56 protein-coding genes and 3 tRNA genes (2 of these 59 only partly in view) are annotated in these 56,582 nt (G+C 58.7%); 43 read left to right on the top strand and 16 right to left on the bottom strand.

Annotated elements, in window-relative coordinates; translation table 11 throughout:
* Positions 1 to 977: the 3' portion of a phosphoglucomutase (alpha-D-glucose-1,6-bisphosphate-dependent) gene (pgm, locus tag OXR61_RS05225; RefSeq protein ID WP_021508555.1), read on the top strand. The gene continues 664 nt to the left of window position 1, outside the view; only the last 977 of its 1,641 coding nucleotides appear in the window; its start codon lies beyond the left edge, outside the window; its stop codon occupies positions 975 to 977.
* Between the two features lie 42 nt (positions 978 to 1,019).
* On the opposite strand, the gene kdpE is transcribed toward pgm, so the two are convergent.
* Complete coding sequence (gene kdpE, locus OXR61_RS05220) at positions 1,020 to 1,694, bottom strand: two-component system response regulator KdpE (protein ID WP_021508554.1); 675 nt, start codon at positions 1,692 to 1,694, stop codon at positions 1,020 to 1,022.
* Between the two features lie 246 nt (positions 1,695 to 1,940).
* Here kdpE and OXR61_RS05215 point away from each other — a divergent pair, with 246 nt between their 5' ends.
* From OXR61_RS05215 to nei, 11 genes are all read left to right on the top strand, one after another.
* Positions 1,941 to 2,141 (top strand): YbfA family protein, encoded by a 201-nt coding sequence (locus OXR61_RS05215; RefSeq protein WP_031279882.1) that lies wholly within the window; start codon positions 1,941 to 1,943, stop codon positions 2,139 to 2,141.
* 151 nt (positions 2,142 to 2,292) lie between these two features.
* The gene (locus tag OXR61_RS05210; RefSeq protein ID WP_021508552.1) at positions 2,293 to 3,249 is read left to right on the top strand and encodes a 2-thiouracil desulfurase family protein; all 957 of its coding nucleotides are present in this window, start codon (positions 2,293 to 2,295) and stop codon (positions 3,247 to 3,249) included.
* A gap of 12 nt (positions 3,250 to 3,261) precedes the next feature.
* Entirely contained in the window at positions 3,262 to 4,689 is a 1,428-nt protein-coding gene (gene phrB / locus OXR61_RS05205; RefSeq protein ID WP_021508551.1) for a deoxyribodipyrimidine photo-lyase, read from the top strand.
* Between the two features lie 18 nt (positions 4,690 to 4,707).
* A complete protein-coding gene (locus tag OXR61_RS05200) occupies positions 4,708 to 5,451 on the top strand; it encodes a type 2 GTP cyclohydrolase I (protein ID WP_021508550.1) in 744 nt (247 codons plus the stop codon).
* Between the two features lie 161 nt (positions 5,452 to 5,612).
* Positions 5,613 to 6,269: a 5-oxoprolinase subunit PxpB gene (pxpB, locus tag OXR61_RS05195; protein WP_021508549.1), complete on the top strand. Its 657-nt coding sequence runs from the start codon at positions 5,613 to 5,615 to the stop codon at positions 6,267 to 6,269.
* A complete protein-coding gene (pxpC, locus tag OXR61_RS05190) occupies positions 6,263 to 7,201 on the top strand; it encodes a 5-oxoprolinase subunit PxpC (RefSeq protein WP_021508548.1) in 939 nt (312 codons plus the stop codon). The genes pxpB and pxpC overlap by 7 nt, the downstream gene beginning before the upstream one ends.
* Entirely contained in the window at positions 7,185 to 7,922 is a 738-nt protein-coding gene (pxpA, locus tag OXR61_RS05185) for a 5-oxoprolinase subunit PxpA (protein WP_021508547.1), read from the top strand. Before pxpC ends, pxpA begins: the two co-directional genes overlap by 17 nt.
* A gap of 57 nt (positions 7,923 to 7,979) precedes the next feature.
* Positions 7,980 to 8,708 (top strand): DUF969 domain-containing protein, encoded by a 729-nt coding sequence (locus OXR61_RS05180; protein WP_021508546.1) that lies wholly within the window; start codon positions 7,980 to 7,982, stop codon positions 8,706 to 8,708.
* Positions 8,708 to 9,724, top strand: a complete 1,017-nt coding sequence (locus OXR61_RS05175; RefSeq protein ID WP_021508545.1) for a DUF979 domain-containing protein — start codon at positions 8,708 to 8,710, stop codon at positions 9,722 to 9,724. Before OXR61_RS05180 ends, OXR61_RS05175 begins: the two co-directional genes overlap by 1 nt.
* A gap of 7 nt (positions 9,725 to 9,731) precedes the next feature.
* Entirely contained in the window at positions 9,732 to 10,379 is a 648-nt protein-coding gene (gene pcp, locus OXR61_RS05170) for a pyroglutamyl-peptidase I (RefSeq protein ID WP_021508544.1), read from the top strand.
* 12 nt (positions 10,380 to 10,391) lie between these two features.
* Positions 10,392 to 11,180, top strand: a complete 789-nt coding sequence (gene nei / locus OXR61_RS05165; protein ID WP_021508543.1) for an endonuclease VIII — start codon at positions 10,392 to 10,394, stop codon at positions 11,178 to 11,180.
* 350 nt (positions 11,181 to 11,530) lie between these two features.
* Here nei and OXR61_RS05160 read toward each other — a convergent pair whose 3' ends face one another.
* Positions 11,531 to 12,814: a citrate synthase gene (locus OXR61_RS05160; protein ID WP_021508542.1), complete on the bottom strand. Its 1,284-nt coding sequence runs from the start codon at positions 12,812 to 12,814 to the stop codon at positions 11,531 to 11,533.
* 755 nt (positions 12,815 to 13,569) lie between these two features.
* On the opposite strand from OXR61_RS05160, the gene sdhC reads away from it, so the two are divergent.
* The 22 genes from sdhC to OXR61_RS05050 all read left to right on the top strand — a co-directional run bounded on the left by sdhC (position 13,570) and on the right by OXR61_RS05050 (position 33,257).
* Positions 13,570 to 13,959 carry a succinate dehydrogenase cytochrome b556 subunit gene (gene sdhC, locus OXR61_RS05155; RefSeq protein ID WP_021508541.1) on the top strand — a complete coding sequence of 130 codons (390 nt, stop codon included), beginning with the start codon at positions 13,570 to 13,572 and terminating at the stop codon, positions 13,957 to 13,959.
* A complete protein-coding gene (gene sdhD, locus OXR61_RS05150; protein WP_021508540.1) occupies positions 13,953 to 14,300 on the top strand; it encodes a succinate dehydrogenase membrane anchor subunit in 348 nt (115 codons plus the stop codon). The genes sdhC and sdhD overlap by 7 nt, the downstream gene beginning before the upstream one ends.
* Positions 14,301 to 16,067 (top strand): succinate dehydrogenase flavoprotein subunit, encoded by a 1,767-nt coding sequence (gene sdhA, locus OXR61_RS05145; protein WP_021508539.1) that lies wholly within the window; start codon positions 14,301 to 14,303, stop codon positions 16,065 to 16,067.
* Between the two features lie 14 nt (positions 16,068 to 16,081).
* On the top strand, positions 16,082 to 16,798 hold the full coding sequence (locus OXR61_RS05140) for a succinate dehydrogenase iron-sulfur subunit (protein ID WP_021508538.1): 717 nt from the start codon (positions 16,082 to 16,084) through the stop codon (positions 16,796 to 16,798).
* 206 nt (positions 16,799 to 17,004) lie between these two features.
* Positions 17,005 to 19,812, top strand: a complete 2,808-nt coding sequence (gene sucA / locus OXR61_RS05135) for a 2-oxoglutarate dehydrogenase E1 component (protein ID WP_021508537.1) — start codon at positions 17,005 to 17,007, stop codon at positions 19,810 to 19,812.
* A 15-nt stretch (positions 19,813 to 19,827) separates the two neighbouring features.
* On the top strand, positions 19,828 to 21,042 hold the full coding sequence (gene odhB / locus OXR61_RS05130) for a 2-oxoglutarate dehydrogenase complex dihydrolipoyllysine-residue succinyltransferase (protein WP_021508536.1): 1,215 nt from the start codon (positions 19,828 to 19,830) through the stop codon (positions 21,040 to 21,042).
* A 70-nt stretch (positions 21,043 to 21,112) separates the two neighbouring features.
* Positions 21,113 to 22,279 (top strand): ADP-forming succinate--CoA ligase subunit beta, encoded by a 1,167-nt coding sequence (sucC, locus tag OXR61_RS05125; RefSeq protein WP_006118458.1) that lies wholly within the window; start codon positions 21,113 to 21,115, stop codon positions 22,277 to 22,279.
* A complete protein-coding gene (gene sucD, locus OXR61_RS05120; RefSeq protein WP_021508535.1) occupies positions 22,279 to 23,154 on the top strand; it encodes a succinate--CoA ligase subunit alpha in 876 nt (291 codons plus the stop codon). Before sucC ends, sucD begins: the two co-directional genes overlap by 1 nt.
* Before the next feature lie 676 nt (positions 23,155 to 23,830).
* Positions 23,831 to 25,402: a cytochrome ubiquinol oxidase subunit I gene (gene cydA, locus OXR61_RS05115; protein WP_021508534.1), complete on the top strand. Its 1,572-nt coding sequence runs from the start codon at positions 23,831 to 23,833 to the stop codon at positions 25,400 to 25,402.
* An 11-nt stretch (positions 25,403 to 25,413) separates the two neighbouring features.
* Positions 25,414 to 26,553, top strand: a complete 1,140-nt coding sequence (cydB, locus tag OXR61_RS05110) for a cytochrome d ubiquinol oxidase subunit II (protein ID WP_021508533.1) — start codon at positions 25,414 to 25,416, stop codon at positions 26,551 to 26,553.
* Between the two features lie 15 nt (positions 26,554 to 26,568).
* Positions 26,569 to 26,682, top strand: a complete 114-nt coding sequence (gene cydX, locus OXR61_RS05105; RefSeq protein WP_010615998.1) for a cytochrome bd-I oxidase subunit CydX — start codon at positions 26,569 to 26,571, stop codon at positions 26,680 to 26,682.
* Complete coding sequence (gene ybgE / locus OXR61_RS05100; RefSeq protein ID WP_021508532.1) at positions 26,682 to 26,975, top strand: cyd operon protein YbgE; 294 nt, start codon at positions 26,682 to 26,684, stop codon at positions 26,973 to 26,975. Before cydX ends, ybgE begins: the two co-directional genes overlap by 1 nt.
* A 195-nt stretch (positions 26,976 to 27,170) precedes the next feature.
* The gene (gene ybgC / locus OXR61_RS05095) at positions 27,171 to 27,575 is read left to right on the top strand and encodes a tol-pal system-associated acyl-CoA thioesterase (protein ID WP_010616000.1); all 405 of its coding nucleotides are present in this window, start codon (positions 27,171 to 27,173) and stop codon (positions 27,573 to 27,575) included.
* Positions 27,572 to 28,258: a Tol-Pal system protein TolQ gene (gene tolQ / locus OXR61_RS05090; RefSeq protein ID WP_010616001.1), complete on the top strand. Its 687-nt coding sequence runs from the start codon at positions 27,572 to 27,574 to the stop codon at positions 28,256 to 28,258. The genes ybgC and tolQ overlap by 4 nt, the downstream gene beginning before the upstream one ends.
* 13 nt (positions 28,259 to 28,271) lie before the next feature.
* Positions 28,272 to 28,700 carry a colicin uptake protein TolR gene (gene tolR, locus OXR61_RS05085; protein WP_021508530.1) on the top strand — a complete coding sequence of 143 codons (429 nt, stop codon included), beginning with the start codon at positions 28,272 to 28,274 and terminating at the stop codon, positions 28,698 to 28,700.
* A gap of 25 nt (positions 28,701 to 28,725) precedes the next feature.
* On the top strand, positions 28,726 to 29,985 hold the full coding sequence (gene tolA / locus OXR61_RS05080) for a cell envelope integrity protein TolA (RefSeq protein ID WP_021508529.1): 1,260 nt from the start codon (positions 28,726 to 28,728) through the stop codon (positions 29,983 to 29,985).
* A gap of 116 nt (positions 29,986 to 30,101) precedes the next feature.
* A complete protein-coding gene (gene tolB, locus OXR61_RS05075; RefSeq protein ID WP_021508528.1) occupies positions 30,102 to 31,397 on the top strand; it encodes a Tol-Pal system beta propeller repeat protein TolB in 1,296 nt (431 codons plus the stop codon).
* A 64-nt stretch (positions 31,398 to 31,461) separates the two neighbouring features.
* A complete protein-coding gene (gene pal, locus OXR61_RS05070; RefSeq protein WP_021508527.1) occupies positions 31,462 to 31,980 on the top strand; it encodes a peptidoglycan-associated lipoprotein Pal in 519 nt (172 codons plus the stop codon).
* Between the two features lie 9 nt (positions 31,981 to 31,989).
* Complete coding sequence (gene cpoB, locus OXR61_RS05065; RefSeq protein ID WP_031279880.1) at positions 31,990 to 32,781, top strand: cell division protein CpoB; 792 nt, start codon at positions 31,990 to 31,992, stop codon at positions 32,779 to 32,781.
* Positions 32,782 to 32,947: 166 nt separating this feature from the next.
* Positions 32,948 to 33,023 (top strand) — tRNA-Lys (locus OXR61_RS05060).
* Between the two features lie 50 nt (positions 33,024 to 33,073).
* Positions 33,074 to 33,149, top strand: a tRNA-Lys gene (locus OXR61_RS05055).
* Positions 33,150 to 33,181: 32 nt separating this feature from the next.
* A tRNA-Lys gene (locus OXR61_RS05050) sits at positions 33,182 to 33,257 on the top strand.
* Positions 33,258 to 33,707: 450 nt separating this feature from the next.
* Here OXR61_RS05050 and OXR61_RS05045 read toward each other — a convergent pair.
* Positions 33,708 to 35,174 carry an AlkA N-terminal domain-containing protein gene (locus OXR61_RS05045; RefSeq protein WP_267411026.1) on the bottom strand — a complete coding sequence of 489 codons (1,467 nt, stop codon included), beginning with the start codon at positions 35,172 to 35,174 and terminating at the stop codon, positions 33,708 to 33,710.
* A 158-nt stretch (positions 35,175 to 35,332) separates the two neighbouring features.
* On the opposite strand from OXR61_RS05045, the gene OXR61_RS05040 reads away from it, so the two are divergent.
* From OXR61_RS05040 to pnuC, 3 genes are all read left to right on the top strand, one after another.
* Positions 35,333 to 35,848, top strand: coding sequence for a methylated-DNA--[protein]-cysteine S-methyltransferase (locus OXR61_RS05040; RefSeq protein WP_021508524.1), 516 nt, complete (start codon positions 35,333 to 35,335; stop codon positions 35,846 to 35,848).
* A gap of 126 nt (positions 35,849 to 35,974) precedes the next feature.
* The gene (gene nadA, locus OXR61_RS05035) at positions 35,975 to 37,036 is read left to right on the top strand and encodes a quinolinate synthase NadA (RefSeq protein ID WP_031279878.1); all 1,062 of its coding nucleotides are present in this window, start codon (positions 35,975 to 35,977) and stop codon (positions 37,034 to 37,036) included.
* A gap of 25 nt (positions 37,037 to 37,061) precedes the next feature.
* Complete coding sequence (gene pnuC / locus OXR61_RS05030; protein WP_021508522.1) at positions 37,062 to 37,781, top strand: nicotinamide riboside transporter PnuC; 720 nt, start codon at positions 37,062 to 37,064, stop codon at positions 37,779 to 37,781.
* Here pnuC and zitB read toward each other — a convergent pair.
* The 4 genes from zitB to OXR61_RS05010 form a co-directional block, all read right to left on the bottom strand.
* A complete protein-coding gene (gene zitB / locus OXR61_RS05025; RefSeq protein ID WP_021508521.1) occupies positions 37,778 to 38,734 on the bottom strand; it encodes a CDF family zinc transporter ZitB in 957 nt (318 codons plus the stop codon). The two genes, pnuC and zitB, sit on opposite strands and share 4 nt — an antisense overlap.
* The gene (locus tag OXR61_RS05020; protein WP_021508520.1) at positions 38,709 to 41,789 is read right to left on the bottom strand and encodes an ATP-binding protein; all 3,081 of its coding nucleotides are present in this window, start codon (positions 41,787 to 41,789) and stop codon (positions 38,709 to 38,711) included. Before OXR61_RS05020 ends, zitB begins: the two co-directional genes overlap by 26 nt.
* The gene (locus OXR61_RS05015) at positions 41,771 to 42,355 is read right to left on the bottom strand and encodes a response regulator transcription factor (RefSeq protein WP_021508519.1); all 585 of its coding nucleotides are present in this window, start codon (positions 42,353 to 42,355) and stop codon (positions 41,771 to 41,773) included. Before OXR61_RS05015 ends, OXR61_RS05020 begins: the two co-directional genes overlap by 19 nt.
* Positions 42,356 to 42,458: 103 nt before the next feature.
* Positions 42,459 to 42,815 (bottom strand): YbgS-like family protein, encoded by a 357-nt coding sequence (locus tag OXR61_RS05010; RefSeq protein WP_081049427.1) that lies wholly within the window; start codon positions 42,813 to 42,815, stop codon positions 42,459 to 42,461.
* 297 nt (positions 42,816 to 43,112) lie between these two features.
* Here OXR61_RS05010 and aroG point away from each other — a divergent pair, with 297 nt between their 5' ends.
* A complete protein-coding gene (gene aroG, locus OXR61_RS05005; RefSeq protein WP_021508517.1) occupies positions 43,113 to 44,165 on the top strand; it encodes a 3-deoxy-7-phosphoheptulonate synthase AroG in 1,053 nt (350 codons plus the stop codon).
* A gap of 63 nt (positions 44,166 to 44,228) precedes the next feature.
* Here the strand turns inward: aroG and gpmA are convergent, their stop codons facing one another.
* The 6 genes from gpmA to modE all read right to left on the bottom strand — a co-directional run bounded on the left by gpmA (position 44,229) and on the right by modE (position 50,948).
* Complete coding sequence (gene gpmA, locus OXR61_RS05000; protein ID WP_010616013.1) at positions 44,229 to 44,981, bottom strand: 2,3-diphosphoglycerate-dependent phosphoglycerate mutase; 753 nt, start codon at positions 44,979 to 44,981, stop codon at positions 44,229 to 44,231.
* Positions 44,982 to 45,133: 152 nt separating this feature from the next.
* Positions 45,134 to 46,168, bottom strand: a complete 1,035-nt coding sequence (galM, locus tag OXR61_RS04995; RefSeq protein WP_021508516.1) for a galactose-1-epimerase — start codon at positions 46,166 to 46,168, stop codon at positions 45,134 to 45,136.
* Complete coding sequence (gene galK / locus OXR61_RS04990; protein WP_021508515.1) at positions 46,162 to 47,310, bottom strand: galactokinase; 1,149 nt, start codon at positions 47,308 to 47,310, stop codon at positions 46,162 to 46,164. The genes galM and galK overlap by 7 nt, the downstream gene beginning before the upstream one ends.
* Positions 47,311 to 48,354: a galactose-1-phosphate uridylyltransferase gene (gene galT / locus OXR61_RS04985; RefSeq protein ID WP_021508514.1), complete on the bottom strand. Its 1,044-nt coding sequence runs from the start codon at positions 48,352 to 48,354 to the stop codon at positions 47,311 to 47,313. It abuts the gene before it with no gap.
* A 262-nt stretch (positions 48,355 to 48,616) separates the two neighbouring features.
* On the bottom strand, positions 48,617 to 50,089 hold the full coding sequence (gene modF / locus OXR61_RS04980) for a molybdate ABC transporter ATP-binding protein ModF (RefSeq protein ID WP_031279876.1): 1,473 nt from the start codon (positions 50,087 to 50,089) through the stop codon (positions 48,617 to 48,619).
* Between the two features lie 76 nt (positions 50,090 to 50,165).
* Positions 50,166 to 50,948: a molybdenum-dependent transcriptional regulator gene (modE, locus tag OXR61_RS04975; RefSeq protein WP_021508512.1), complete on the bottom strand. Its 783-nt coding sequence runs from the start codon at positions 50,946 to 50,948 to the stop codon at positions 50,166 to 50,168.
* Between the two features lie 117 nt (positions 50,949 to 51,065).
* Between modE and OXR61_RS04970 the strand changes: the two genes are divergently transcribed.
* The 4 genes from OXR61_RS04970 to modC all read left to right on the top strand — a co-directional run bounded on the left by OXR61_RS04970 (position 51,066) and on the right by modC (position 53,872).
* Positions 51,066 to 51,224: an AcrZ family multidrug efflux pump-associated protein gene (locus OXR61_RS04970; RefSeq protein WP_021508511.1), complete on the top strand. Its 159-nt coding sequence runs from the start codon at positions 51,066 to 51,068 to the stop codon at positions 51,222 to 51,224.
* A 127-nt stretch (positions 51,225 to 51,351) separates the two neighbouring features.
* Positions 51,352 to 52,125: a molybdate ABC transporter substrate-binding protein gene (gene modA, locus OXR61_RS04965; protein ID WP_021508510.1), complete on the top strand. Its 774-nt coding sequence runs from the start codon at positions 51,352 to 51,354 to the stop codon at positions 52,123 to 52,125.
* Complete coding sequence (gene modB, locus OXR61_RS04960; RefSeq protein ID WP_021508509.1) at positions 52,122 to 52,814, top strand: molybdate ABC transporter permease subunit; 693 nt, start codon at positions 52,122 to 52,124, stop codon at positions 52,812 to 52,814. Before modA ends, modB begins: the two co-directional genes overlap by 4 nt.
* Positions 52,814 to 53,872 carry a molybdenum ABC transporter ATP-binding protein ModC gene (modC, locus tag OXR61_RS04955; RefSeq protein ID WP_021508508.1) on the top strand — a complete coding sequence of 353 codons (1,059 nt, stop codon included), beginning with the start codon at positions 52,814 to 52,816 and terminating at the stop codon, positions 53,870 to 53,872. The genes modB and modC overlap by 1 nt, the downstream gene beginning before the upstream one ends.
* Positions 53,873 to 53,979: 107 nt before the next feature.
* On the opposite strand, the gene OXR61_RS04950 is transcribed toward modC, so the two are convergent.
* Positions 53,980 to 54,798 (bottom strand): pyridoxal phosphatase, encoded by an 819-nt coding sequence (locus tag OXR61_RS04950; RefSeq protein ID WP_021508507.1) that lies wholly within the window; start codon positions 54,796 to 54,798, stop codon positions 53,980 to 53,982.
* Between the two features lie 148 nt (positions 54,799 to 54,946).
* On the opposite strand from OXR61_RS04950, the gene pgl reads away from it, so the two are divergent.
* Positions 54,947 to 55,942, top strand: a complete 996-nt coding sequence (gene pgl / locus OXR61_RS04945) for a 6-phosphogluconolactonase (RefSeq protein ID WP_021508506.1) — start codon at positions 54,947 to 54,949, stop codon at positions 55,940 to 55,942.
* 78 nt (positions 55,943 to 56,020) lie between these two features.
* Here the strand turns inward: pgl and OXR61_RS04940 are convergent, their stop codons facing one another.
* Both OXR61_RS04940 and bioA read right to left on the bottom strand, forming a co-directional pair.
* Positions 56,021 to 56,497 carry a kinase inhibitor gene (locus OXR61_RS04940; RefSeq protein ID WP_021508505.1) on the bottom strand — a complete coding sequence of 159 codons (477 nt, stop codon included), beginning with the start codon at positions 56,495 to 56,497 and terminating at the stop codon, positions 56,021 to 56,023.
* A 67-nt stretch (positions 56,498 to 56,564) separates the two neighbouring features.
* Positions 56,565 to 56,582, bottom strand: the 3' end of a protein-coding gene (gene bioA / locus OXR61_RS04935) for an adenosylmethionine--8-amino-7-oxononanoate transaminase (protein ID WP_021508504.1). The gene runs 1,275 nt beyond the window's last position; 18 of the gene's 1,293 nt are visible here — the last part of the coding sequence; the start codon falls outside the window, past its right edge; its stop codon occupies positions 56,565 to 56,567.

The raw sequence follows: 56,582 nt of genomic DNA, 5'->3' as shown, positions 1-56,582 counted from the left end.
CGGCGATCCAGAAAGCCGGCCTGAAAATCGGTGTCGATCCGCTCGGCGGTTCCGGCATGGCCTACTGGCAGCGCATTGCTGAGCACTACCAGCTGGATCTGACCATCGTCAATGATGCCATCGACCAGACGTTCCGCTTCATGCATCTGGATAAAGATGGCGTGGTGCGCATGGACTGTTCGTCCGAGTGCGCGATGGCCGGTCTGCTGGCGTATAAAGATAAATTTGATCTGGCCTTCGGTAACGATCCGGATTACGACCGTCACGGCATCGTCACGCCCGCCGGTCTGATGAACCCGAACCACTATCTGGCGGTAGCGATCAACTACCTGTTCCAGCACCGTCCGCAGTGGGGCAAAGAGGTGGCCGTCGGTAAAACGCTGGTTTCCAGCGCGATGATTGACCGCGTGGTGAACGATATTGGTCGCAAGCTGGTGGAAGTACCGGTCGGCTTCAAATGGTTCGTGGATGGTCTGTTCGACGGCAGCTTTGGCTTTGGCGGCGAAGAGAGCGCCGGCGCCTCGTTCCTGCGTTTCGACGGCTCCGCCTGGTCAACAGACAAAGACGGCATTATCCTGTGTCTGCTGGCGGCGGAAATCACTGCGGTTACCGGTAAGAACCCGCAGCAGCACTATGATGAGCTGGCCGCGCGTTTTGGTGCGCCAAGCTACAACCGTCTGCAGGCACCTGCCACTTCCGCGCAGAAAGCGGCACTGTCGAAGCTGTCACCTGAAATGGTCAGCGCCGATACGCTGGCAGGCGACCCGATCACCGCACGTCTGACCGCGGCACCGGGCAACGGTGCCTCGATTGGTGGTCTGAAAGTGATGACTGAAAACGGCTGGTTCGCGGCACGTCCGTCCGGCACGGAAGACGCCTACAAAATCTATTGTGAAAGCTTCCTCGGCGCTGAGCATCGCCAGCAGATCGAGAAAGAAGCGGTAGAAATTGTCAGCGAAGTGCTGAAAAACGCCTGACAGGGCATCCTGCATGAAGAAGGCCGCGTTTGCGGCCTTTTTTTATGGCATGAAGCGATAGCCGATGCCGGTTTCTGTCAGCAGGTGCGTCGGCTGGGTGGGGTTGGCTTCCAGCTTTTGCCGCAGGTGTCCCATATAGATGCGCAGATAATGGCTGTGTTCCACGGCGTTGGGTCCCCACACCTGGTTAAGCAACTGGCGCTGGGTCAGTACTTTGCCAGCGTTATTCAGCAGCAGGCTGAGCAGGCGAAATTCGGTCGGCGTCAGATGCACCTCTTCGCCGCTGCGCAGCACGCGCCGCGCGGCGAGATCAACGCTCACTTCGCCAAACTGCACCAGCGGCTCCGGCTGGCTGCGCTGATGACGACGCAGCGCCACGCGCACGCGCGCCAGCAGTTCGCCGATGCCAAACGGCTTGGTGAGATAGTCGTCAGCGCCGGCATCCAGCGCCTCTATTTTATCCTGCTCATCGCTGCGCGCCGACAGCACAATCACCGGCATGCTGCTCCACTGCCGCACTTCGCGGATGAAGGCATTGCCATCGCCGTCCGGTAAACCGAGATCGAGAATCACCAAATCCGGTTTGCGCGTAGCCGCTTCAATCAGGCCGCGCTGCAGCTGCTCCGCTTCCACAATCTTCAGGCCTTCGCTCTCCAGCGCCAGGCGCACGAAACGGCGAATCTCCTTTTCATCTTCGACAATCAAGATGGTCGTCACGCTGACTCCTGCGGCAAATAAGGTTAACGCATTACTTTAACAATAAACCGCGACGGCGTCCGTCACGATCTCAGTAACTCGCCGTGATCCGAAATTTTACAAAAATGTAACTTCCTTTCATTCCGGCCAGGAAATGACTGAAAAAAGATCAAAATAGTGGTCGGATGAGTAGTAAAATTACACAACCAGGCGTAATATCTGATGCAGATCACATTTCAAAGCAAAATTTACCACGAGGAGGCATTGATGTATCAGGCATATCCACTCGCCAAAATTGTGCTGCGCCGTGTGCTGGTGGTATTGATTGGCGTACTGGCGCTGCCAGTGATGCTGTTCCGCCAAGATCGCGCGCGCTTCTACAGTTATCTGCACCGCATGTGGTGCAAAACCAGCACCAAACCGGTCTGGCTGGCGCAATCGGAAGCGGCAGGCGGTATCTACTGGTAACCCCCGGCTTCGCGGTGATAACCCGGTGACCTCGCTCGAGGCACCGGGTTTTTTTATCTTAAAGTGGTGCGACAAACGCATTGTCCCGCTGTTATCTCGCGGCATTTCAGCTACACTTAAACCTCTACAAGATTTTGGGGGTTGTACAAGTATGAGCGAGAAAATTCCTGTAGGTATCAGTGCCTGCCTGCTCGGGGATAGCGTCCGATTCGATGGCGGCCACAAGCGTTTTGCCTTTGCAACTGACGAGCTCGCGCCATTTGTGCGCTTCGAACCTGTCTGCCCGGAAATGGCCATCGGTCTGCCGACGCCGCGCCCGGCGCTGCGGCTGGTCAAACAGAGCGACGATCAGATCCACCTGTGTTTCAGTAAAGACGGCGGGGAAGAGCTGACCGACGACATGGCCCGCTGGTCTGCGGAGCGCGTTAAATCGCTGCACCATCTGTGCGGCTACATCCTGTGTGCCAAATCGCCGAGCTGCGGACTGGAGCGCGTGCGCGTCTACGAGCCTGACACTAACAACAATCGCAAAGCCGGCACCGGCATGTTCACCTCGTTCCTGCAGAAAGAGCTACCGTGGCTGCCGCTGGAAGAGGATGGACGCCTGCACGATGATGCGATCCGCGAAAACTTTATGGGGCGCGTCTATGCGCTGCATGAGTTCAACGAAATGTGGCGCAGCGGGCTGACGCGCCACAAGCTGATTGCCTTCCACAGTCGCTACAAACTGCTGCTGCTGTCGCATGCGCAGGATGAGTACCGCGAGATGGGGCGGTTTGTCGCGGCAATGGAACAGTGGGAGTCACTGGATGCGTACGCCTTTGAATACCGTAACCGTCTGATGCACCTGATGTCGCACCAGGCGTCGCGTCGTAATCACACCAATGTCCTGATGCATGTACAGGGCTATTTCCGGCCGAAGCTGAGTTCACCGCAGCGTCAGGAGCTGGCGCAGCTGATTGATCGTTACCGTCGCGGTGTGCAGCCGTTGCTGGCCCCCATCACCATGCTGAAACATTACATGGCAGAGTTCCCGCACCCGTGGCTGGCGCAGCAGCGTTATTTCGATCCCTACCCGGAAGCGCTGCGTCTGCGCTACGGCCAGTAAACACGGAGCGTTATGAGCACTCATTTAGTCTGGCTGCGTAACGATTTGCGCATGAATGATAACAGCGCACTGGCCGCGGCCTGCCGCGACAGTCAGGCCGAGGTGCTGGCGCTGTTCATCGCCACGCCCGGCCAGTGGCAGCAACACAGCGTGGCCCCCAAACAGGCGGCTTTTATCCATCAAAACCTGTGCCTGCTGCAGCAGTCGCTGGCAGAACGCGGTATTAAGCTGCACTTTCATCAGTGCGATGACTTCGCCGCGTCGGTCGACTATCTGGCGACCTTCTGCCAGCAGCACAAGGTGGATGCGCTGTTTTACAACTATCAGTATGAATTCAATGAGCGCCAGCGCGATGCTGCGGTTGAAAAGCAGCTCGATCAGCAGGGCGTGGTGTGCCAGGGATTCGATGACAGCCTGCTGTTACCGCCGGGCAGCGTTCAGACCGGCAGCAACAGCATGTTCAAAGTGTTCACGCCGTTCAGCAAAGCGTTTATCCGGCGTCTGCAACAGGGGCTGCCAGAGTGCCACCACGCACCGAAAGCGCGCGCCGGGGCACCCGTGGCCGCCGGCAAAAAAATAGCGGCATTCGATTATCCTGTGGAAAAATTCGACGAAACCTGGTTTCCCGCCGGAGAAGAGGCGGCGCTGAAGCAGCTGCGCCAGTTTGCCCAGCAGCGGGTGGAAAAATATGACCAGCAGCGCGACATACCGGCGATTGACGGCACCAGCCGCCTGTCGCCGTATCTGGCGATTGGTGTGCTGTCGCCGCGTCAGTGCCTGCATCGCATTCTGAAGGAGCATCCGCAGGCGCTGAACAACGGCAGCGCGCTGGTGTGGCTGAATGAACTGGTCTGGCGCGAATTTTATCGCCACCTGATGGTGGCCTTTCCGGCGCTGTGTAAGCATCAGCCGTTTGTCGACTGGACGCGCAACGTCAGCTGGCAACAGAATGAGCAACACCTTACCGCCTGGCAGCAGGGCAAAACCGGTTATCCGATTGTCGACGCAGCGATGCGCCAGCTCAATACGCTGGGCTGGATGCACAACCGGTTACGCATGATCACCGCCAGCTTTCTGGTGAAAGATCTGCTGATTGACTGGCGCGAGGGTGAACGCTATTTCATGCAGCAGCTGATTGACGGCGATCTGGCGGCCAATAACGGTGGCTGGCAGTGGGCCGCGTCGACCGGCACCGACGCCGCGCCTTACTTCCGCATCTTCAACCCGACGACCCAGGGCGAGCGCTTTGATAAGCAGGGCGAGTTTATCCGCCGGTGGTTGCCGGAGCTGCAAGACGTGCCGGACAGCGCCATCCATCAACCGCACGCCTGGGCAGAGAAAAATAACAAGAAACTCGATTATCCGGCGCCAATCGTGGAACATAAGGCGGCACGTAAAAAGACATTAGACGCCTTCGAGCGCGCGCGCAGCGCAGCCTGAGGCGGTCACGGAGCCGTTATGAACAATTTCGAGTTAGAACAGATCGTCAATCAGCAACTCAACACCAGTGCCTTCAGCGACTATGCGCCCAACGGTTTGCAGGTTGAGGGGCGTGAGCAGGTGCGCCGCGTAATAACCGGCGTGACGGCCTGTCAGGCGCTGCTGGATGAGGCGGTAAAACGCCAGGCCGATGCGATACTGGTGCATCATGGCTACTTCTGGAAGAGCGAAGCGCCGGTGATTAAAGGAATGAAACGCCAGCGTCTGCGCACGCTGCTGGCCAATGACATCAACCTGTACGGCTGGCACCTGCCGCTCGATGCTCACCCACAGCTCGGCAACAACGCCCAGCTGGCCACGCTGTTTGATATCGACGTCAAAGGTGAAATTCAGCCGCTGGTGCCCTGGGGCGAGCTGGCTGAGCCGCTAAGCGGTCCGGCGCTGGCGGAAAAGATCGCGGCGCGCCTCGGCCGCCAGCCGCTGCACTGCGGTGATAACGCCCCGGCGCTGATTCGCCGGGTGGCATGGTGCAGCGGTGGCGGCCAGGGCTTTATCGATGCGGCCGCCGCCTTTGGCGTTGACGCCTTTATCAGCGGTGAAGTTTCTGAGCAGACCATCCACAGCGCCCGGGAACAGGGGCTGCATTTCTTTGCTGCCGGGCATCACGCCACCGAACGCGGCGGCATCAAAGCGCTCGGTGAGTGGCTCGCCAGCCAGCATGGTCTGGATGTGACTTTTATCGATATCGACAACCCCGCCTGACCGCCTCGCTTATGCGCCCGGAAAACACGTGCCGGGCGCAAATCAGTTGACACATCTCCTTCACTTTCGCATAACTTATTGACTTTTCGCATAAGCGAATGCCCTCAGGCGCGCCGTCACTGCGGTCACGGCGCGTTTTATTAATGACCGGGAGGTGGGTTTTGCAACGAGCACGTTGTTATCTGCTGGGTGAGCGGGCGGTGGTACTGGAGCTGGAACCGCCGGTTTCGCTCGTCAGCCAGCAGCGCATCTGGGGATTGTGCCAGCGGCTGCAGCAGAATGAGCAGATCGCGGAAGTGATTCCGGGCATGAATAACCTGACGCTGCTGCTGCGCGATCCGCAGCTGAAAGCGCTGGATGCCATCGAGCGTTTGCAGCGCTGGTGGGAAGAGAGCGAGGTGCTGCTGGCCGAGCCGCGTCAGGTTGAGATTCCGGTGGTGTATGGCGGCGCGGGCGGTCCGGATCTGGCGGAGGTCGCCCGTGCGGCGGATCTGACCTCGCAACAGGTGGTGGAGCTGCACAGCAGCGCGGATTACGTGGTCTATTTCATTGGCTTTCAGCCGGGTTTCCCTTATCTCGGCGGGCTGGATGAGCGGCTGCACACGCCGCGTCGCGCCGAGCCCCGGCTGGTGGTGCCTGGCGGTTCGGTGGGCATTGGCGGCAGCCAGACCGGTATCTATCCGCTGGCCGCGCCCGGTGGCTGGCAGCTGATTGGCCACACGCCGCTTAGCCTGTTCGATCCACAACAGCAGCCGCCGACGCTGTTGCGTCCCGGCGACAGCGTCCGCTTCGTGCCACAACGGGAGGGCGTATGTTAAAAATTTTGCGTGCCGGATTAATGACCTCGGTGCAGGATCGCGGCCGCCACGGCTGGCGGCAATACGGCATCAGCCTGAGCGGCGCACTGGATGAGCCTTCAATGCGCACGGCCAATATGCTGGTCGGCAACGCCGAAAACAGCGCGGTGCTGGAGATTGTGCTCGGCCAGTTCAAAGCGGAGTTTCGTCGCGACGGCTGGTTTGCGCTGACCGGTGCCAGCTGCGGCGCCGAACTGGATGGCCAGCCAGTGTGGACCGGCTGGCGTCTGCCGGTGAAAAAAGGCCAGGTGCTGAGTCTGTCCATGCCTACGCGCGGTATGCGCAGCTATCTGGCGGTGAACGGCGGTTTTGCCATCGACGCCATGCTGGGCTCACACAGCACCGATCTCAAAGCGGCCTTTGGCGGCTGGCAGGGGCGTAAACTGCAGGATGGCGATCAGCTGCCGCTGGGCAAGCCGACGCGCCGCTTCAGCCATCAGGCTGGCGTACGGCAGCTGCTGTGGGGCAACCGCATCCGCGCACTGCCGGGGCCGGAGTACAATGAATTTACCCACGACGCGCAGGACGCATTCTGGCGTAACCCGTGGCAGCTCAGCCCGCAAAGTAACCGCATGGGCTACCGGCTGCAGGGCAGTCCACTGCAGCGCAGTGTCGCACGTGAACTGCTGTCGCACGGCCTGGTGCCGGGTGTGGTGCAGGTGCCGCCGAACGGTCAGCCGATTGTGCTGATGGCCGATGCGCAAACCACCGGCGGCTATCCGCGTATTGCCTGCGTCATCGAAGCCGATCTCTATCAGCTGGCGCAGATTCGTCTGGGAGAACCGATTCACTTCATCCGCTGCACGCTGGAGGAGGCGCTGCTGGCCAAACAGCAGCAGCAACGTTCGCTTGATCAGATAGCCTGGGGGCTTGCTCATGAAGATCGATCTTAACGCCGACCTCGGTGAAGGCAGTGCCAGCGATCGGGCCCTGCTGGAGCTGGTGAGCTCGGCCAACATCGCCTGCGGTTTCCATGCCGGCGATGCCGAAACCATGCTGCAGTCGGTGCGCTGGGCCAGCGCCAATGGCGTGGCGATTGGTGCGCATCCGAGCTTTCCCGACCGGGAAAATTTTGGCCGGACCGCCATGCAGCTGCCGCCGGAAACCGTTTACGCGCAGGTAATTTACCAGATTGGTGCCCTGAAAAGCCTTGCCGAAAGTGAAGGGGCGAAGCTGGTGCACGTGAAGCCGCACGGCATGCTGTATAACCAGGCGGCGTCAGATGCAGTGCTGGCAGATGCGATTGCGCGCGCGGTGAAAGCCGTCGATCCGGCGCTGATTCTGGTTGGCCTGGCGGGCAGCGCCTCAATTGCCGCCGCCGCGCATTATGGTCTGCGTACGCGCGAAGAAGTGTTTGCTGACCGCGGCTATCTGGCCAGTGGCGCGCTGGTGCCGCGCAGCCAGCCGGGGGCGTTAATCGAAGAGGCTGAGCAGGCGCTGGCGCAGACGCTCACCATGGTGCAGCAGCGTCAGGTGCGCAGCGTCAGCGGCGAATGGGTGGCGGTGAATGCGCAGACGGTCTGTCTGCACGGCGATGGCGCCCATGCGCTGGAATTCGCCCGCACGCTGCGCGCCGCTTTTGCGACAAATCAGATTGCTGTCACCAGCGCCTGATCATTGACTGTTAGCCCGGCCTGTTGCCGGGCTTTTTATTTCTGACGAGGGGAAAACATGGATAACGTGGTCAATCTCTGGCCGTTACTTGGCATTGCCGCGATTGTGCTCGGCTTTGTGCTGCGCTTCAACCCGGTGCTGGTGGTGATTGTTGCCGGTTTTGTCACCGGGCTGGCGGCGCATATGCCGCTCGGCGATATTCTGGAGAAGCTCGGTTCCGGCTTTCTCAATACCCGTAATCTGCCGCTGATCCTGCTGTTACCGCTGGCGGTCATCGGATTGCTGGAGCGCCACGGTTTAAAAGAGCGTGCGCAGACGTGGATCGCCCGGATCAAAACCGCCACCGCCGGCCGTTTACTGATCGTCTATCTGTTCGTGCGTGAACTGACTGCGGCGCTGGGGCTGACCAGCCTGGGCGGGCATCCGCAGATGGTGCGTCCGCTGCTGGCGCCGATGGCCGAAGGTGCCACTGAAAACCGTTACGGCAGCGTATCACCGGAGATTCGTCAGCGGCTGCGCGCGATGTCGGCGGCTACCGATAACGTCGGGCTGTTCTTCGGTGAAGACATTTTCGTGGCCTTCGGCGCGATCATATTTATGCACAACTTTATGCAGGAGTCGGCGGGCATCAGCACCGAGCCGTTGCACATCGCGCTGTGGGGCATTCCGACGGCGCTGTGTGCGTTCCTGATTCATGCTGCGCGACTGGTGCGGCTCGACCGGCAGCTGTCGCGTGAGCTGGGCGCCCTCAACCAGCAGGCGCTGCGCGCAAAAGGAGGTGAGTGATGTTTCAGCAACAGTATCTGATGTGGTTGGCCGGGGCGATCCTGCTGATTGTCGCGCTGCTGTCATGGCGCGATAGCGCCAACCCGCGCCGTTTTACCACCGGTTTATTCTGGGCGCTGTACGGTGTGATTTTCCTGATTGGCGACGGTGCTTATCAACTGATGGGGCAGTGGGCCGGTGATGCGGAGCTGGGACGTCGCTGGTTGCATATTGCGGTGGGCGCGGCGGTGGTGGTCATGGCGCTGATTGCCGGGTTCGGCGGCGTGCGCCTCGGTCGCTATCATCAGCGCAGCGATGAACAGAAGCAGCAGAGCGCGCAGCGTCTCGGCAATAAGCTGTTCCTGCCGGCGCTGGCAATTCCGCTGGTGACGGTTATTGGCGTGCTGGCGTTCAATCATATTCCCGGTCTGCAGGAAAGAGTGTTTGGCCCGGGCAATCATTCGACGCTGGTCACGCTGTTTTCGATGATGATTGGCTGCGTGCTGGGCTGGCTAATTGCGCTGAAGTTTACCCACGAGAAGCCGCTGCAGTCGATGCAGGAGACGCGGCGCTTACTGGATGCGGTTGGCTGGGCATTTATCCTGCCACAGATCCTCGCCACGCTCGGCCTGCTGTTTACCAGCGCTGGCGTCGGCACGGCGATTTCACATCTGACCGAACACTATCTGGCGGTGGATAACCGGCTGATTGCGGTGGCGGTGTATGCGCTGGGCATGGCGCTGCTGACCATGGTGATGGGCAATGCGTTTGCGGCGTTCCCGATTGTCACCGCCGGCATCGGTATTCCGATTCTGGTGCTGCAGCACGGTGGCAATCCGGCGGTGATGGCGGCGATCGGCATGTTCTGCGGGTACTGCGGCACGCTGATGACGCCGATGGCTGCCAACTTCAATATTGTTCCGGCACGTTTACTGGAGCTGCCGGACCGTAACGCGGTGATCAAGGCTCAGGTGCCCACCGGTGTGCTACTGTTACTGGTAAATATTTTCCTGCTTTATTTCCTGATGTTCCTGTGAGGTTGCGATGAAAACGGTGTTAATGACGGCGTTCGAGCCGTTTGGCGGCGAGCGCATTAATCCGTCGTGGGAAGCGGTACGCAGCTTTGATGGTCGGGAGTTCGGCGGCGCGCGGATTGTGGTGCGCCAGCTGCCGGTGGTATTCGCCCGCTGCGGCCAGGTGCTGACCGCTGCGCTGGAAGAGCTGCAGCCGCACCGCGTGCTGTGCGTCGGCCAGGCTGGCGGGCGCAGCGATATCAGCGTAGAGCGCGTGGCGATTAATGTGAACGATGCGCGCATTCCGGATAACGACCAGCAGCAGCCGATCGATCAGCCGATTGTCGCCGGGGGACCGGCGGCCTATTTCTCTACGCTGCCGATCAAAGCGATGGTCGCGGCACTGCGCGAAGTGGGGATTCCGGCTTCGGTGTCGCAAACCGCCGGGACGTTTACCTGCAATAACGTCATGTATCACCTGCTGCACTGGCTGCAGACCACAGGCAGCGCAGCACGCGGCGGTTTCGTGCATATTCCTTATATGCCGCAGCAGGCGGCGCAGCATCCTGGTGCACCGAGTATGTCGACCGCCAGTGTGATTCAGGCGCTGGAAACGTCGCTGCAGGTGATTCTCAGCACTGAGAAAGACATACGCGAAGTGGGCGGCGCAACCCATTAATCAGGAGCGGTTATGCCAGAGGGACCGGAGATCCGCCGCGCGGCGGATCAACTTGCAGCGGCAATGGTGGGCAAACCTCTGACCGAGGTGTGGTTTGCTTTTCCGGCGCTGAAGACCTACGAACCGGCGCTGATGGGGGAAACCATCGATGCCTTTGAAACGCGCGGCAAGGCACTGCTGACGCATTTCTCTAACGGACTGACGCTGTACAGCCATAATCAGCTGTACGGCGTGTGGCGTGTGGTGCCGAGCGGGACTGAACCCAATACTTCGCGCCAGCTGCGCGTGCGGCTGGGTAATGCCGACCGGGCAATTTTGCTGTATAGCGCTTCGGATATTGAGCTGCTGAACGCAGATACGCTCGGCGCGCATCCGTTTTTGCAACGCGTCGGACCGGACGTACTGGACGCTACGCTGACGGTGGAAGAGGTGCGCGAGCGACTGCTGTCGCCGCGTTTTCGTCGCCGCCAGTTCAGCGGTTTGCTGCTGGATCAGGCATTTCTCGCCGGGCTCGGCAACTATCTGCGCGTCGAGATTTTGTGGCACGCCGGTTTGCTGGCGCAGCATCGTGCACAGGATTTGAACGACCAGCAGCTGGATGCCCTGAGCTACGCCATGCTGGCGGTGCCACGTTTGTCCTATCAGATGCGTGGCAGCATGAAGAAGTATCACGAAGAGGCCGCGTTTCGTTTCGAGGTGTTTCACCGTCAGGGCAAAAAGTGCCGGCGCTGCGGCACCGTTATTGAGAAGGGCGTACTGTCATCACGACCGTTTTACTGGTGTCCGGGCTGTCAGCATTGAGTTTTGGTCATCATTAGAAAAGGCGCGGGACAGACCATCCCCGCATCGTCTCCCGGCAAACTGCACCAGAGCTAATGCACTGACTGGCTGAGCCCCGGGACAGGCAATTCGCAGCGCTGAACAGCATGAGGAAGTCAGGATGAGACCGCATGGATGCGGGCGAAAGCCGGAGCCGGGACAGGATGTCCCGTCGACGGCGGTCCGTCAGACTGACGAGGGATGTGAAGGTACCGCGTCAGCGGCGCGAGGACGCCTGAAACGGGGCTCAGCCAGGCAGGGCTCGGCACGATGCGCCCCAAACTTTCGCCGTGTACTAAAAAAGAAAAGGGCGGGATAACCCGCCCTGATTGTTATTTTTTCAGCGCCGAGCTGAATTCGCGCTCGGTGTAACCGGTGTAGAGCTGACGTGGGCGGGCAATCTTCATGCCTTCGTCGTGCATCTCTTTCCAGTGCGCAATCCAGCCAACGGTACGCGCCATCGCAAAGATCACGGTAAACATTGATGACGGAATGCCCATCGCTTTCAGAATGATGCCGGAATAGAAATCGACGTTCGGATAGAGTTTGCGCTCGATGAAGTACGGGTCGTTCAGCGCGATGTGCTCCAGCTCCATCGCCACTTCCAGCAGGTCGTCCTTCATGCCCAGTTCGTTCAGCACTTCATGACAGGTTTCACGCATCACGGTCGCGCGCGGGTCATAGTTCTTATACACACGGTGACCGAAGCCCATCAGACGGAACGAATCGTTCTTATCTTTGGCGCGACGCACGAATTCCGGGATGTGATCCACGGTGCTGATCTCTTCCAGCATACGCAGCGTGGCTTCGTTGGCACCACCGTGCGCAGGTCCCCACAGCGAGGCGATACCGGCGGCGATACAGGCAAACGGGTTGGCACCGGAAGAACCGGCGGTACGCACGGTAGAGGTTGATGCGTTCTGTTCGTGGTCAGCGTGCAGGATCAGGATACGGTCCATGGCGCGTTCCAGCACCGGGTTCACTTTGTACTCTTCACACGGCGTAGCAAACATCATATGCAGGAAGTTACCGGCATAGGAGAGGTCGTTACGCGGATACACAAACGGCTGGCCGATGGAGTATTTGTAACACATCGCGGCCATGGTCGGCATTTTTGACAGCAGGCGGAAGGCGGCGATTTCACGGTGACGTTCAATATTCACGTCTAATGAATCGTGATAGAAGGCGGCCAGCGCGCCGGTCACGCCGCACATCACCGCCATCGGGTGTGAATCACGACGGAAGCCGTGGAACAGGCGGGTGATCTGCTCGTGAATCATGGTGTGACGGGTTACGGTAGTGCGGAACTCGTCGTACTGCGCCTGAGTAGGGGCTTCGCCGTTCAGCAGGATGTAGCACACTTCCAGATAGTTGGAGTGGGTAGCCAGCTGATCGATAGGGAAACCGCGATGTAACAAAATCCCTTCATCACCATCAATAAAGGTAATTTTTGATTCGCAGGACGCCGTAGAGGTAAAACCGGGGTCGAAGGTGAACAGGCCTTTTGAGCCAAGGGCGCGGACATCAACAACATCCTGTCCCAGCGTGCCTTGCATCACATCCAGTTCCACGGAGTTGTTATCTTGTAGGGTTAGCGTCACTTTTTTATCTGTCATTTTTCGTCTCCATAGCGCCTTAGTAGGTAAGGATCTTAGACACCAGAACAGTCATCATGTTGCGTTTACCCGCTGTATTTTCGGGCCGCCGCTACACTGGCTGCGCGCGCGCAGTGCGGTCATTTACTTGCGTAAACGCCCATCATTTGCACGCTTACTGCCTTGTTGCAACCCGCACCACTTAGGCTAAAACAGAATCTTCACAGCATCACTCAGCGGTAACGTTCATGCTGCAAGGTTACGGAGCGAAATGTGTAAAGCCAATCGGTGGTGTCCGGGCATGACGCGCTGCACATCGTGGATGTTAAAGATCCTGTCACGACATAACTTCTTGGTAACCAATAACCTGACGGTTTGTGTTGCTCGTAAAGGCAATGTTACATAACTTGAGCTTAGGGGAAAGTGTATCCCCATAACTTTTATGCATCATAGGGTTTTAGTGCGTTCGTTTGTAACTGAAATGTTGATCTATTGTCAAATCAGATAATTAAAAATGTATAAATTGTGAAATACGTGAGGCGGATCACTGTTCAGCTTAAATGTGACCAAAGAGATTGTAGGGGAATTGTAATCAGAATGTGATCCTCCTATACTGCCGCCAGGTCTCCGGAATACCCTGACACCAGGAGCCACCCAGCGTTTTACCCGCTTCACTTAACACTGGATGTTGCTATTTTGGTGGCGGTTGCAGTCCGAACACGCACTGTGCTCTTCTGTAACTCAGGACCGGAGGAAGCAAAATAAAAAAGAGCTGTGTGGGCAAAACCGTGAAAAAACAAAGACCTGTTAACTTGGATCTCTCGACGATCCGGTTTCCCGTTACTGCAATATCGTCCATTCTCCACCGCGTCTCCGGCGTGATTACCTTTGTCGCTCTCGGAATTCTGCTCTGGTTACTGGGTCTCTCCCTCTCTTCTCCGGAAGGTTTCCAGCAAGCGGCATCCATCATGGATAGCTTCTTCGCCAAATTCATCATGTGGGGCATTCTGACCGCGCTGGCATATCACGCAGCAAGCGGCATTCGTCACATGCTGGCCGACTTCGGTTTTACGGCAGAAACCCTGCAGGTGGGAACCCGTACCGCGCAAGCGGTTTTTGTTATCACTGTCGTGCTCTCAATTCTGGCTGGAGTCCTCGTATGGTAAGCAATGCTTCTGCATTAGGACGCAACGGTATCCATGACTGGCTGTTACTGCGTGCTGCTGCAATCTTAATTACGCTCTACATTCTCTACATCCTCGGTTTTGTCGTGATGACCGGCACGCTGACGTATGACGTCTGGCGCGGCTTTTTCGCTTCCTCCTTTACCAAAGTGTTCACGTTGCTGACGCTGTTCTCGATTCTGGTCCACGGCTGGATTGGCATGTGGCAGGTCCTGACCGACTACGTGAAACCGCTGGCAACGCGTCTGGTGTTGCAACTGGTGATTGTGGTCGCGCTGTTGTCGTATGCAATTTATGGAACTGTTGTGGTGTGGGGTGTGTAAATGAGTTTGCCAGTCAGAGAATTTGATGCCGTGGTGATCGGCGCAGGTGGTGCGGGTATGCGCGCCGCGCTGCAAATCTCCCAATCGGGCCAGAGCTGTGCTCTGTTATCCAAAGTGTTCCCAACCCGTTCCCACACCGTATCGGCGCAGGGCGGGATTACCGTGGCGCTGGGTAACTCCCACGAAGATAACTGGGAATGGCACATGTACGATACCGTCAAAGGCTCCGATTACATCGGTGACCAGGACGCGATCGAATATATGTGTAAAACCGGTCCGGAAGCGATTCTGGAGCTGGAGCACATGGGCCTGCCATTCTCCCGTCTTGATGACGGCCGCGTTTATCAGCGTCCGTTTGGTGGTCAGTCGAAAAACTTCGGTGGTGAGCAGGCGGCGCGTACCGCTGCTGCTGCCGACCGTACCGGCCACGCCCTTCTGCATACGCTGTATCAGCAGAACCTGAAAAACAAAACCACCATCTTCTCCGAGTGGTATGCACTGGATCTGGTGAAAAACGCTGACGGTGCGATCGTCGGCTGTACCGCCATCTGCATCGAAACCGGTGAAACAGTCTACTTCAAAGCCAAAGCCACTATCCTCGCGACCGGCGGTGCTGGCCGTATCTATCAGTCCACCACCAACGCCCACATCAACACCGGCGACGGCGTCGGCATGGCGCTGCGTGCCGGCGTGCCAATGCAGGATATGGAGATGTGGCAGTTCCACCCAACCGGCATCGCGGGTGCGGGTGTGCTGGTGACCGAAGGCTGCCGTGGTGAAGGTGGCTATCTGCTGAACAAGCATGGCGAGCGTTTCATGGAGCGCTACGCGCCGAACGCTAAAGATCTGGCGGGCCGTGATGTGGTGGCGCGTTCAATGATGGTGGAAATTCGTGAAGGTCGCGGCTGCGACGGCCCGTGGGGTCCGCACATCAAACTGAAACTCGACCATCTGGGCGCTGAAGTGCTGGAATCCCGTCTGCCGGGCATCCTCGAACTGTCGCGCACCTTTGCTCACGTCGACCCGATTAAAGAACCGATTCCGGTTATCCCGACCTGCCACTACATGATGGGCGGCGTGCCGACCCGCGTGACCGGTCAGGCGCTGCGCGTTAACGAGCAGGGTGAAGATGAAGTGATTCCGGGCCTGTTCGCGGTAGGCGAAATTGCCTGCGTATCGGTACATGGCGCAAACCGTCTTGGCGGCAACTCGCTGCTCGACCTGGTGGTATTCGGCCGCGCGGCCGGTGTTCATCTGATGGAGTGCATCGCTGAGCAGGGCGAACTGCGCGACGCCACCGAAGATGAAATCGACGCGGCGATGGCCCGCTTCAACCGCTGGGAAAACAACACCACCGGTGAAGACCCGGTTGAAATCCGCAAGGCGCTGCAGCGCTGCATGCAGAACAACTTCTCGGTATTCCGCGAAGGGGATGCGATGCGTGAAGGCCTGGCCGAACTGAAAGAGATTCGTGAGCGCCTGAAAAACGCGCGTCTCGATGACCGTTCACCGGACTTCAACACCCAGCGTATCGAATGCCTTGAGCTGGATAACCTGATGGAAACCGCTTACGCAACCGCGGTAGCGGCCAACTTCCGCACCGAAAGCCGTGGCGCTCACAGCCGCTTCGACTACCCGGAGCGTGATGATGCCAACTGGCTGTGCCACAGCCTCTATGTTCCGCAAACGGAAAGCATGACGCGCCGTGAGGTGAACATGCAACCGAAACTGCGTGCGGCCTTCCCGCCGAAAGCGCGTACTTACTAATTGCGGAGATCATCATGAGACTCGAATTTTCTATCTATCGTTACAACCCGGAAGTCGATGACAAACCGCGCATGCAGGATTACACCCTCGAAGCGGAAGATGGTCGCGACATGATGCTGCTGGACGCGCTGATCCGTCTGAAAGAAAAGGATCCTACGCTGGCCTTCCGTCGCTCCTGCCGTGAAGGCGTGTGCGGCTCCGATGGCCTCAACATGAACGGTAAAAATGGCCTGGCGTGTATCACGCCGGTCTCCGCACTGGGCAATGGCAGCAAGAAGATTGTTATCCGTCCGCTGCCCGGTCTGCCGGTAATCCGCGACCTCGTGGTGGACATGGGACAATTCTATGCTCAGTATGAGAAGATTAAGCCTTTCCTGTTGAATAATGGGGAAAATCCGCCAGCGCGCGAGCATCTGCAAACGCCTGCGCAGCGTGAGCACCTGGACGGCCTGTACGAGTGTATTCTCTGTGCCTGCTGCTCCACGTCGTGCCCGTCGTTCTGGTGGAATCCGGACAAGTTCATCGGTCCGGCCGGCCTGCTGGCGGCGTACCGCTTCCTGATTGACAGCCGCGACACCGAAACCGATGCGCGCCTCGACAATCTGAATGATGCTTTCAGTGTTTTCCGCTGTCACAGCATCATGAACTGTGTGAGCGTGTGCCCGAAAGGCTTAAACCCAACGCGCGCCATCGGCCACATTAAGTCGATGCTGCTGCAGCGCGGGGCGTAATAAACGGAAGTCACGGTCGGGAACTCAGGTTCCCGATCGTTTACGGAAGCCTCTATAAGCGCGGTACTGACCACGCTTATAAAGGTTCCCTTACGGGCCAGGCGCCGGTTGCGCACAGGTTCGTATCGCTGAACTCACTACGGCAAGCCGCGTAAGCGGCAACAAATGAAACCTCAAAAAAGCAGATTAATGCTTAAGGGATCACAATGCAGAACAGCGCGATGAAACCCTGGCTGGACTCCTCCTGGCTGGCCGGCGCGAACCAGTCCTACATAGAGCAACTCTATGAGGATTTCCTGACCGATCCTGACTCTGTTGATGAAGTGTGGCGCTCGATGTTCCAGCAGCTGCCGGGCACCGGCGTGAAACCTGAGCAGTTTCACTCCACGACGCGTGAATATTTCCGCCGCCTGGCGAAAGACGCCACCCGCTACACCTCCACAGTCACCGATCCGGCCGCTAATTCCAAACAGGTTAAAGTGCTGCAGCTGATTAATGCGTTCCGCTTCCGCGGCCATCAGCACGCTAACCTCGATCCGCTCGGTCTGTGGAAGCAGGAGCGCGTGGCGGATCTCGATCCGGCCTTCCACGATCTGACCGACGCCGATTTTCAGGAAAGCTTTAACGTAGGCTCTTTCGCCATTGGCAAAGAGACCATGAAGCTGGCCGATCTTTATGCCGCACTGCAGCAGACCTACTGTGGTTCGATTGGTGCAGAGTACATGCACATCAACAACACCGAAGAGAAGCGCTGGATTCAGCAGCGTCTGGAATCGGTAGTAGGCCATGCGTCATTCAGCGCGGACGAGAAAAAAGGTTTCCTGAAAGAGCTGACGGCGGCAGAGGGCCTGGAAAAATACCTCGGCGCAAAATTCCCGGGTGCCAAACGCTTCTCGCTGGAAGGCGGTGATGCGCTGGTGCCCATGCTGCGCGAAATGATTCGCCACGCCGGCAAGAGCGGCACGCGTGAAGTGGTGCTGGGTATGGCACACCGCGGTCGTCTCAACGTACTGATCAACGTGCTGGGTAAAAAACCGCAGGATCTGTTCGACGAATTCTCCGGCAAGCACAAAGAGCACCTCGGTACCGGTGACGTGAAGTACCACATGGGCTTCTCGTCAGACGTGGAAACCGAAGGCGGCCTGGTGCACCTGGCGCTGGCGTTCAACCCGTCACATCTGGAAATTGTAAGCCCGGTAGTCATGGGCTCGGTGCGTGCGCGTCTGGATCGTCTGGCGGAGCCGGGCAGCAACAAAGTCCTGCCGATCACCATTCACGGTGACGCCGCGGTTATTGGCCAGGGCGTGGTGCAGGAAACCCTGAACATGTCGCAGGCTCGCGGTTACGAAGTGGGCGGCACCGTACGCATCGTGATTAACAACCAGGTGGGCTTCACCACCTCGAATCCGAAAGATGCGCGTTCTACCCCTTACTGCACCGACATCGGCAAAATGGTGCTGGCACCGATCTTCCACGTCAACGCGGACGATCCGGAGGCGGTGGCGTTTGTTACCCGTCTGGCGCTGGATTATCGCAACACCTTCAAACGCGATGTGTTCATCGACCTGGTGTGCTACCGCCGTCACGGCCATAACGAAGCCGACGAGCCAAGCGCAACCCAGCCGCTGATGTATCAGAAAATCAAAAAGCATCCGACGCCGCGCAAAATCTACGCCGATCAGCTGGAAAGCGAAGGCGTGGCCACGCAGGAAGATGCCACCGAGCTGGTAAACCTGTACCGCGATGCGCTGGATGAAGGCGAGTGCGTGGTGCCGGAATGGCGTCCGATGAGCCTGCACTCGTTCACCTGGTCTCCGTACCTCAACCACGAGTGGGATGAGAGCTACCCGGAAACCGTGGACATGAAACGTCTGCAGGAGCTGGCGCGCCGCATCAGCAGCATTCCGGAAGCGGTGGAAGTGCAGTCGCGCGTTGCCAAGATTTACAACGACCGCAAAGAGATGGCGGAAGGCAACAAGCTGTTCGACTGGGGCGGCGCGGAAAACCTTGCTTACGCCACGCTGGTGGACGAAGGCATTCCGGTGCGCCTGTCGGGTGAAGACTCCGGCCGCGGCACCTTCTTCCACCGTCACGCGGTGATTCACAACCAGCAGAACGGTTCGACTTACACCCCGCTGCACCACATCCATAACGGTCAGGGTCAGTTCAAGGTGTGGGATTCGGTGCTGTCGGAAGAAGCGGTACTGGCGTTCGAATACGGTTACGCCACCGCCGAGCCGCGCGTGCTGACCATCTGGGAAGCGCAGTTCGGTGACTTCGCCAACGGCGCTCAGGTGGTGATTGATCAGTTCATCAGCTCCGGCGAGCAGAAATGGGGCCGCATGTGTGGTCTGGTGATGCTGCTGCCGCACGGCTATGAAGGGCAGGGTCCGGAGCACTCCTCCGCGCGCCTCGAGCGCTATCTGCAGCTGTGTGCTGAGCAGAACATGCAGGTCTGCGTGCCATCAACGCCAGCGCAGGTCTACCACATGCTGCGTCGTCAGGCGCTGCGCGGTATGCGCCGTCCGCTGATCGTGATGTCACCGAAGTCGCTGCTGCGTCATCCGCTGGCGGTATCCAGCCTTGATGAGCTGGCCAACGGCAGCTTCCAGCCGGCGATTGGTGAGATCGACGACCTCGATCCGCAGCAGGTGAAACGCGTAGTGCTGTGCTCCGGTAAAGTTTATTACGATCTGCTGGAGCAGCGTCGTAAGAACGAGCAGACCGATGTCGCCATCGTGCGTATCGAACAGCTCTATCCGTTCCCGCACAAAGCGGTGCAGGAAGCGCTGAAGAATTACGCCCATGTTCAGGATTTCGTCTGGTGTCAGGAAGAGCCACTGAACCAGGGCGCATGGTATTGCAGTCAGCATCATTTCCGCGAAGTGGTTCCATTTGGTGCGTCACTGCGTTACGCAGGCCGTCCGGCTTCTGCTTCACCGGCCGTGGGCTATATGTCCGTACATCAACAACAGCAGCAAGACCTGGTCAATGACGCGCTGAACCTTGGTTAATTAAAAGGAAAGAAAATGAGTAGCGTAGAAATTCTCGTTCCCGATTTGCCTGAATCCGTAGCGGACGCCACGGTAGCCACCTGGCATAAAAAACCCGGCGACTCTGTGACCCGCGACGAAGTGCTGGTCGAGATCGAAACTGACAAAGTGGTACTGGAAGTGCCTGCCGCCGCTGACGGTGTGCTGGAAGCGGTGCTGGAAGACGAAGGCGCCACCGTAACATCGCGCCAGATTCTGGGCCGTCTGAAGGAAGGCAACAGCGGCGGGAAAGAGACCACGGCGAAAGTGGAAAGCAAGGAGTCTACGCCTGCACAGCGTCAGACTGCATCTCTGGAAGAAGAGAGCAATGACGCGCTGAGCCCGGCCGTGCGCCGCCTGATTGCGGAAAACAACCTCGACGCCAGCCAGATTAAAGGCACCGGTGTTGGCGGCCGTCTGACGCGCGAAGATGTGGAAAAACATCTGGCGAAGAAAGCCGACGGCGCGAAAGCGGCACCGGCAGCCGATGCGGCTCCGCAGGCAGTCGCCAACCGCAGCGAGAAGCGCGTGCCGATGACCCGTCTGCGCAAGCGCGTGGCCGAGCGTCTGCTGGAAGCGAAAAACAGCACCGCAATGCTGACCACCTTCAACGAAGTCAACATGAAGCCGATCATGGATCTGCGCAAGCAGTACGGCGATGCCTTCGAGAAGCGTCACGGCGTGCGTCTGGGCTTTATGTCCTTCTACATCAAAGCGGTGGTCGAAGCGCTGAAACGCTTCCCGGAAGTCAACGCGTCGATCGACGGCGACGATGTGGTGTACCACAACTATTTCGATGTCAGCATCGCGGTCTCAACGCCGCGTGGTCTGGTGACGCCAGTGCTGAAAGACGTTGATGCGCTGAGCATGGCCGACATCGAGAAGAAAATTAAAGAGCTGGCGGTGAAAGGCCGTGACGGCAAGCTGACGGTGGAAGAACTGACCGGCGGTAACTTCACCATCACCAACGGTGGTGTGTTCGGTTCGCTGATGTCTACGCCGATCATCAACCCGCCGCAGAGCGCGATTCTGGGGATGCACGCCATCAAAGATCGCCCAATGGCGGTGAATGGTCAGGTGGTGGTGCTGCCAATGATGTATCTGGCGCTCTCCTACGATCACCGTCTGATCGATGGTCGTGAATCTGTCGGCTATCTGGTCGCGGTGAAAGAGCTGCTGGAAGATCCGGCGCGTCTGCTGCTGGATGTCTGATTTTCGCCGGGCGCGCTGGCACGAGGCGCGCCCAAATTAACCCTGTTTAGATCTGAATGGATAGAACATCATGAACTTACACGAATACCAGGCGAAGCAGCTGTTTGCACGGTATGGTATGCCAGCACCGACTGGCTACGCCTGCACCACGCCACGTGAAGCCGAAGAAGCCGCCTCGAAAATTGGCGCGGGTCCGTGGGTGGTGAAATGTCAGGTTCATGCCGGTGGCCGCGGTAAAGCGGGCGGTGTGAAGGTGGTTAACAGTAAAGAAGACATTCGTGCTTTCGCTGAAAACTGGCTGGGCAAACGTCTGGTGACCTACCAGACTGACGCCAATGGCCAGCCGGTAAATCAGATCCTGGTTGAAGCGGCGACCGACATCGATCAGGAGCTGTATCTGGGTGCGGTGGTTGACCGTGCCACCCGTCGCGTGATCTTCATGGCGTCAACCGAAGGCGGCGTGGAAATCGAGAAAGTGGCGGAAGAAACCCCGCACCTGATCCACAAAATGGCGCTGGATCCGCTGACCGGCCCGCAGCCATACCAGGGCCGCGAGCTGGCATTCAAACTGGGTCTGACCGGTAAGCAGGTCAGCCAGTTCACCAAAATCTTCATGGGTCTGGCGACCATGTTCCTGGAGCGCGACCTGGCGATGGTTGAGATCAACCCGCTGGTGATCACCAAACAGGGCGACCTGATCTGTCTGGATGGCAAACTGGGTGCCGATGGCAATGCCCTGTTCCGTCAGCCAGAGCTGCGTGAAATGCGTGACCCAAGCCAGGAAGATCCCCGTGAAGCCCACGCGACGCAGTGGGAACTGAACTACGTCGCGCTGGAAGGCAACATTGGCTGTATGGTCAACGGCGCCGGTCTGGCGATGGGCACCATGGACATCGTGAAACACCACGGTGGTCAGCCTGCAAACTTCCTTGATGTTGGCGGCGGCGCAACCAAAGAGCGCGTTACCGAAGCCTTCAAAATCATCCTGTCTGACGATGCTGTGAAAGCGGTATTCGTTAACATCTTCGGCGGTATCGTGCGCTGCGACCTGATCGCAGACGGCATCATCGGTGCTGTGGCTGAAGTGGGTGTCAACGTACCGGTCGTGGTACGTCTGGAAGGTAACAACGCCGAGCTGGGCGCGAAGAAACTGGCGGACAGCGGTCTTAACATCATTGCAGCAACCAGCCTGACAGACGCAGCACAGCGTGTTGTCGCTGCTGCGGAGGGTAAATAATGTCCATTCTGATCGACAAAAACACCAAAGTCATTTGCCAGGGTTTCACCGGTGGCCAGGGAACGTTCCACTCTGAGCAGGCGCTGGCCTATGGTACGCAGCTGGTTGGCGGTGTGACGCCAGGTAAAGGCGGCACCACCCATCTCGGTCTGCCGGTGTTTAACACCGTGCGTGAAGCAGTAGAAGCCACGGGCGCCACCGCCACCGTGATCTACGTGCCGGCACCGTTCTGCAAAGACGGTATCCTGGAAGCGATCGACGCGGGCATCAAACTGATCATCACCATCACCGAAGGTATCCCGACGCTGGATATGCTGACGGTGAAAGTGAAGCTGGACGAAGCAGGCGTGCGCATGATCGGCCCGAACTGCCCGGGCGTGATCACCCCAGGCGAATGTAAGATCGGCATCATGCCGGGCCACATTCACCAGCCAGGCCGCGTGGGTATCGTGTCACGTTCCGGTACGCTGACCTATGAAGCGGTTAAGCAGACCACCGACATCGGCTACGGCCAGTCCACCTGTGTGGGCATCGGCGGTGACCCGATCCCAGGCTCCAACTTCATCGACATCCTGAAAATGTTCCAGGACGATCCGCAGACCGAAGCGATCGTGATGATCGGTGAGATCGGCGGCAGCGCTGAAGAAGAGGCCGCGGCGTTCATCAAAGAGCACGTGACCAAGCCTGTCGTCGGCTATATCGCCGGCGTAACGGCGCCGAAAGGCAAGCGTATGGGCCACGCTGGCGCCATCATTGCTGGTGGTAAAGGCACCGCCGATGAGAAATTTGCTGCGCTGGAAGCGGCCGGCGTAAAAACCGTTCGCAGCCTGGCCGATATCGGCGACGCGGTGAAAGCGGTACTGCCAGCGAAATAAGATTTTGCTGCTGAAAGAACAAAGCCACCTGCGGGTGGCTTTTTTTATGGCTGTAATGCACGGCCATTAGCCGTCCTCACACATTTGCAGTAAAAACGTAACGGCAACATTTTCTGCGGCTATGCTTACTTTGTCGTTGAGTAAAGAAGGGCAAAGAGGCGTGCTTTTTCCCGTCAGCGTCCAGGCGTCTGGCTGGCACAGAGGTTAAATAATTACGGGAAAGGTAATTGTTTTCTTAATTGCGCTATCGATTTATGACAACTAATTAACAACAACTCTAACACTACATATCTGGAAAATTATTGTCTTAATCCAGATCAATAAAAGTCGATATATAGCAAACTTTACCGCTGGCTAAAAGCAACCCAACCGGTATAAATTGCGCTGCATCAATTCAGTCTTTTTCATCATTTTTCAGGAGTTTGTGCCAGGCGTTTTCATATCAATTCTGTCGCCTCCTCATCTTACTCCTGCTCGAAACAGGCTGAAGCGATCGGTTTTTCGGGGAATTTTCACCACTGTTACTCGCTCACTTCGGGCCGCAGTACGCATTGTGCTGTCGGTAACAAAACTGGAATCAATAATCAGTCGTTCCTGACCTTATTCTGCATCGCACTGCCCGCTATTTGTGGTTGTTATTCGCAGGATGAGTTCATGCGAGGAGCAAGGAGTCATCATGTTAGATATTGTCGAGCTGTCGCGTTTACAGTTTGCCCTGACGGCGATGTACCATTTCCTGTTCGTGCCCTTAACGCTCGGTATGGCGTTTTTACTGGCGATCATGGAAACGGTCTATGTCCTGTCGGGAAAACAGATTTATAAAGATATGACCAAATTCTGGGGCAAGTTGTTTGGTATCAACTTTGCGCTGGGTGTGGCCACCGGCCTGACCATGGAATTTCAGTTCGGTACCAACTGGTCTTATTACTCCCACTACGTCGGCGATATCTTCGGTGCGCCGCTGGCCATCGAAGGCCTGATGGCGTTCTTCCTTGAATCCACCTTTGTCGGCCTGTTCTTCTTCGGCTGGGATCGCCTCGGTAAAGTGCAGCACCTGGCGGTGACCTGGCTGGTGGCACTCGGCTCGAACATGTCCGCGCTGTGGATCCTGGTGGCGAACGGCTGGATGCAGAACCCGATCGCCTCCGAATTCAATTTCGAAACCATGCGTATGGAGATGGTGAGCTTCTCCGAGCTGGTGCTGAACCCGGTGGCGCAGGTGAAATTTGTGCATACCGTGGCCGCGGGTTACACCACCGGTGCGATGTTCATTCTGGGCATCAGCGCCTGGTATCTGCTGAAAGGGCGCGACATCGCGTTTGCCAAACGCTCCTTTGCGATCGCTGCCAGCTTCGGTATGGCTGCTGTGCTGTCGGTCATCGTGCTGGGTGACGAATCCGGCTATGAAATGGGCGACGTGCAGAAAACCAAGCTGGCCGCCATCGAAGCCGAATGGGAAACCCAGCCGGCGCCGGCGGCCTTTACGCTGTTTGGCGTGCCGGATCAGGCGACGCAGGAGAACAAGTACGCCATCCAGATCCCGTATCTGCTCGGCCTGATCGCCACCCGTTCTGTCGATACGCCGGTCACCGGCCTGAAAGATCTGCTGGCGCAGCATGAAGTGCGCATCCGTAACGGTATGAAAGCCTATGCGCTGCTGAACGAGCTGCGTGCCGGCAGTAAAGATCCGGCGGTACGCAGTGAGTTTGAGACGCATAAACAGGATCTCGGCTACGGTCTGCTGCTCAAGCGTTATACCCCGGACGTGGCGAACGCCACGGAAGTGCAAATCCAGCAGGCAACGCAGGATTCCATTCCGCGCGTGGCACCGCTCTATTTTGCCTTCCGCATCATGGTGCTGTGTGGCGTGCTGCTGCTGGGCATCATTGCGCTGTCGTTCTGGAGCGTGATTCGTAACCGCATCGGTAAGAATCGCTGGCTGCTGAAAGCGGCGCTGTACGGTATTCCACTGCCGTGGATTGCCGTCGAAGCTGGCTGGTTTGTCGCTGAATATGGCCGTCAGCCGTGGGCGATTGGTGAGGTGCTGCCAACCGCTGTGGCCAACTCGTCGCTGACCGTCGGCGATCTGCTGTTCTCGATGATCCTGATCTGCGGCCTGTATACCGTGTTCCTGGTGGCGGAAATGTATCTGATGTTCAAATTTGCCCGCCTTGGTCCAAGCAGCCTGAAAACCGGCCGCTATCACCATGAAACAGTGCAGGCTGTGACTCAACCGGCGCGCGGATAAGGAGAGCGACCATGTTTGACTATGAAGTGTTGCGTTTTGTCTGGTGGCTGCTGATTGGCATTCTGCTGATCGGTTTTGCCGTCACCGACGGCTTCGATATGGGCGTGGGAATGCTGACCCGCATCCTCGGTCGCACCGATACCGAGCGTCGCATCATGATTAACAGCATCGCGCCGCACTGGGACGGTAACCAGGTCTGGCTGATCACTGCCGGCGGGGCGCTGTTCGCCGCCTGGCCAATGGTCTATGCCGCCGCGTTCTCCGGTTTTTACGTGGCGATGATTCTGGTGCTGGCCTCGCTGTTCTTCCGTCCGGTCGGCTTTGATTACCGGTCGAAGATTGAAGATATGCGCTGGCGCGGTGCCTGGGACTGGGGCATCTTCATTGGCAGCTTTGTGCCGCCGCTGGTGATTGGCGTGGCGTTCGGTAACCTGCTGCAGGGTGTGCCGTTCCATGCTGATGAGTATCTGCGCCTGTTCTACACCGGTAATTTCTTCCAGCTGCTTAATCCGTTTGGCCTGCTGGCTGGGGTGATCAGCGTCGCGATGATTCTGGCCCAGGGCGCGACTTACCTGCAGATGCGCACCAGCGGCGAACTGCACCTGCGTTCCCGCACGGCGGCGCAAATCAGCGCGCTGGTGATGCTGGTGGGCTTTGTACTGGCCGGCGTGTGGGTGAAGTACGGCATTGATGGCTATGTGCTGAAAAGCGCAATCGATCATCACGCGGCGTCTAACCCGCTGGGTAAAGACGTGGTGCGTGAAGCCGGCGCCTGGCTGGTCAATTTTGAACAGATGCCGGTGCTGTGGTTGTTCCCGCTGCTCGGCGCGCTGCTGCCGCTGCTGACGATCCTGTGTTCGCGCATGGAGAAGGGCGCATGGGCGTTTATCTTCTCTTCGCTGACGCTGGCGTGCGTCATTATGACGGCTGGCATTGCGCTGTTCCCGTTCATCATGCCATCCAGCACCGTGCCAGGCACCAGCCTGACCATGTGGGACGCGACCTCCAGCCTGCTGACGCTGCAGATCATGACCGTGGCCGCCATCATCTTTGTGCCGATTATTCTGGCTTACACCAGCTGGTGTTACTACAAGATGTATGGCCGCATCACCAAAGAACACATTGAGCGCAATACGCACTCCCTGTACTGATTGAGGAGATTAAGCATGTGGTATTTTGCCTGGATTCTTGGCACCTTGCTGGCCTGTGCGTTTGGCGTGGTCACGGCACTGGCGATCGAGCATGTGGAAGAGGGCGGCGCGCAGGACGACAAGCTCTGATGCGCAGCCTGATACAGACGCTGTATCGTCTGATGGATAAGGGCCCGCTGCGGGCCCTTTCACTGATTCTGGCGCTGTGGCTGGCCGGATGCGTCATCTGGCAGCCGGCGCGCTTTGCCGCACACACCAGTGAGCTCGCTGTCTGGCACGGATTATTGTTAATCTGGGCGGTGTGCAGCGGCGTGATTCACGGCACGGGTTTCCGGCCACAGCGAGCCCGCTGGCAGGCGCTGTTTGCCCCGCTGCCGGCGCTGATCGTGCTGGCGCTGGGAATTTACTGGTTCTACCATTAAGTTCTGTCTCAGCCCGCAAGGGCTGTTTTACCGCTGCTGACGTGAGTTTTTGTCAGCGGTTGGTCAGGAAATCTCCCAAAAATCCTTCCAGTTGTTAACGTCTGATAATTATTTTCTCCTGGCTCTGGCGGACCATTCCCAAGCCGATCTCACTTGCGTATAGTAGCAACGTTTAAAATGAGACCGGGATGTAGAGTGAGTACAACGCTGTTTCGCTGGCCGGTTCGGGTCTATTACGAAGACACTGACGCCGGTGGTGTGGTTTACCACGCCAGCTATCTTGCTTTTTATGAACGAGCACGTACCGAGATGTTGCGCCAGCACCATTTCAATCAACAGGCCCTGTTGGAAGAGCAGGTGGCTTTTGTGGTACGGCGCATGACGGTGGACTTTATTGCCGCGGCACGTCTCGACGACCTTCTGGAGATCCAGAGCGAAGTGACAGCAATGACGCGCGCAACCATGACGTTCTCGCAGCGTATCGTGAATGCTGAAGGCAAAGTGCTCAATGAAGCAGACGTCCTGATTGCCTGCATCAACCCACATCTAATGAAGCCGATTGCGCTTCCCAAGTCTATTGTCGCGGAGTTCAAGCAGTGACTGACATGAACGTTCTTGATTTGTTCCTGAAGGCAAGCCTTCTGGTCAAACTTATCATGTTGATTTTGATCGGCTTTTCTATTGCCTCCTGGGCAATCATCATTCAGCGCACCCGCATTCTTAACGCGGCGGGGCGTGAGGCCGAGGCGTTCGAGGACAAGTTCTGGTCCGGTATCGAGCTGTCGCGTCTCTATCAGGAGAGCCAGGCGCGCCGTGACGAGCTGAGCGGGTCCGAACAGATTTTCTATTCTGGCTTCAAAGAGTTTGCCCGCCTGCACCGCGCTAACAGCCATGCGCCGGAAGCGGTGGTCGAAGGGGCCGGTCGCGCCATGCGCATCTCGATGAACCGTGAACTGGAAGCGCTGGAAAATCACATCCCATTCCTTGGCACCGTCGGTTCCATCAGCCCGTATATCGGTCTGTTTGGTACGGTGTGGGGGATCATGCATGCCTTTATCGCACTGGGTGCGGTGAAACAGGCCACGCTGCAAATGGTTGCTCCCGGTATCGCCGAAGCGCTGATCGCCACCGCAATCGGTCTGTTCGCGGCTATTCCTGCCGTTATGGCGTATAACCGTCTGAACCAGCGCGTGAACAAGCTGGAGCAGGGCTACGACAACTTTATGGAAGAGTTCACGGCCATCCTGCATCGTCAGGCTTTCTCTACCGACAACAGCAAGTAAGTCGAGGTTAACGATGGCCAGAACCCGTGGTCGCGGGCGTCGCGATCTTAAGTCGGAAATCAACATTGTTCCGCTGCTGGACGTGCTGCTGGTGTTGCTGCTCATCTTTATGGCAACCGCGCCGATTATTACGCAGAGCGTGGAAGTGGACCTGCCGGACGCAACCGATTCGAAAACCGTTTCCAGCGACGATAATCCGCCGGTGATCGTGGAAGTGGCCGGGGTAGGGCAGTACAGCCTGGTGGTGGATCACGATCGTATGACGCAGCTGCCGCCGGAGCAGGTGGTGAGCGAAGCGCAGCGCCGTATTGAAGCCAATCCGAAGACGGTCTTCCTGATTGGTGGGGCGAAAGATGTGCCTTACGACGAAATCATCAAGGCGCTGAACCTGTTGCATCAGGCTGGCGTGAAATCCGTCGGTTTGATGACGCAGCCGATTTAACGCGAACCGTTTTTGGGAACCGAGAGTGTCGAAGGCAACCGAGCAGAACGAGAAGTTAAAACGCGCGATAATCATTTCGGTGATTCTGCACATCGTGCTGATCGCCCTGCTGATTTGGAGCTCGTTTAACGAACATATCGAAGCCAGCGGCGGCGGTGGCGGCAGTGATATCGACGCGGTGATGGTCGATCCTGGCGCGGTGGTTGAGCAGTATAACCGTCAGCAGAATCAGCAGAGTGATAGTCAGCGCGCCGAGCAGCAGCGCCAGAAGCAGGCACAGCAGCAGGCGGAAGAGTTGCAGCAGAAGCAGGCCGCTGAACAGCAGCGGCTGAAAGAGCTGGAAAAAGAGCGTCTGCAGGCGCAGCAGGAAGCCAAAGAGCAGGCGAAGCAGCAGGCAGAGCAGCAGAAGGCGGCGGAAGCAGCAGCGAAGCAGGCGCAGGAGCAGCAGAAAGCCGCAGAAGCGGCCGCGGCGAAAGCCAAAGCCGATGCCAAAGCGCAGGCCGATGCTCAGGCGAAGGCTGCAGCGGACGCGAAAGCCAAAGCGGAAGAGCAGGCGAAGCAGGCCGCAGCCGACGCGAAGAAGAAAGCGGAAGAGCAGGCTAAAGCCGCCGCAGCCGAAGCGGCGAAAGAGAAAGCCGCGCAGCAGGCGAAAGCCGCAGCTGAAGCGAAAGCCAAAGCGGAGGCAGAAGCCAAAGCTCAGGCCGCTGCAGATGCGAAAGCCAAAGCTGCACAGGAAGCCAAAGAGAAAGCTGCGGAAGCCGCGAAAGAGAAAGCGGCCGCCGAAGCCAAAGCGAAAGCTGAGGCAGCAGCCAAAGCCAAAGCGGATGCGGCGGCGAAAGCTAAAGCGGCCGCCGATGCGAAGAAGAAAGCGGCTGCCGAAGCGGCGAAGAACGAGAGCGACGTGGATGATCTGTTAGGCGGTCTCTCTTCCGGTAAGAATGCACCGAAAAGTGGTGCGGCGTCCGGTGGTGGTGCGGCGGCAGGTCAGGGCAATCAGAAGAAGGCCGGTGCCTCAGGTGCTGAGGTGAATGCGTATCTGGGTCAGATCACCAGTGCGATTCAGAGCCGCTTCTACGATGCCGATCTGTATCGCGGCAAAAGCTGTGATTTGCGGATTAAACTGGCACCGGATGGTTTGCTGATTGACGTGAAAGCTGAAGGCGGCGATCCGGCGCTATGTCAGGCGGCGATTACCGCAGCGAAGCAGGCACGCATTCCGAAGCCGCCTTCGCAGGCCGTATATGAAGTGTTTAAGAACGCACCGATGCGTTTCAAACCAGAATAATGCAGTAACGTACGGCAGGTTGAACTAAGGTTAGCTTGCCGTACTCTATGAGTACTCGTGTTTTTTCAGGAACTGTGCGAATTATCATGAACTCAGGTTCAGATAAGGGAGATAAGATGAAGCAGGCACTTCGTGTAACCTTAGGTTTTTTTGTACTGCTGTGGGCAGCGATGCTGCACGCGGAAGTACGCATTGAAATTACGCAGGGCGTTAATACCGCACGCCCAATTGGTGTGGTGCCGTTCCAGTGGGCCGGTCCGGGCGCTGCACCTGAAGATATTGGTGGCATCGTCGCAGCAGACTTACGTAACAGCGGTAAATTCAACCCGCTGGATCGCTCTCGTCTGCCACAGCAGCCGACCAGCGCACAGGAAGTTCAGCCTGCCGCGTGGAGCGCACTGGGTATTGATGCCGTGGTCGTCGGGCAGGTTACGCCGAACGCCGATGGCAGCTACCAGGTGGCTTATCAGCTGGTGGATACCGGTGGCGCACCGGGTACTGTGCTGGCGCAGAACTCCTATAAAGTCACCAAACAGTGGCTGCGCTATGCAGCGCATACCGCCAGCGATGAAGTGTTTGAGAAGCTGACCGGTATCAAAGGCGCGTTCCGTACCCGTATCGCCTATGTGGTGCAGACCAACGGCGGTCAGTTCCCGTACGAGCTGCGCGTGTCTGACTACGATGGTTACAACCAGTTTGTGGTACACCGTTCGCCACAGCCGCTGATGTCACCGGCCTGGTCGCCAGATGGCAGCAAAGTGGCTTACGTGACCTTTGAAAGCGGTAAATCGGCGCTGGTGGTGCAAACGCTGGCCAACGGCGCTATCCGTCAGGTGGCTTCTTATCCACGTCACAACGGTGCGCCGGCCTTCTCGCCGGACGGCTCTAAGCTGGCCTTCGCCCTGTCGAAAACCGGTAGCCTGAACCTGTACGTGATGGATCTGGCCTCCGGTCAGACGCGTCAGGTGACCGATGGCCGCTACAACAGCACCGAACCTACCTGGTTCCCGGACAGCCAGACGCTGGCTTACACTTCGGATCAGGCCGGTGCGCCACAGATTTACAAAGTTAACGTTAACGGCGGAACGCCACAGCGCATTACCTGGGAAGGGGCTCAGAACCAGGATGCGGATGTGTCATCTGACGGTAAAACGATGGTGATGATCAGCAGCGCCGGTGGCGCGCAGCACGTCGCCAAACAGGATCTGGAAACGGGAGCCGTTCAGACAATAACGGACACGTTCCTGGATGAGACGCCAAGTCTGGCTCCTAACGGCACGATGGTAATCTATAGCTCTACTCAGGGGATGGGTTCCGTGTTGCAGTTGGTTTCAACCGATGGGCGTTTCAAAGCGCGTCTTCCGGCAACTGATGGACAGGTCAAATTCCCTGCCTGGTCGCCGTATCTGTGATGCATCGCTCCCTCGCCTGGCGGGGGAGTAAAATGTATGGCAAACAAAATAATAGGATAAAGAAATGCAACTGAACAAAGTGCTGAAGGGTTTGATGCTGGCTCTGCCGGTTATCGCGGTAGCTGCATGTAGCTCTCACAAAAACAACAACAACGATCAGACCGGTATGGGTGCTGACGGTGCATACGGCGCTGGCGCTGGCCAGAACGGCAACATGTCTTCTGACGAGCAGGCGCGTCTGCAGATGCAGCAGCTGCAGCAGAACAACATCGTTTACTTCGGTCTGGACAAGTATGACGTGCAGTCTGAATACGCTCAGATGCTGGATCAGCACGCTGCTTTCCTGCGCAGCAACCCATCTTACAAAGTGACCATCGAAGGTCACGCGGATGAGCGCGGCACCCCAGAGTACAACATCGCCCTGGGCGAGCGTCGTGCTAACGCCGTTAAAATGTACCTGCAGGGTAAAGGCGTGTCTGCTGACCAGATGTCTATCGTATCTTACGGTAAAGAGAAACCTGCTGTACTGGGCCACGACGAAGCGGCTTACGCTAAAAACCGTCGTGCCGTACTGGTTTACTAAGAGAATCACATGATTAGTAACTTCAGACTTCATCTGTTGAGTCTGTCGTTACTGGTTGGCGTAGCGGCCCCCTGGGCCGCTAATGCCCAGGCGTCAATCAGTAGCGTTGGCTCAGGCTCGGTCGAAGACCGTGTCACCACTCTTGAACGTATCTCCAATGCCCAGGCTCAGCTTCTGCAGCAGTTGCAGCAGCAGATGAGTGATAACCAAAGCGATATCGATTCGCTGCGCGGGCAGATCCAGCAGAACAGTTATCAGCTTAATCAGGTGATTGAACGGCAGAAGCAGCTTTATCAGCAGATCGACAGTCTGAGCAGCAGTAATGGTGCGCAGGCCGGCGGTGGTGCGGATGCAGCAGCCGGTGCCGCAGCGGGAAACGCTGATGCGGGGAGCAGCAATACGGCTGCCGCTGCACCCGCACAAACCGGCGATGCCAACACCGATTACAATGCTGCCGTCGCGCTGATTCTTGAGAAGAAGCAGTATGACCAGGCAATAACTGCGCTGCAGGCGTGGGTGAAGAAGTATCCTGACTCCACCTATCAGCCGAATGCCAATTACTGGCTGGGTCAGTTGTACTACAACAAAGGCAAAAAGGACGATGCGGCCTACTATTTTGCCACTGTAGTCAAAAACTACCCGAAATCGCCAAAAGCGGCAGAAGCGCTGTTGAAGGTTGGGGTGATCATGCAGGAGAAGAACGATACAGCGAAAGCGAAAGCGGTCTACCAGCAGGTGATCAAACAGTTCCCTAACTCTGAGTCTGCTAAGCAGGCACAAAAACGGCTCGCTGCGATGTAATTGCTGCAGTTAAGACCGGATTTCGTCTGATTTCTGGTCTTGCCGCATGAAAGGTAAGCAGTTGAGACATTTAGCGGAAAATAAGGGTTGCGCCCTCCCGCTAAATCAGTAATATATGCCGCCGTTGCCGGGACATATCTTAACAAGTATCGGCAGCACTGAAGATGGGTCGTTAGCTCAGTTGGTAGAGCAGTTGACTTTTAATCAATTGGTCGCAGGTTCGAATCCTGCACGACCCACCATCTCAACCGTTCAGTTTTGATGTCACTTCAGTTTGCTTCACAACCTTGATGGGTCGTTAGCTCAGTTGGTAGAGCAGTTGACTTTTAATCAATTGGTCGCAGGTTCGAATCCTGCACGACCCACCATCAAGTCGAAAGTTGTAAGCCACTTCCCGAGCGGGTCGTTAGCTCAGTTGGTAGAGCAGTTGACTTTTAATCAATTGGTCGCAGGTTCGAATCCTGCACGACCCACCAGTTATGTAGAAAGGCGCCCTAAAGGCGCCTTTTTGCTTTTTTACGTTTTTTACAGTGTTAGATGGGGTGCTTTGAGATTGTGCACCGGCCAGATAAGGCGGGGCGGATCGCAAAGGAATCTCACATCCCTGTGGATCGGCCTCGCCATCCATGGCTCGGACGCTTCGCTCCTTCCGCTCCCGCCTTAACTGGCCATCAAGCCTTGTCATTGCTTTAGATAATCGCACCCATGCTCAAAGAAGACGGAAGGGCCGGGCGGTGGAGTAAAGCTTCCGGCGCATGGACAAAAATGCCGGGAGCATTTTTGAACAACGCGTAGCGTTGGCCCACGAGTGGGCGAGCCTCAGGGATGAGGCGAGTAAACCGCCGGCAGAGCCTACAGGGACGTATTTACGGCGACTTTACGGAACCGCCCGGTACTTTCGGCTGGCTGCAAGGTTTCAAGCTGATCTACTTTTTTACCTTATCCGGCGTCAGGCTCTTCCAGATATGCAGCACCGCGTAACTGCGCCATGGACGCCACACCTGCGACATCTGCTCTGCGACCTTTGCGCTCACGCCACCGAGATTATTGCGGATCGCAATGTCCTCTTTCGGAAAGGCATCCGGCCAGCGCAGGGCGCGCATGGCGATATAACTCGCTGTCCATGGCCCAACACCCTTCAGCGCCAGCAACTGCTGCTGCACCACGTCCGGATTAACCGCACCATTGAAGCGCAGCGCTCCTGAGGCGCAGGCCCCGGCCAGTGCCTGGATCGCCTGCGCGCGGGCGCTCACAATGCCGAGGCTGGCGATATCATCCAGGGTGGCAGTAGCCAGTGATTCGGCCTCTGGCGGTAAGCGGGAGAGCGCAGGCCACGGCGTGGTGAGGGGCGCGCCAAAACGCTCCGCCACGCGACTGCTCAGCGTCGTCGCGGCTTTCACCGTCACCTGCTGGCCGAGGATGGCGCGGACCGCCAGCTCGAAGCCGTCAAACGCACCAGGAACGCGCAAACCCGGATAGCGTGCCAGACTCGCAGCTAATAGCGGATCCTGGCTGAGCTGCTCGCTGATGCGCTGTGGCTGGGCATCCAGATCAAATAGATCGCGCAAGCGGCGCAGCAGGGCAGGCAGCACCGGCGTCAGCGTGGTGGTAAATTGCACCTTCAGCGCCTGCTTTTCCGGCAAATGGCTAATGCGCACCCAGCCACGACACTGACCGAGCGCCACAGTACGATGATAAACACCCTCGCTGACCCACTCGACTTGCTTCATCACGCGCTGTTGCAGGAAATCGAGGATGGCGTCCCAGTCATAAGGAGGCCGGTAGCTGAGGCGCAGTTCGGCGCTCTCCTGCTCACTATTCAGGGCTTCCGTCTGAATCTGCTTACGCAGACGCGATGGCGTCATGCGATAGCGCGCCTGGAACACGTCGTTAAAACGGCGCAGACTGCGAAAACCGCTGGCATAGGCAATCTCGGTCACCGGCAATGCGGTTTCAGTCAGTAGCTGCTTCGCCAGCAGCATGCGCCGGGTTTGCCGCAGTTCAAGCGGCGACACGCCCAGCTCCTGCTGAATCACCCGTCTTAGCTGGCGTTCACTCAGGTCAAACTCGCTGGCGATCTCAGCCAGTGTCTCCTGCTCTTCCAGTAAGCCTTCTTCGATACGGCGAATCAGCCGGTCGGCGATGCGATGATGGCTATCGACCGGTGCCGAACCAGGTGCCAGCTCGGGACGACAGCGCAGGCAGGGGCGAAAGTGCGCCTTTTCAGCCGCTTCGGCACTGGTGAAAAACAGGCAGTTCTTCTGCATCGGCGCTTTCACCGGACAGATCGGACGGCAGTAAATACCGGTGGAGGTCACGCCGACAAAAAACACCCCGTCGAAACGGCTGTCGCGTGCCGTCAGCGCCTGATAGGCAATTTCAGGATCAAACATTATCGTCTCCGGTAAATAAACACCATCGTCGCCCAGGTGCGGATGGAAAACTGGCTGCTTTCGGACAGCTAACCAGTTTATGCTCATGGCCGAAAACAGCCAGTTTCGCCGCGCAAAAGTGCGATAATCATCCGCATAGCCCATGCCGGAGGTGCAACATGTATCACGCTAAAATCATTACCACGCCCGTCGGAGAACTGACGCTCATTGCCACGGATCGCGGTCTGTCAGCCATTTTATGGGAAAACGAAGGTGCGCAGCGCGTGCCGCTGAAACCGATCGCGCGCAACGACCAGCATCCGATTCTTTGTGAGGCCGAACGGCAGCTGCGTCAGTACTTTGCTGGCGAGCGCCAGCAGTTTGACATGCCGTACGACACCGTTGGCACTGCGTTTCAGAAAAAGGTCTGGCAGGCGCTGCTCACCATTCCGTTTGGTGAAACCCGCAGCTATCTGCAAATCGCGGAGCAGATCGGCAACCCGAAAGCGGTACGTGCCGTCGGGGCTGCCAACGGTAAAAATCCATTGTCGATCATGGCGCCCTGTCATCGGGTTATCGGCAGCAACGGTAAGCTCACCGGCTTTGCTGGCGGCCTGGCGGTAAAAGCGTTTCTGCTTGAGCTGGAAAGCCCACAACAGGCGCAGGCCGGCGCGCAGCTGGTACTTCCCGCATAAAAATCACACGACAGGCTCGGTGTAATCCGCTATTGTGTTTAGCATATAAAACACGATGGCGGATTTAATGCCGCATCATCGTCCTGATGGGCGATTTTGTTAAATCGATAAAACGAGAGCCGTGTCATGAGTGCAATGTTTGATGCCGAAAGCGCCATTTATCCCTTCCCGCCGAAACCGGCGCGCCTCAGCCCGCAGGAAAAAGCCGGTTACATCGAAGAAATTAAACGCCTGCTCAAAGCACGCGATGCGGTGATGGTGGCGCATTACTACACCGATCCGGAAATTCAGGCGCTGGCCGAAGAGACCGGCGGCTGCGTGGCGGATTCCCTTGAGATGGCGCGCTTTGGCAGCCAGCATCCGGCGCAAACGCTGCTGGTGGCCGGCGTGCGTTTCATGGGCGAAACCGCCAAAATCCTTAGCCCGGAAAAAACCGTGCTGATGCCCACGCTGCAGGCGGAGTGCTCGCTTGACCTCGGTTGCCCGATTGACGAATTTAACCGTTTCTGCGATGCGCATCCGGATCGGACTGTAGTGGTGTATGCCAACACGTCGGCGGCGGTAAAAGCACGCGCCGATTGGGTGGTGACGTCCAGCATTGCGGTTGAGCTGATTGAACACCTCGACAGTCGCGGTGAAAAAATTATCTGGGCACCGGACCGCCATCTGGGCCGCTATGTCACGCAGCAAACCGGCGCTGATGTGCTGTGCTGGCAGGGCGCCTGCATTGTGCATGATGAGTTCAAAACCCAGGCGTTGCAGCGCATGAAAGCGCTCTATCCTGACGCGGCGGTGCTGGTGCACCCGGAGTCACCGCAGGCGATTGTCGAACTGGCCGATGCGGTCGGTTCTACCAGCCAGCTGATTCAGGCCGCCAAAACGCTGCCACATCCGCAGATGATTGTGGCGACCGACCGCGGTATTTTTTACAAAATGCAGCAGGCGGTACCGGATAAAGAGTTACTGGAAGCCCCTACCGCAGGCGAAGGGGCGACCTGCCGCAGCTGCGCGCACTGCCCGTGGATGGCGATGAATGGCCTGCAGGCTATCGCTGAAGGGCTGGCACACGGCGGCGCTCAGCATGAAATTCACGTCGATGCGGCACTGCGCAAGGCAGCGTTGCTGCCGCTCAACCGCATGCTAGACTTTGCAGCACAACTCAAACTTACGCTGAAAGGGAACGCCTGAGGCGGTTTTCATACAGGTGCAGATGATGGACTTCTTTAGCACACACAATATTCTGGTTCATATTCCGATTGGCGTCGGCGGCTACGATCTGTCATGGATTGAGGCGATCGGTACGCTGGCCGGCCTGCTGTGTATCTGGCTCGCCAGCCAGGAAAAAATTATCAACTACCTGTTTGGTCTGATTAACGTCACGCTGTTTGCGGTGATTTTCTTTCAGATTCAGCTGTATGCCAGCCTGCTGCTGCAGCTGTTCTTCTTTGTTGCCAATGTGTACGGCTGGTACGCGTGGAGCCGGCAGACCAGCAGCCATGAAGCGGCGCTGAAAATCCGCTGGCTGCCGCTGCCGAAAGCCATCGGCTGGGGCGCCGCCTGCGTGATCGCCATTGCGCTGATGACGCGCTATATCGACCCGGTATTCGCTTTCCTCACGCGCACCGCGGTGGGCCTGATGCAGTCGCTCGGTCTTAACGTGGTAATGCCGCAGCTGCAGCCGGATGCCTTCCCGTTCTGGGATTCCTGCATGATGGTGCTGTCGATTGTGGCGATGATCCTGATGACGCGCAAATACGTCGAGAACTGGCTGCTGTGGGTGGTGATCAACGTTATCAGCGTGATGATCTTTGCGCGTCAGGGCGTGTATGCCATGGCGCTGGAGTACGCCATCCTGACGCTGATCGCGCTGAACGGCACGCGCCTGTGGATGCAGAGCGCACGGGAACAGGGTTCGCGCGCGCTGTCCCATTAGTGGTGGTGATGCGCGTGGCCTTCCAGCGCTGCGTGCTCGTGCTGCGTGCCGCTTTCCTCGCATAACTCGCAGTCCGGGCCGACGCAGGGCTGATACTCCATCTGCACCGTGGCATGGGCGATCTGATAATGTTGGTGCAGATACTGATGAATGCGTCGCAGCAGGCCGTCGTGATCGTACGGCGGAATCACCTGTACGTGCAGCGTCAATACCGGCTTTTCGCCCACCTGCCACACATGCACATGATGCACATTGCGCACTTCATCAATGTGACGCGTCAGCGCCCGCGCCAGCTTATCCACGTCGATATGCGTCGGTGCGCCTTCCAGCAGCTCGTGCAGGCTCTCGCGCAGCAGCGCCCAGCCGCTGCGCACCACCAGCAACGCCACCAGCAGCGACAGAATCGGATCGATCGGCGTCCAGCCGGTCAGCATGATGATCACCGCCGCCACGATTGCGCCCACCGAACCCAGCAGATCGCCCAGCACGTGCAGCGCGGCAGCACGCACGTTGAGATTCTTCTCTTCGCTGCCGCGGTGCAGCAGCCAGAATGACAGCAGATTCGCCAGCAGGCCGGCAATGGCGATGCCGAGCATCAGCCCGCCTTCAATCGGCTCGGGCTGGTAAAAACGGCGCAGCGCTTCCCAGACGATCAGGACGGTAATCACCAGCAGCGCGATGGCGTTCACAAACGCTGCCAGCGTGGTCAGACGCAGTAAGCCAAAAGTGTGACGCGCATTCGGTTTGCGCCGGGCGAACTGCACGGCCAGCAGCGCCATCAGCAGCGCGGCGGCGTCGGTGAGCATATGTCCGGCATCGGCCAGCAGCGCCAGCGAACCGGACACCAGCCCGCCGATGACCTCGGCAACCATAAACAGCGCGGTGACGCCAAACGCGGCGGCGAGACGCGTGCGGTTGCCGCCGTGCTCACTGTGAGAATGAGTGTGTGCCATAACGTTCCAGTTGGTTAAGTAGCCTGTTCGTTAATGATATCAGTAAATTGAGATTGTCACGGTCAGGCTGATGCTGTTTTGCCGCGTCGGCCAGCTGCTGGCAGCGGGCGGCTACGTCGTCAATGCCGAGCATCAGCCAGCTGCCTTTCAGGCGGTGCGCCGCACGCGCCAGCTGGGGCCAGTCTGCGGCCGCGCTCGCCTGCAGCAGCGCATCATGATCCTGCTGCAGCGTACGCTGCAGGGTATGGCAAATACGCGGGATGAAAGCCGGATTGTGCTGCGCCAGAATCTGCAGGCTGTCCGGCAACACCTGCAACGGATCGCGCACCGCCTGCGCCAGCAGCGGTGCAATATCCCGCAGAGTCACCGGCTTGACCAGCTGCGCTTCGTGCGCCTGCAGCGGCAGTTTCAGCAGCTGTACGTCGGCGGAGCACAGTATGCGCAGCGCAGGCTGCACGCGCTGGCGCTGACGGCGGCGCAGGATGCGCAGCAGCGTCAGGCCATCCGGGCGCGGCATCATCTGGTCGATAAACAGCACATCAAACGGCTGCTGCGCATCGGCCCGCAGCAGTTCGCGGCCATCCTCAAACACCGCCGCAGTAATGCCAAAGCTTGCCAGCTGCTGCTGCATCACCAGCAGATTGGTCGGGTGATCGTCGACAATCGCCACGCGCAGCTGCGGATAGTGTGGCCAGTGCGTGGCGTCATCTGTCGCCGTCGCCGCACAGGGTTCCAGCGGCAGGCGCACGCTCACCGTGGTGCCCTGCTGCGGTGCGGAGTCCAGCGACAGCGTGCCGCCCATGCGCTGTACAATCTCGCGACAGATAAACAGCCCGAGGCCGCTGCCCTGCACCGCATGGCGCTTGCCCGACGGCGCCTGATACCACGGTTCAAACAGCTGCGCCTGCTCGCTGAGCGGAATGCCGCTGCCGCTGTCGCTCACCGTCAGCGCGATATCCCCGGTGACCGCCAGCGTCAGGCGGATTTCGCCGTGGCGGGTAAATTTCAGCGCATTGGCCACCAGATTGTTCACCACCTGCTGCAGGCGATCGCTGTCGAGCATCACGCTGGCCGGCAGCGGGGTCAGCGCCGCTACGTGCAGCTGTGGCCCGCCATCGCGCATCAGCGGGTGGTAAAACTGCTGTTGCTGCTGTAGCCACAACCTGAGATCGAGCGGGCGCGGCGTCAGGCGGAAGCTGTGATTCTCAATGCGCGCATGATCCTGCAAATCGTTCAGCAGCGTCATCAGCGACCGTGCGCTGCTGTGCATCAGATCGAGCCGCGCGCTCGGATGCTGCTGCTGCTCCAGCTCCAGCAGACCGAGAATCGCCTGCATCGGCGTGCGCAGCTCGTGGCTGGCGGTGGCGAGAAACTGGCTTTTAGCGGCGTTGGCGCGCTCCGCCTGCTCGCGCTGTAACCGCTCACGCCGCTGCTGCAGATAGCGGCGCAGCAGCAATACCAGCAACAGCAGGATGATCACGGCGGCCGCAATCAAAATCAGCAGCGGCACATTGCGCATCGTCATGGTGGTGCCGGGCTGCGGCGGCTGCGACCAGCTGACGCGCATCTGGTTCAGCGTATCCGCCGGAATCTGCTGCAGCGCATGGTCGAGCAGGGCGCTCAGCTGCGGCTGCTGTGCGCTCACCTGCGGCGCCAGCGGCCAGGCGATATCGCTGGCCACAAAGGCGAGATGCACGCGGTTGCCCTCATGGCTGGCCATGCGCCAGCGCGCCGACAGCACGTTATCCACCACTGCATCAATCTGGCCAGTGTTGAGGGCCTGCCACAGCTGGGCGCGATCGTCGAACAGCTGGGGCGCGATCTCAGCCGGAAGCAGACGCTGCGCCAGATCGCCACGCAGCACGCCGACGCGCTGAGCGTGCAGCGCGGACCAGCCCATCGGCTGCCTGTCGGACAGCGTGTAAATGCCCCAGATGGCGCGCCACACCGGCAGCGCGGTGCGGTTAGCATCGTCCCCGTACAGCGGCTGTAACAGGTTGAGCATCACCTGCTGCTGCTGCAACAGACTGGCGGCCTGCTGCGGATTATTGACCCAGCGCGGCGTGAAACGCAGGCCGGTGCTCTGGCTCAGGGCGTTAAGCAGGTCAATACCGAAGCCGCGCGCGTTGCCGCTGGCATCGCGATAGCTCCACGGCGCGTTATCGCTCTCGGCGGCATAAGGGATGGCATCCTGCTGCGCCAGCCACTGTTTCTCTTCACCCGTCAGCATCAGGGTCTGCGTATCCTGATAGCGCAGCAGCGGCGGGCTCCAGCGCTGCTGCACGCGATTGCTGAACTCCGCTGGCAGCAAACGCAGCTGGCGGTTGAGCCAGGCAATCAGCGTCGGATCGCGTGTCAGCGCGCGCAGCGACAGCTCGCCGGCACCGGGATCGGCGGTGATTTGATAAATCTGTCCCTGCTGCAGCTGGCTGAGCAGGAAACCGGCGCTGGCTTCATCGGCCACCAGATAGTCACTCTGCTGGTTCAGCAGCGCATACAGCGCCTGTAAATTGCCGGGCAGCGTTTGCCAGCGGTGGCGATGTGCAAAGGTTTGCGGCAGCTGCGCCAGCGTGTCGGCAGCGATGGTCAGCTGAGCGTTGTCACTGTTGAACATCACCGCGCGCTGGTTGTCGCGATTGCGGTAGATGCGCATCGGGCTGGTGAACCAGCTCTCGCTGGTCAGTACGTCGGCGGGCAGATCGCGCTGGCGGGTGCTCAGCACCATATCCACGTCGCCACGCTGCAGCGCCGCCAGCTGGGCGGCAAAGTCAGGGTAGCCGTGCAGGCTGAATGCGCTGCCGCTCAGCTGGCTGAGGGCGCTGAGATAATCGGCATCAATGCCCCAGATGCGATCGCCAATGCGCATCGCCCAGGGCGCGCTGTTTTGCGCCGGCACCGCCACGCGCAGCACCGGTCCTGGCCACGGCTCGGCGTGCGGCGCGGGCATCATGGCGGGCAGCATCACGCTGCTGGCGGGCTGCAATCCGGCGCGCGCCAGCAGACTGAAAAACAGCGCGAACAGCAGCAGCCAGCGTGTCACTGCTGCGCTTTCCACAGTTCTGCCAGCTCGACTACCGACTGCACACCGGTCTTCTCAAGGATATTTTTTTTGTGGGTGCTGACGGTTTTATTGCTGATGTGCAGCTGTTCGCCAATCTGGATATTCGACAGCCCGCGCACCAGCAGCGCCACAATCTGCTGCTCTTTCTCGGTGAGCGGTAGCGCAATGCGCTCCGGCAGCGGCGGAAACGCCTGCTGGCCGCCCAGCACCGCCAGAATCGCGCTCAGCAACTGCGCCATGCTTTGACTCTTCACCACATAGCCGGCCGCCCCGAGCGAGGCGGCGCTGAGCAGCGTGTGACGGCTCTGCTGGGCCGAGTAAATCAGCACCGGACACTGCGGATGGCGCGCGCGCAGACGGCGCAGCAGCTCCAAGCCATCGCTATCCGGCAGGCCGATATCCAGCACAATCAGATCAATATGATGCTGTTGCAGCAGCTGGCGCGCCTGGGCTTCGTCACCGGCGGCGTAGAGCTGTAATGGAATAGGGGCGTTGAGGCAGGCCGCTTCCAGCGCGACTTCAACTAAAGGGTGATCATCGATAAGCAGCAGCGCGGCCATGAAACAGTTCCTGTGAATTTCATAGCGTTAGCATAGCGGAAATAGGGCAGGGGAAAAACAACAGGGCGAGCCGAAGCTCGCCCTGCATCACGCTCCGCGAGGATTACTGCGTGGTGCCGTCAGTTTTGTGTTTAACGTGACCACCGCCTTCCTTGGTTTCAACTTTCTTGTTCATATCCGGGCAGCGACCATCTTTACACATGGTATTTTTGTGTTCCTGGCTGGCCGACATATTGCCAGAGGTGGTACCGGAAGTCGCGGCACCGTTGGTGTTCATGCTGCCATTATTAATGTTGCTATTGTCGACATTATTTGGCGGCAGATTCTCTTTCGCGCCGCCTGCGGCTGCGCCGGCTTCTGCTGACGCATTCGCCTGGCCGTTGTTGTTATCCGCAGCCAGTGCTGCGCCGCTGCCCAAAGTCATCGCTGCCGTCAGAAAAATCAATGCAAACTTATTCATCATTATGCTCCTGTAATAAATGGATAGTTGCCGCTTGACACCCGCTGGTGCTGTTTGACGAAAAAAGCGTGCCGCGACGGAATTTAATTCCGTCATGAGTGTTCGGCATGAATATAAATAGCGAAAGCACCTCATTCCTCAGTACTTACGTTTATAAAGCTTAGTTCATAAACGAATAAATGCAAATCTGAGCGAGCCATTGGCGCACAGGACATAATTTACACCTGGTGCCTGAAGGGATACATTGGACGGGTTGCGCCCGGCGTACGCAGGGCCAGAAATTTGAATGGAATAAGTATGGATTACCAGAACGACGATTTACGCATCAGAGAGATCAAAGAGTTACTGCCCCCTGTTGCGCTGCTGGAAAAATTCCCCGCCACCGATAACGCTGCTCAAACCGTTGCCCAGGCCCGCCAGGCCATTCACCGCATTCTGCACGGTGAAGATGACCGCCTGCTGGTAGTGATTGGGCCATGCTCCATCCACGATACGCAGGCAGCCAAAGAGTATGCCGCTCGCCTGCTGACGTTGCGCGAGGAGCTGAAGGGTGAGCTGGAAGTGGTGATGCGCGTGTACTTTGAAAAACCGCGTACCACGGTGGGCTGGAAAGGGCTGATCAACGATCCTTACATGGACGGTAGCTTCCAGATTAACGACGGACTGCGCCTGGCGCGTAAGCTGCTGGTGGATATCAACGACACCGGACTGCCGGCTGCCGGTGAGTTCCTCGACATGATCACGCCGCAATACATGGCGGATTTGATGAGCTGGGGCGCGATTGGTGCGCGTACTACCGAATCGCAGGTGCACCGCGAGCTCTCCTCCGGGCTCTCCTGTCCGGTCGGCTTCAAAAACGGTACCGACGGCACCATCAAAGTGGCGATCGATGCCATCGGTGCTGCCAGCGCGCCGCACTGCTTCCTGTCAGTCACCAAATATGGTCATTCGGCGATTGTCGAAACCAGCGGTAATGAAGATTGCCACATCATTCTGCGCGGCGGCAAAGAGCCGAACTACAGTGCGGAACACGTTGCGGCGGTGAAAACCGGGCTGGAAAAAGCGGGCCTGCGTCCACAGGTGATGATCGACTTCAGCCACGCCAACAGCAGCAAGCAGTTCCAGCGTCAGATGGTGGTGGCCGCAGACGTGGCGCAGCAGATTGCCGGCGGCGAGCAGGCGATTACCGGCGTGATGATTGAGAGCCACCTGGTGGAAGGCAACCAGAGCCTCGACAGCGGCAAACCGCTGGTGTACGGCCAGAGCGTCACCGACGCCTGTATTGGCTGGGACGACACGGAAAAAGCGCTGCGTCAGCTGGCACAGGCGATCAAAACCCGTCGCGGCTAACGGCAGCGCACGGCATAAAAAAAGGCCAGACTCGCGTCTGGCCTTTTGCGTTTCAGCGTGAACTTACTTCGCTTTACCCTGGTTAGCAACGGCGGCGGCTTTCGCTGCGATCTCGTCGGCATCACCCAGATAGTAATGTTTGATTGGCTTGAAGTTCTCGTCGAACTCATACACCAGCGGAACGCCAGTTGGGATGTTCAGTTCGAGGATCTCATCTTCGCTCATGTTATCGAGGTATTTCACCAGCGCGCGCAGTGAGTTACCGTGCGCGGCAACGATCACTTTCTCACCGCTCTTGATGCGCGGCAGAATGCTCTCGTTCCAGAATGGGATCACGCGATCGATGGTCAGTGCCAGGCTTTCGGTGGTTGGCAGCTGCGCGTCGGTCAGGGATTTGTAGCGCGGGTCGTGGCCCGGGAAACGCTCGTCGTTACGATCCAGCTCTGGCGGCGTAACGGCAAAGCCGCGGCGCCACTGTTTCACCTGATCGTCGCCATATTTGGCGGCGGTTTCCGCTTTGTCCAGGCCCTGCAGCGCACCGTAGTGACGCTCGTTCAGACGCCAGGTTTTCTCGACCGGCAGCCAGGCCTGATCCAGCTCATCCAGCACGTTCCACAGAGTGTGGATGGCACGCTTCAGCACTGAGGTGTAGGCAAAATCAAACACGAAACCTTCTTTTTTCAGCAGCTGACCGGCTGCTTTGGCTTCGGTGCGACCCTTGTCGGACAGATCCACGTCGTACCATCCGGTGAAGCGGTTTTCCTGATTCCACTGGCTTTCGCCGTGGCGCACCAGAACCAGCTTAGTTACGGCCATAGCTTTACTCCTTAATGCTTAATGTTTCGATGATGATAGAAACCGGCTGCGGCCGCTGATTTCAGCGGCACACTGATAGCGCCATACCATAGCGGAAAACAGCGCACGGCGTAAGCCTGTCGGCACCGCAGTGCGCGTTTTTCAACCGGCGCTTAGTGCGGGGTGAAGCGATAACGCGTCACGGAGTGCCATGTGTCGCCGGGCTGCAGCCAGCAATCAGGCTGCGGCCACTCGCTATGGTTGGGCGAATCCGGTAAAAACTCACTCTCCAGAGCGATGCCCTGGAAAGCAGTATAGCTGCCCTGTTCACGGGCGCGCGTTCCCTCCAGATAGTTGCCGGAGTAGAACTGCAGCGCCGGCGCGGCGGTGAACACGCTCACGCTAAGTTTGTCGTCCGCTGACCACAGCTGCGCAGCAGGCTGGCTGCTGTCACCGGCGGTGGTGAGCAGAAACGCGTGATCGTAACCTTTCACCGCGCGCTGATCGTCGTCGGCCAGGAACTCATCCGCCACGCGTTTCGGCTGGCGGAAATCAAAGCTGGTGCCGTCCACCGCTTTCAGCGGCGCATTGGGAATGCCTGCGCTGTCCACCGGCAGATAACGATCGGCCTGCAGTTGTAAGCGATGCTGGCGCGCGTCGCCATGATGCGCATCAAGGTTGAAGTAAGCATGGTTGGTCAGGTTGACCGGACAGGCCTGATCGGTCTGCGCTTCATAGCGAATCGACAGGCAGTTATCGTCATCGAGCTGATAAATCACATCGGCAATCAGATTGCCGGGATAGCCCTGATCACCGTCCGGCGAATCAAGACGATAGTGCACTGCGCTGTCGCTCTGGCTGAGGATCTGCCAGCGGCGCTTGTCGAAACCCTGCGGCCCGCCATGCAGCTGGTGCGGACCCTGATTGGCCGCCAGCAGCCGGTTAAGCGGCTTCAGCTCAGCGAAGGCGATGCGGTTCGCGTAACGCCCGATGGTGGCACCGAGATAAGCATCCTGATGCAGATAGTCGGACGGCGTGGCGCAGCCGAGCAGCGCTTCGCGCACGCTGCCGTCCTGCATCGGCACGCGCGCCGACAGCCAGGTGGCGCCCCAGTCCATAAAGGTGGCGACCATGCCGTTGCGGTTGCGCAGCACGGTGATGCGCCACGGCTGGCCGTCCGGCGCATGAGAGTTGACGTCGCTTACCATTGGCCGGCTCCTGCTGAGGCTTTACACACGTAAAAGGTCTCTTTGATGCCGGTCTGCGCTTCGTACTGCTGCGCCACCGCCGTTTTCACCTGATCGACCAGATCGGTTGGCATCAGGGCGACAATACAGCCGCCGAAGCCGCCGCCGGTCATACGCACGCCGCCGCGCGGGCCGATTTCCGCTTTAACAATCTCCACCAGCTGGTCGATGGGCGGTACGGTGATCTCAAAATCGTCGCGCATTGAGGCGTGCGAGGCGGCCATCAGCTCACCCATGCGTTGCAGATCGCCGCTGCTCAGCGCGTCCGCCGCTTCCAGCGTCCGGGCATTTTCGGTGATCACGTGACGCACGCGTTTGGCCACCAGCGGATCGAGCTGCTGTTCTGCCGCCGCAAACTCCTCCAGCGTCACGTCGCGCAGCGCCTTTTTGTTGAAGAAGCGCGCACCGGTTTCGCACTGCTCGCGGCGGGTATTGTATTCGCTGCCCACCAGATTACGGCGGAAGTTCGAGTTGATGATCACCACCGCGACATCCTCCGGCATGGATACGGCGCGCGTGCCCAGCGTGCGGCAGTCCAGCAGCATGGCGTGATCCTGCTGGCCGAGCGCTGAAATCAGCTGATCCATGATGCCGCAGTTGCAGCCAACAAATTGGTTCTCCGCTTCCTGCCCGTTAACGGCAATCGCTGCGCCGTCGAGCTTCAGCTGATACAGCTGCTGGAACACAGTGCCCACCGCCACTTCCAGCGAGGCGGACGAGCTGAGACCGGCACCCTGCGGCACGTTGCCGCTGATCACCATATCCACGCCGCTAAAGCTGGCGTCGCGCTGCTGCAGATGTTTCACCACGCCGCGCACGTAATTGGCCCACATCGGTTCGCTGAGCGGCTCAATCGGCGCATCCAGCGAGAAGCTATCCTGCTGATTGTCGTAATCCACCGCCACCACGCGCACCTGGCGATCGTCGCGGCGGGCGCAGGCAATCACGGTCTGATAATCGATAGCGCAGGGCAGCACGAAGCCATCGTTGTAATCGGTATGCTCGCCGATCAGGTTCACCCGGCCCGGTGCCTGAATGCTGTGGCTCGGCGCATAGCCGAAGGTGTCAGCGAAAACCTGTTGAGTGATCGATTTTAAAGACATTTATTGTTCCTCGCGGAAATGGATAGCGCTGACAGAGCGCAGACGTTCTGCTGCCTGTTCCGCCGTTAAATCACGTTGGGTCTCGGCCAGCATCTCGTAGCCAACCATAAATTTTCGTACCGTGGCGGAGCGCAGCAGCGGGGGATAGAAGTGCGCGTGCAGCTGCCAGTGATCGTTGGCTTCGCCGTTGAACGGCGCGCCGTGCCAGCCCATCGAATACGGGAACGAGCACTGGAACAGATTGTCGTAACGGCTGGTGAGCTGCTTGAGCGCCAGCGCCAGATCGGTGCGCTGCGCCTCGCTGAGATCGGTAATGCGTTTCACGTGCGTTTTAGGCAGCAGCAGGGTTTCAAACGGCCAGGCCGCCCACCACGGCACTACCGCCAGCCAGTGATCGGTTTCAACCACGGTACGGCTGCCGTCCTGCAACTCGCGCGTTACGTAATCCACCAGCAGCGGCGTACCTTTATCAGCAAAGTAGCGGCGCTGGTTGTCATCCTCTTTTTGCGCTTCATTCGGCAGAAAACTGTTGGCCCACACCTGACCGTGCGGATGCGGATTCGAGCAGCCCATCGCTGCGCCTTTGTTTTCAAACACCTGCACCCACGGATAGTGCTGACCGAGTTCAGCGGTCTGCTCCTGCCAGGTGCGCACGATGTCCTGCAGGTTGTGCAGCGGCAGTTCGGGCAGGGTTTTGCTGTGATCTGGCGAGAAGCAGATCACCCGGCTGGTACCGCGCGCGCCTTCACAGCGCATCAGCACATCATCGCTCTGCGGCGCGTCCGGCGTATCGGTCATCAGCGCGGCGAAGTCATTGGTGAACACGTAAGTGCTTTTGTAATCGGGATTTTTGTCGCCGGTGATACGGGTGTTACCGGCGCACAGGAAGCAGTCCGGATCGTGTGCGGGCAGTTGCTCCAGCGCCGGCGTCTCCTGCGCACCCTGCCAAGGACGTTTGGCGCGATGCGGTGACACCAGCACCCATTGATCGATCAACGGGTTATAGCGGCGATGCGGATGATCGACCGGGTTAAATTTTTGCATAACAAGTCCTGGTAATCGGCAAACAGAAGAAAATCACTGCCTTCAACGTAGCATAACGGTGGCGCTGAAAGCGTGATCCAGTCTGGATAAATGGTATCGTTTACACAAGGTGACGATTCTCATTTTGTGGGTTTATGCGCAACGTTTGCTGAATAATGCGGCAGGCTAGTGGTAGCGGTTACATTTTTAGGGGAAGAAATCTGTCAGGTGCGTACTGTTATCGCCGGGTCGCCATGCATGGCGACCCGCTCATCAATGAAAACTAACGCAACGCCTCCTGCTGATAAGCATAGCCCGCGCCCTGTTTTACAAAACTCAGGCGGTGGGTGATGCACTGCGGCGCGTCCTCAGCGTGGTGAGACACAAACATCAGCTGGGTACGGCCTTCGCCGATCAGCACATCAACAAAGCGGCGCACCAGCTGGCGGTTAATGGGATCGAGCCCCTGCAGCGGTTCATCCAGGATTAACAGCGTCGGGTGCTTCACCAGCGCGCGCGCAATCAGCACCAGCCGCTGCTGGCCCCACGACAGGCTATGAAACGGCGCATCGGCCAGCGCATTGTCCATGCCAAGCAGCGCCAGCCACTGGCGCGCCAGCGCTTTCTGCCGATCCGATACCGCCTGATACAGACCGATCGAATCAAAAAAGCCCGAGAGGATCACCGTACGCACATTACAGCTGACGCGGTAATCCAGATGCAGGCTGCTGCTGACGTAACCGATATGCTGCTTGATGTCCCAGATGGTTTCACCGCTGCCGCGGCGAATACCAAACAACGTTAAATCATTGCTGTAGCCCTGCGGATGATCGCCGGTGACCAGGCTGAGCAGGGTCGATTTACCTGCGCCGTTGGGGCCGATGATCTGCCAGTGCTCGCCGGGATTGACCTGCCAGTTCAGGCCGTCGATCACCGCATGATCGTTATACGACACCACGCCGTTGCGCAGGATAACGCGCGGCGCATCTGCCGCCAGCTGCGGCAGCTGATCCGGCTGGTCCGGCTCCGGCAGCGCCATGCCCTGCAGGCGTTCGCTGTGCGCCAGCTGCGCCACCAGCGCTTCGGCGAGAATCGCCTGGCGCGCGCCCACGTGCGTCAGCGTGCACTCCGCCAGCACGCCGACCTGCTGGACAAAATCCGGGATATCGTCAAAGCGGTTCAGCACCAGCACCACGGTGTAACCGTCGCGATGCAGCTGATGCAGCGTATCGGCAAGGCTGGCGCGCGATGCCACATCCAGACCATCAAAAGGTTCGTCGAGGATCAGCAAATCCGGCTGCGCCATCAGCGCCTGACACAGCAGCGTTTTGCGCGTTTCGCCGGTAGAAAGGTATTTGAAGCGGCGAGTCAGTAAAGCGCTGATGCCAAACTGCTGGGCCAGCACCTGCGCCCGCGCCTCATCTTTTACTTCATCCTGAATGATCTCCAGCGCGGTGCGGCCGGTGTCATCTTCGCCTTCACTCAGCAGATCGGTGTTGTTGCGCTCCCACTCCTGCGTCACCAGCTGTTGCAGCTGCTCCAGCGACAGACGGGTGCGGCGCTGAAAATCCTGGCGCAGCTCGCCCTTGGCCGCCGTCAGCTCGCCGGACAGCGCGCGCGCCAGCGAAGATTTACCGCTGCCGTTGGCACCGACAAAGGCCCAGCTTTCGCCGCTGTGCAGGGTTAAGTCCGGCAGGGTCAGGGTACGGCTATCGCTCAGGTGAAATATGCCTTGCGAAATTTGCAATGAGGCCATGATTTGTTCCGTTTTCTGCATCAAGTCGCTCAGTTGTAGCGAGCCAGCGAAATGAAGTCAAATCATGGCGGCCAGATCAGAGCAGTGTGGCGATGATGGCGTGTTCTGCATTAAAACAGGCGGTCACGGCGCTGCCGGGCTGCAGAATATGCTGGCGAAGCGCCTGGCTGGGGACGGTGGCGCACAACATTTCACCGCCCGCCAGCGCAATCAGCACTTCACTCTGCGTTTCGCCGGGTTCGATGGTGTGGACAAGGCCCGGCAGCTGATTATCGCCCTCTGCGGCGTCAGGCGTCAGGCGGATCCACGGCGCTTTGATCAGCACCAGCACCTCTTTACCGCTGTCGAGCTGTAGCCGCTCCGCGCTGCGTTCGGTCAGAGCCACCTGCAGGCGCGTCACGCCGTCGTTCAGCAGTATCTCAACATGCTGCTGCACCTGCTGACGATCGCGCGCCTGCACCGTGCCAAATAGCTGGTTGCGCGCGCTGGTTTGCAGGGAAAAGCGGGCGATCGCCGCCAGCAGGCTGTCGAGCGGCAGGCTGTCGTTTTGCAGCACGTCAAAGGCTTTTTGCTGGATCTGCTCCATCAGCTGAAACAGCTGGATTAATCGCTCGCCGTAGCGCGTCAGCCGGGCACCGCCGCCGCCTTTGCCGCCGGTCGCGCGTTCGACCAGCGTCTGATCCGCCAGCTGATTCATCTCATTGATGGCGTCCCAGGCGCTTTTATAGCTGATGCCCGCCAGTCTGGCGCCCTGGCTGATGGAGCCGGTTTCCTGCACGCGCCTGAGCAGCTCAATACGGCGCGGATCGGCAAACAGTTTCTGCTGAAGACGAATGTGAAGAGAGAGTTCTGCCTGCATGTCAGCTCCTTAGGTGAATGCGCCAATTGTAAGGCCTAAAGTAAAAGCACGAAAAGGGCAGTGCCTTTTTTTCTCCAGCCGTTACAATCACTTTTTTACTCTTTGCGCGAGGTTTCCATGCTGGAACTGTTAAAAAGCCTGGCGGTCGCCATCATCATGGTGCCCATCGTGATGGCGATTATGCTGGGTCTGATTTACGGCCTGGGTGAAGTCTTTAACGTCATCTCTAAATTTGGCCGCCGCGACGACCGTCCCGCCAATAGCTCACACCACTGATTTTTAACGCCCGCACGCTGCGGGCGTTTTGCCCTTAACTTCCCGCCGTTTTTGCCGATATAAAGCTCATGACAGCTTTCAGGCTCGCGTTGTATTATCAACTATATAACGTAACCTGGAGTTCTCTATGCAAAATACGCTTTATCACTGGGCGGCGGCGGCCGTGGTCACCGTGTCGCTGTCGGGTCAGGCACTGGCGGCGGAGAAAATTACCGTGTTCGCTGCGGCCTCGCTGACCAATGCGATGCAGCAGATTGCCACGCAATATCAGCAAAAAAGCGGCGTTGAAGTGGTATCCTCGTTCGCTTCCTCGTCGACGCTGGCGCGGCAAATCGAGCAGGGCGCCCCGGCGGATCTGTTTATCTCTGCCGATCAGCAGTGGATGGACGATGCGGTGGCGAAAAACAGCGTGATCGGCAGTACGCGCTACACGCTGCTGGGCAATGATCTGGTGCTGGTGGCGGCAAAAAGCGCTAACGCGCAGCCGGTGACCATCAATGCGCAGACCCCATGGCAGAACCTGCTTAAGGGTGAGCGCCTGGCGGTGGGCGATCCGGATCATGTGCCGGCAGGCATTTATGCCAAAGAAGCGCTGCAAAAGCTGGGCGCGTGGGACACGCTGGCTTCACGGCTCGCACCGGCTAACAACGTGCGTGCCGCGCTGGCGCTGGTGGAGCGACGCGAAACGCCGTATGGCATCGTGTACGGTTCCGACGCGGTAGCCAGTGATAAAGTGCAGGTGGTCGGACGCTTCCCCGAAGCGAGTCACAAACCCGTAGAGTACCCGATGGCGGTGGTCAGCGATCACCAGAACGCAGCGGTGCAGGCCTTCTATGACTATCTGCAGGGGCCGGATGCCGCTGCCGTGTTTAAACAGTATGGATTTACGCCGAAGAGATGATACTGAGCGATCCCGAATGGCAGGCCGTGTTCCTCAGCCTGAAAGTTTCCTGCGTGGCGGTGCTGTGCAGCCTGCCGTTTGGCATCCTGATGGCCTGGATTCTGGCGCGCTGTCGCTTTCCCGGCAAAACCCTGCTCGATAGCCTGATTCACCTGCCGCTGGTGCTGCCGCCGGTGGTGGTGGGCTATTTGCTGCTGCTGACGCTGGGACGGCGCGGTCTGATTGGCAGCTGGCTATATGACTGGTTCGGTATCACCTTCGCCTTCAGCTGGCGCGGTGCGGTGCTGGCCTCCGCGGTGATGGCGTTTCCGCTGATGGTGCGCGCCATTCGTCTGGCACTGGAAGCGGTAGACAGCCGGCTGGAGCAGGCGGCGCGGACCTTAGGCGCGGGCCGCTGGCGGGTGTTTTTCACCATCACGCTGCCGCTGACTTTTCCGGGCATCATCGTGGGCACCGTGCTGGCGTTTGCCCGCTCGCTCGGCGAGTTTGGTGCCACCATTACTTTTGTCTCCAACATTCCCGGCGAAACCCGCACCATCCCGTCAGCCATGTTTACCCTGATTGAAACGCCCGGCGCGGAAGGCACTGCGGCGCGGCTGTGCGCGGTGGCGATTGCGCTGGCGCTGCTGTCGCTGGTGGCCTCAGAGCTGCTGGCGCGCTGGGGCCGCAAGCGGCTGGGAGCGGCCTGATGCTGAAAATCAACATTGCGCAACAGCTCGGTGAGCATCAGCTCAACGTCGATGTGGAAATTCCGGCCAGCGGCATCACCGCGATCTTTGGCGTGTCCGGGGCAGGAAAAACCTCATTAATCAATGCTATCAGCGGCCTGACGCAGCCGCAGAGCGGCCAGATTGCGCTTAACGATCGTCTGTTGTTTGACCGCGACAGCGGCATCAATCTGCCGCCGGAAAAACGCCGCATCGGCTACGTGTTTCAGGATGCGCGCCTGTTTCCCCATTATCGCGTGCGCGGCAATCTGCAGTATGGCATGGCGCCCAAAATGAAAGCGCAGTTCGGGGCGCTGGTGACGCTGCTGGGACTGGACGCGCTGCTGGATCGCTATCCGGCCTCGCTGTCGGGTGGCGAAAAGCAGCGCGTGGCGATGGGCCGGGCGCTGCTGAGCGCGCCGGATATCCTGCTGATGGACGAACCGCTGGCGTCGCTCGATCTGCCACGCAAGCGCGAGCTGATGCCCTATTTGCAGAAGCTGGCGAAGCAGGTGGAGATTCCGCTGCTGTACGTGAGCCACAGCCTGGAGGAGATTGTCCAGCTGGCGAATCAGGTACTGGTGCTGGATAACGGTAACGTCAAAGCCTTCGGCGCGCTGGAAAAAGTGTGGGGCAGCAGCGCGATGCGGCCCTGGCTGCCGGCGGCCGAGCGCAGCAGCGTACTGCGCGTGCAGGTGCTGGAGCAGCATCCGGATTACCCGATGACCGCGCTGTCGCTTGGCGATCAGCACATCTGGGTCAGCCGGGTGAATCAGCCGGTGAAAAGCGTACTGCGCATCCGTATCGCCTCGGCGGACGTGTCGCTGGCGCTGCAGCCGCCGCAAAATACCTCGATCCGCAATATTTTACCGGCGCAGGTGGTGGAGCTGCTGGAGCTGGACGACCAGGTCGAAGTGAAGCTGCGCATCGGCGTCAGCGAGCTGTGGGCGCGCATTTCACCGTGGGCGCGCGACGAGCTGAATATCCGGCCCGATCAGTGGCTGTATGCGCAGATCAAGAGCGTGTCGATTACCGCGTAACACAAACCGGACGACAGCGCGGTACGTCCGGTCTGCGGATCAGCGCGTTTTTTCGCGTTTTTTTCCGGTCAACCCTACAGATACCTTTTGCCGCGATCAGCCTGGCGTTACAGCACTTCCTGGTAGATTACCTGCGCAATGCCCGGCTCAAGGTTGGTGCCGATCACTTTGCACGCGCGTGCTTTGATGGCGTCATCGGCATTGCCCATCGCCACGCCCAGCCCGGCCTGCTCCAGCATGCTGAGATCGTTGTAATTGTCGCCAAACGCCAGCACGTCCTGCATGCTCAGACCCTGGCTCGCCACCCACTGCGCCAGGCGTTTGCCTTTGCTGTTGCCGGCCTGAGCGATATCGACCTGATCGTGCCACGACCATTCACACGCCAGACCCAGCTCGCGTTCGGTGCGTTCGGCAAACTGCTGCAGCGCGCGGGTATCCGGATGCGACAGGGCAAATTTCCAGATCGACTGCGCGTCGTGCGCCGCCTGCGCCAGACTCGGCACCTGCACAAACAGCGGGCGCTGCGCTTCCGGCAGCGACTGCGCCCAGTTGAGGGTGCGCGTCACATGGCCGGTCGCTTCCTGGTACAGCATCGCATCATCGACATACAGCAGACCGTGAATATTCTCCTGATCGAGCATCTCAATCACCCGCGCCGCCTGACGTTTCTCCAGCGGATCGGCAGCCAGCACCCGTTGCGCCTGGTAATCGTACAGGTACGTGCCGTTACAGCAGATGGCGGGCGTTGTCAGCTGCAGCGCCTGATAAAACGGGTGAATCGCGCAGTGATGGCGACCGGTGACGATCAGCACCTGAACGCCAGCCTGTTGCGCGCGGGCTAAGGCTTCAAGGGATTCTGGCAGGATGGTTTTGTTTGGGGTCAGCAGGGTGCCGTCAAGGTCAAGGGCGATTACGCGGTAGCTCATTACACTTTCCGTCCGGAGTTAGCAAAGCGTTAAGTCTACACCCGCCAGCGGCCCTGAGACAAAAAGCAGGGCACAAATCAGCCCAGCGCGCGGCGGTGAAACGCGCTACAGTTACTGTTTTTCATCAGGCAGCGAATAAGGAAAACGCATGAAACAAGTCGTGTATACCGCCAGTCCCGAGAGCCAGCAGATCCACGCCTGGCAGATGCAGGAAGATGGCGCACTGACGTTATTGCAGGTCACGGATGTGGCCGGCCAGGTGCAGCCGATGGTGGTGAGCCCGAAGAAAGATTTTCTCTATGTCGGCGTGCGTCCGAATTTTCGCGTACTGGCGTACCGCATTGCGGCCGACGGTACGTTGAGCCTGGCCGGTGAAGCGCCGCTGCCGGGCAGCCCGACTCACATTTCTACCGACCGCCAGGGCAACTATCTGTTCTGCGGCTCCTATAACGATGCCTGCGTCAGCATCAGTCCGATTGGCAGCGACGGCCTGCCGCAGGCACCGCTGCAGGTGATTAACGGGCTGGAGGGCTGCCATTCGGCGAATATCGACCTCAGCAACCAGACGCTGTTTGTACCAGCGCTGAAACAGGATCGCATCTGCCTGTATCAGCTGCAGGTGGACGGCACGCTGGCACCGCGCACGCAGCCGCAGGTGACCACGGTAGAAGGCGCCGGCCCGCGTCATATGGCGTTCCACCCGAACGGCGCCTATGGCTATGTGGTTAACGAACTGGACAGCACCGTCGACGTCTGGGCGCTGAACAATGTTAACGGCCAGGTCGAGCGCGTGCAGAGTCTTGATATCATGCCACCGGGCTTCAGCGACACACGCTGGGCAGCGGATATCCATATCACCCCGGACGGTCGCTTCCTGTATGCCTGTGACCGCACCAGCAGCACGCTGACCGTGTTCAGTATCAGTGAGGACGGCTCGGTGCTGACGATTGAAGGTTATCAGCCGACCGAAACTCAGCCGCGTGGCTTTAACATTGATGGCAGCGGTCAGTATCTGGTGGCGGCGGGGCAGAAATCGCATCACATTGAAGTCTATCGCATCGGCGATCGTGGCCTGCTGCAACCGCTGGCGCGTTACGCCGTGGGTCAGGGGCCGATGTGGGTAGTGATTCACGCACTGGACTGAGGAACGCTATTCGGTCATGCAGGGTCGCCATTTACGGCGACCTCTGCCGGGGTGCGCAGCGATGCGCACCTTATGCAATCAGGCGTATTTCACCGTGATCGACGCGCTGGCCAGCGCATGGAAGTGCACGTTGAAGCCGACCATCGCGCCGCTGGCACCTTCGTCCACCTCAATTTTTTCCACGTCCAGCGCATGCACCGTAAAGATGTAGCGATGCGATTCGCCCTGCGGCGGCGCTGCGCCACCGTAACCGTTCTGGCCGAAATCGGTACGCGTCTGAATGGCACCCTCCGGCAGTTCCGCCACGCCGGAACCGGCGCCCTGTGACAGCACGGTCACCTCCGCCGGAATATTGGCAACCACCCAGTGCCACCAGCCGGAGCCGGTCGGGGCATCCGGATCGTAGCAGGTCACCACAAAGCTTTTGGTGCCGGCTGGCACTTCATCCCATGCCAGGTGCGGCGACAGATTATCGCCCTGGTAACCCATGCCGTTAAACACGTGGCGCTCGGGCATTTTATCGCCATCGTTAAAATCCTGGCTCACTACGCGCATGATCTCTCCTTTCCTGTTGTGTACTGCTCTCCATGATGGTGGAAAATGGCGGCGAGTGCCAGCGGTGTCAGGGCTGAAAGTGGCC

It is taken from the genome of Pantoea sp. GM_Pan_4 (assembly GCF_026541005.1).
Classification (GTDB): Bacteria; Pseudomonadota; Gammaproteobacteria; order Enterobacterales; family Enterobacteriaceae; genus Pantoea; species Pantoea dispersa.
This window is presented reverse-complemented; position numbering and strand designations above follow the sequence as displayed.

Coding starts and splice junctions, on each gene's coding strand:
- modF (WP_031279876.1), bottom strand. CDS start 50,089: ATGGCCTCATTGCAAATTTCGCAAGGCATATTTCACCTGAGCGATAGC.
- OXR61_RS05045 (WP_267411026.1), bottom strand. CDS start 35,174: ATGTTTGATCCTGAAATTGCCTATCAGGCGCTGACGGCACGCGACAGC.
- OXR61_RS05180 (WP_021508546.1), top strand. CDS start 7,980: ATGGATAACGTGGTCAATCTCTGGCCGTTACTTGGCATTGCCGCGATT.
- zitB (WP_021508521.1), bottom strand. CDS start 38,734: ATGGCACACACTCATTCTCACAGTGAGCACGGCGGCAACCGCACGCGT.
- gpmA (WP_010616013.1), bottom strand. CDS start 44,981: ATGGCCGTAACTAAGCTGGTTCTGGTGCGCCACGGCGAAAGCCAGTGG.
- sucD (WP_021508535.1), top strand. CDS start 22,279: ATGTCCATTCTGATCGACAAAAACACCAAAGTCATTTGCCAGGGTTTC.
- sucA (WP_021508537.1), top strand. CDS start 17,005: ATGCAGAACAGCGCGATGAAACCCTGGCTGGACTCCTCCTGGCTGGCC.
- OXR61_RS05215 (WP_031279882.1), top strand. CDS start 1,941: ATGTATCAGGCATATCCACTCGCCAAAATTGTGCTGCGCCGTGTGCTG.
- cydB (WP_021508533.1), top strand. CDS start 25,414: ATGTTTGACTATGAAGTGTTGCGTTTTGTCTGGTGGCTGCTGATTGGC.
- OXR61_RS05015 (WP_021508519.1), bottom strand. CDS start 42,355: ATGGCCGCGCTGCTGCTTATCGATGATCACCCTTTAGTTGAAGTCGCG.
- OXR61_RS04950 (WP_021508507.1), bottom strand. CDS start 54,798: ATGAGCTACCGCGTAATCGCCCTTGACCTTGACGGCACCCTGCTGACC.
- galK (WP_021508515.1), bottom strand. CDS start 47,310: ATGTCTTTAAAATCGATCACTCAACAGGTTTTCGCTGACACCTTCGGC.
- OXR61_RS05200 (WP_021508550.1), top strand. CDS start 4,708: ATGAACAATTTCGAGTTAGAACAGATCGTCAATCAGCAACTCAACACC.
- pxpC (WP_021508548.1), top strand. CDS start 6,263: ATGTTAAAAATTTTGCGTGCCGGATTAATGACCTCGGTGCAGGATCGC.
- sdhD (WP_021508540.1), top strand. CDS start 13,953: ATGGTAAGCAATGCTTCTGCATTAGGACGCAACGGTATCCATGACTGG.
- galM (WP_021508516.1), bottom strand. CDS start 46,168: ATGGTAAGCGACGTCAACTCTCATGCGCCGGACGGCCAGCCGTGGCGC.
- OXR61_RS05160 (WP_021508542.1), bottom strand. CDS start 12,814: ATGACAGATAAAAAAGTGACGCTAACCCTACAAGATAACAACTCCGTG.
- pcp (WP_021508544.1), top strand. CDS start 9,732: ATGAAAACGGTGTTAATGACGGCGTTCGAGCCGTTTGGCGGCGAGCGC.
- OXR61_RS05040 (WP_021508524.1), top strand. CDS start 35,333: ATGTATCACGCTAAAATCATTACCACGCCCGTCGGAGAACTGACGCTC.
- cpoB (WP_031279880.1), top strand. CDS start 31,990: ATGATTAGTAACTTCAGACTTCATCTGTTGAGTCTGTCGTTACTGGTT.
- tolB (WP_021508528.1), top strand. CDS start 30,102: ATGAAGCAGGCACTTCGTGTAACCTTAGGTTTTTTTGTACTGCTGTGG.
- nei (WP_021508543.1), top strand. CDS start 10,392: ATGCCAGAGGGACCGGAGATCCGCCGCGCGGCGGATCAACTTGCAGCG.
- pnuC (WP_021508522.1), top strand. CDS start 37,062: ATGGACTTCTTTAGCACACACAATATTCTGGTTCATATTCCGATTGGC.
- OXR61_RS05010 (WP_081049427.1), bottom strand. CDS start 42,815: ATGAATAAGTTTGCATTGATTTTTCTGACGGCAGCGATGACTTTGGGC.
- cydX (WP_010615998.1), top strand. CDS start 26,569: ATGTGGTATTTTGCCTGGATTCTTGGCACCTTGCTGGCCTGTGCGTTT.
- cydA (WP_021508534.1), top strand. CDS start 23,831: ATGTTAGATATTGTCGAGCTGTCGCGTTTACAGTTTGCCCTGACGGCG.
- pxpA (WP_021508547.1), top strand. CDS start 7,185: ATGAAGATCGATCTTAACGCCGACCTCGGTGAAGGCAGTGCCAGCGAT.
- tolR (WP_021508530.1), top strand. CDS start 28,272: ATGGCCAGAACCCGTGGTCGCGGGCGTCGCGATCTTAAGTCGGAAATC.
- aroG (WP_021508517.1), top strand. CDS start 43,113: ATGGATTACCAGAACGACGATTTACGCATCAGAGAGATCAAAGAGTTA.
- OXR61_RS05210 (WP_021508552.1), top strand. CDS start 2,293: ATGAGCGAGAAAATTCCTGTAGGTATCAGTGCCTGCCTGCTCGGGGAT.
- OXR61_RS04970 (WP_021508511.1), top strand. CDS start 51,066: ATGCTGGAACTGTTAAAAAGCCTGGCGGTCGCCATCATCATGGTGCCC.
- OXR61_RS04940 (WP_021508505.1), bottom strand. CDS start 56,497: ATGCGCGTAGTGAGCCAGGATTTTAACGATGGCGATAAAATGCCCGAG.
- odhB (WP_021508536.1), top strand. CDS start 19,828: ATGAGTAGCGTAGAAATTCTCGTTCCCGATTTGCCTGAATCCGTAGCG.
- phrB (WP_021508551.1), top strand. CDS start 3,262: ATGAGCACTCATTTAGTCTGGCTGCGTAACGATTTGCGCATGAATGAT.
- OXR61_RS05140 (WP_021508538.1), top strand. CDS start 16,082: ATGAGACTCGAATTTTCTATCTATCGTTACAACCCGGAAGTCGATGAC.
- sdhA (WP_021508539.1), top strand. CDS start 14,301: ATGAGTTTGCCAGTCAGAGAATTTGATGCCGTGGTGATCGGCGCAGGT.
- ybgE (WP_021508532.1), top strand. CDS start 26,682: ATGCGCAGCCTGATACAGACGCTGTATCGTCTGATGGATAAGGGCCCG.
- pal (WP_021508527.1), top strand. CDS start 31,462: ATGCAACTGAACAAAGTGCTGAAGGGTTTGATGCTGGCTCTGCCGGTT.
- modC (WP_021508508.1), top strand. CDS start 52,814: ATGCTGAAAATCAACATTGCGCAACAGCTCGGTGAGCATCAGCTCAAC.
- sucC (WP_006118458.1), top strand. CDS start 21,113: ATGAACTTACACGAATACCAGGCGAAGCAGCTGTTTGCACGGTATGGT.
- modA (WP_021508510.1), top strand. CDS start 51,352: ATGCAAAATACGCTTTATCACTGGGCGGCGGCGGCCGTGGTCACCGTG.
- OXR61_RS05175 (WP_021508545.1), top strand. CDS start 8,708: ATGTTTCAGCAACAGTATCTGATGTGGTTGGCCGGGGCGATCCTGCTG.
- galT (WP_021508514.1), bottom strand. CDS start 48,354: ATGCAAAAATTTAACCCGGTCGATCATCCGCATCGCCGCTATAACCCG.
- modB (WP_021508509.1), top strand. CDS start 52,122: ATGATACTGAGCGATCCCGAATGGCAGGCCGTGTTCCTCAGCCTGAAA.
- nadA (WP_031279878.1), top strand. CDS start 35,975: ATGAGTGCAATGTTTGATGCCGAAAGCGCCATTTATCCCTTCCCGCCG.
- modE (WP_021508512.1), bottom strand. CDS start 50,948: ATGCAGGCAGAACTCTCTCTTCACATTCGTCTTCAGCAGAAACTGTTT.
- pgl (WP_021508506.1), top strand. CDS start 54,947: ATGAAACAAGTCGTGTATACCGCCAGTCCCGAGAGCCAGCAGATCCAC.